The following is a 57671-nucleotide window of genomic DNA, read 5'->3' on the forward strand; positions in this document are numbered from 1 at the left end:
GCAGCAGTCAGGGTAGTTTTACCGTGGTCAACGTGGCCGATAGTACCAACGTTAACGTGCGGTTTCGTACGTTCAAATTTTTCTTTAGACACGACTCTATTCCTTATGAAGTCCCTTCTTCACTGTGAGAAGGGACTGAAATTAACGAGTTAAACCGGTAAGTTACCGATTATTTTGCATTACGAGCTTCAATAACAGCCTGAGCTACGTTGTTTGGCGCTTCATTATACTTCAGGAATTCCATGGAGTAAGAAGCACGGCCCTGAGTCTGTGAACGCAGGTCAGTTGCATAACCAAACATTTCAGACAGTGGCACTTGCGCACGGACGATTTTACCGGTAGGCATGTCATCCATACCTTCGATCATACCGCGACGACGGTTCAGGTCACCAATGACGTCACCCATGTAGTCTTCCGGTGTTTCCACCTCAACTTTCATGATTGGTTCCAGCAGAACTGGTTTCGCTTTTTTGAAGCCGTCTTTAAACGCCAGAGATGCTGCCAGTTTAAACGCCAGTTCAGAGGAGTCAACATCATGGTATGAACCGAAGTGCAGACGAACACCCATGTTAACAACAGGGTAGCCTGCTAACGGACCAGATTTCAGCTGCTCCTGGATACCTTTGTCAACCGCAGGGATGTATTCACCAGGAATCACACCACCTTTGATTTCGTTGACAAATTCGTATTCCATGTTGACGCCTTCGGCATCTTTCTTGTTCAGCGGGTACATGTCGATAACAACATGACCGTACTGACCACGACCACCGGACTGTTTAGCGTGTTTACCTTCGATATCAGTCACTTTCATAGTGATTGCTTCGCGGTAAGCAACCTGTGGTTTACCCACGTTCGCTTCAACTTTGAACTCACGACGCATACGGTCGACCAGAACGTCCAGGTGTAATTCACCCATACCGGCGATGATAGTCTGGTTAGTCTCTTCATCACTTGATACGCGGAATGATGGATCTTCCTGTGCCAGACGGCCCAGTGCGATACCCATTTTTTCCTGGTCAGCTTTGGTTTTCGGCTCGATTGCAACGGAGATTACCGGCTCAGGGAATTCCATACGCTCCAGGATGATTGGTGCATCAATCGCACACAGAGTATCACCTGTAGTGACGTCTTTCAGACCGATAGCAGCCGCGATGTCACCAGCGCGAACTTCTTTAATCTCTTCACGTTTGTTAGCGTGCATCTGAACGATACGGCCGAAACGTTCTTTCTTGGATTTAACCGGGTTCAGTACGGTATCACCGGAGTTAACAACACCAGAGTACACGCGGAAGAACGTCAGGTTACCCACGAACGGGTCGGTTGCAATTTTAAATGCCAGAGATGCAAACGGCTCTTCGTCAGAAGAGTGACGCTCAGCCGGGGTATCTTTACCGTCGTCCAGAATACCTTTAATTGCAGGAACTTCTGTCGGAGATGGCAGGTACTCAACAACCGCATCCAGCATCGCCTGAACACCTTTGTTCTTAAATGCAGAACCACAGGTTACCAGGATAATTTCGTTCGCCAGTACGCGCTGACGTAATGCTGATTTGATTTCAGCTTCAGTCAGTTCTTCACCGCCGAGATATTTTTCCATCAGCTCTTCTGAGGCTTCAGCTGCGGCTTCAACCAGATTCTGGTGCCATTCAGCAGCTAATTCCTGCATGTTTGCCGGGATATCTTCGTAGACGAAGGTAACGCCCTGGTCTTCTTCACTCCACTGAATCGCTTTCATTTTAACCAGGTCAACAACACCGGTGAATGATTCTTCAGCGCCGATAGCTAACTGAAGAGGAACCGGAGTAGCCGCTAAGCGGGTTTTGATCTGATCAACAACTTTCAGGAAGTTTGCACCCATACGGTCCATTTTGTTAACGAACGCGATACGAGGTACATGATATTTGTTTGCCTGGCGCCATACGGTTTCAGACTGTGGCTGAACACCACCAACGGCACAGTAAACCATTACAGCACCATCAAGAACACGCATGGAACGTTCTACTTCGATTGTGAAGTCAACGTGCCCCGGGGTGTCGATGATGTTGATGCGGTGTGGTTCAAATTGTTTGCCCATACCGGACCAGAACGCAGTGGTTGCTGCGGAGGTGATAGTAATACCACGCTCTTGTTCCTGCTCCATCCAGTCCATCGTTGCTGAACCTTCGTGGGTCTCACCAATTTTATGGTTCACACCTGTATAAAACAGAATACGTTCTGTTGTGGTGGTTTTACCGGCGTCGATATGTGCACTGATACCGATATTACGGTAACGTGAAATGGGTGTTTGACGAGCCATTTTTTCCTCTCTCTTGGACGTTCGTTTAATTTGGTCGGGCAGCCTTACGGCTACCCTATACACAATTCACTACGGTTTGATTACCAACGGTAGTGTGCGAACGCCTTGTTAGCTTCTGCCATACGGTGAACGTCTTCACGTTTCTTAACGGCAGTGCCTTTGTTTTCAGCTGCATCGGATAATTCATTTGCCAGGCGCAGAGCCATGGACTTATCACCGCGTTTACGGGCAGCTTCAACGATCCAGCGCATTGCTAATGCATTACGGCGGACCGGACGAACTTCAACCGGTACCTGGTAAGTAGAACCACCAACACGGCGGGACTTAACTTCGACAGTCGGACGCACGTTATCCAGTGCGATTTCGAATGCTTCCAGGTGCTCTTTACCTGAACGCTGAGCCAGGGTCTCAAGCGCGGTATATACGATTGATTCTGCGGTAGATTTTTTACCGTCTACCATCAGGATATTTACAAATTTGGCCAGCAGCTCTGATCCGAACTTAGGATCTGGCAGAATTTTACGTTGACCAATTACACGACGACGTGGCATGGAAATACTCCGTTGTTAATTCAGGGTTGTCCAAAACTCAATGAGTTTATTTGACATTAATGCGATAAATGTTTGGCCTTACTTAACGGAGAACCATTAAGCTTTTGGCTTCTTCACACCGTACTTAGAACGAGCTTGTTTACGGTCTTTAACACCGGAACAGTCCAGTGCGCCGCGAACAGTGTGGTAGCGAACACCCGGTAAGTCTTTAACACGACCACCGCGGATCAGGATCACGCTGTGTTCCTGCAGGTTATGACCTTCACCACCGATGTATGAAGAAACTTCAAAACCGTTGGTTAAACGTACACGGCATACTTTACGCAGTGCTGAGTTAGGTTTTTTAGGTGTGGTGGTATATACACGAGTACATACGCCACGTTTTTGCGGGCATGCTTCCAGTGCAGGAACGTTGCTTTTCACAACTTTCGAGCTACGGGATTTGCGAACCAGCTGATTAATCGTTGCCATTATAAAAAAAGCTCCTGGTTTTTTGCTTCGTAAACACGGATTTGTGCCTCGTATCTGTCAAAGACAAAACACGAGGACGCGAAATTTTATTGCTGACGCAACAGGGTGTCAAGAAATATACAATGATATTTGCTATTCCCACGCAAAATGTTGCGTGTGTGTGACCGTGAGCTCCACAAAACCAGTATAGTCTGTGATTCTCACTTTGCCCGAAAGGAACGGTAATAAACCGCGTGCTTCGGCATCCTCCCGCAACACACAGGGAATATGACCCGACTGAATAAGCGCCTGCAACAACGGGTTACCTTCCGTTGCTGCGATTACGCCATCTTCGGTAAAAAGGATGTCATCCTCAGGGGATAACAGATTCAGTAATGATTGGATATCAGTACGAAATGGCGATTGGCTGACAGTATATAGCATCTTGCTCACCGTAAGTAGATCAAAATGACACCACGGCGTCAAATGCCGCCAGTTTCCGGGCCAGTTCCGCCGCACTCAGGCAGGTGACCGGCAGGATATACGGCGTCTCCGGGGATAACCCGCGTGCGGCCATATCCTCCGCACAGCAGTAGCACTCATCAATATCGTACAGCGGCAGGACTTTGAAGGTGGAGATATAATCACGGGCGAGGATTTTTGCCGGTGTCTGTTCCGGTAATAACTGAAGTACCCCGTCAGACACAAAAAAGGCCGCAATCTCTTCCGTATAATTACTGGTTGCCAGCAGTGCATCCAGCCCTTCCCGGCCGCTGTTGCTGCCGTGAGGTGCACTTCTGAAAACAAATGCGATACGTTTCACCGGATCTCCCTAAAACTGGATAACGCGATCACAGGTCATCATGGCTTCCGCCAGAGTTCCCAGGCCGCTGAGGGAAAAACCGTCCGCCAGATTGGCTGCCGCCAGTTTCAGCGACTCCGCCTGTGCGGCATCGGTTACACCGCGGCGCAGCGCCGCTGCCACACAGACTGCCAGCTGAATACCGTTATCGCGGGCAAGCTGCTGCCACTGACGTACCATGTCGGTTTCGTCCCCGGCCGGTGATGTCAGCACATTGGCGTTGCTGACCCCTTCGCGGTAAAAAAACACACACTGAATCCGGTGTCCGGCCGCAATCACATGCTGTGCAAACAGCAACGCGCTGCCGGCACGCTGTGTGCCGTAGGCCGGGCCGGTGACCAGCAGGCAGTAAGATAACGGTGTCATTGCTCTGTGCTGCCTTACTCGCCGTTTTTAAACTGGCGGATGTAGAGATAGACCGTGTGTTTGGAGATATTCAGACGCACCGCCACAAGGTTGATGGCATCTTTGATATCAAATATCCCTTTCTCATACAGGTTCAGTACCACCTGTTTGTTCTTCGCGTTGTTTGCCACGTTGCGGTCGGCATTCACTTCTTCAATCGTCTGTTCCAGTGTCTGTGCCACCAGGTCTTCAACGGAAGAGGCAAAGTTCACATTGGAGGTCTCTTCTGCCAGCTCTTTCGGGATAAACGTCTGAACAATCTGGGAGAACGGCACATCCAGGTTCATGTTAATACACAGCAGCCCGATGATACGGCGTGATTTATTGCGGATAGCAATCGTCAGCGATTTCATCAGTGCCCCGGTTTTCGCCCGTGTGAAATAGGCTTTCGAGGTGCTGCAGTCTTCATCTGTAATGTCGTGCAGCATGCGCAGCGCGAGGTCGGTAATCGGGGAACCGACTTTACGGCCGGTGTGATGACCGTTTGCGATCTTCACCGCTGAGCGCTTCAGATCTTCCAGTGAGTGGAGAACGATTTCACAGTGCTCACCGATGAGCAGCGCCAGGCCATCAACAGCCGCCTCATAGGATTTCAGGATCTCATAATCCGTTTCAGTAAACGGATGATTTACAATGTAATCCGAATCATTGTCATTAAATAATACTGGGTTAGACATTTAATACACCACTCTTTGTAACGTGTGAACGTCGTTGGTTTTACTCATCTGTAATCTTTCACTGCAGGAGGAGGATTACCCTGTCATCATGTATCAATTATATACCCGGATTTCCCGGGTGCAGGAAAGCAGCAAATGACGGGCTTCCGGTTCTGTGCAGGTACCCGCAGGTTAAGTTATAGCGAAAAACAGGCCGTTTTGCGCCTGAGGTGATCAAATTCTGGTAAAAAATACAAAAAAACACGGATGTTTTGCAAATTTTTCATAATCCTGATCGTTGCGGAAACAAAAACCCGCACAACAGGGCGCGGGTTTTTGTCAGTTTCCGGTATCAGCAGGGCTTATTTGGCCGCAGGTTTGATATCCAGTAACTCGACGTCAAAGACCAGGGTGGAGTTGGCAGGGATCCCCGGAACACCGTCGGTGCCGTAAGCTGCTTCCGGCGGGATGACCAATTTGGCTTTACCGCCTTTTTTCATCTGCTTCAAACCTTCGGTCCAGCCTTTGATTACGCTGTCCAGACGGATAGTCAGCGGCTCGTTACGGTCGTAAGAGCTGTCAAACTGGGTACCGTCAATTAATGCGCCTTTATAGTGAACAACAACGGTGTCAGTCTCTTTCGGAGATGCGCCGTTACCGTCTTTCTCAGATTTGTAGAGCACACCGCTCTTGGTTTTTTCAACGCCTTTTTCTTTAGCGAATGCGGCACGGTATTTGTCACCGGCTGCTTTGTTTTCAGTCGCCTCGCGCGCCATTTTTTCCTGAGCGGCACCTTTCACCTGCTCTTCAAAGCCGCGCAGCGTCTGGTTGATCTCTTCATCACTCAGTTTGCTTTTATTATTGAATGCATCCTGAACACCCGCCATCATCTGATCGCGATCCAGATCCAGGCCAATGGATTTCTGCTCATTCAGGGCATTTTCCATGTAACGGCCCAGTGACGCACCCAGCGCATAAGCATTCTGCTGACTTGCGGTTTTAAATGCGCTGTTCAGCTTCACTTCTTCTTTTTTCGGCGCGGTATCCGCATAAGCCTGTGACATACCTAATGTCATTGCCAGCGAGGTTGCGACAACAGTCGCTTTAAACAGTGATTTCATCCTTTTCTCCATAAGTTTTGCAACAGTTACAGGACGTACCTCACAGCAGATCACGTCAGAGAGTCCTTGCAGCCGTCACCGGGCGACATCATAATGTCACGGTTTTGTGATGCTGAGACAACCTTAGCAAAAAGAGGTTTCATAGTAACCCCCCAATAAAAGATATCCTCTCACACTAAGTGTATTTCACAGGAATATTACATACTTTTACACAGTAATCCCCGTCTCAGACAGGAGAAAACGATGGACCTTTTGGAACTTGAACAACGCCTCGAACAGCTTGAAAGCAAAACCGCCTTTCAGGATCTGACCATTGAGGAACTCAATCAGGTGGTAACACAGCAGCAGATGGATATCACCCGGCTGAATGAAAGGCTCCGCCTGCTGACCGAACGCCTGAAAGCCACTCCGGGCTCAAATGTGGCACCGCTGTCAGAAGAAGTGCCGCCACCGCACTACTGATAAAACACAGGTATAAAAAAAGCGCATCCGTCAGAATGCGCTTTTTTTGTCCGGTTCAGATGCGGGTTATCAGTGACAACCGCAGCCGCCGTTACCGTGGCCTTTACCGTGACCGCCACCGCCGCAGCAGCCGCCTTCACCGTGTTCGTGACCATGGTCGTGATCGTGACCATGACCGCCGCCGCAGCAACCGCCTTCTTCGCCGTGGTCGTGACCACCGCAGCAGCCGCCTTCTTCACCGTGAACGTGACCGTGCTCCAGCTCTTCTGCTGTTGCTTCACGCACACCGATAACTTCGACGTGGAATTTCAGGTTCTGACCGGCCAGCATATGGTTGCCGTCAACGATCACTTCGTCACCTTCGATACCGGTGATTTCAACCGGCACAGGACCCATATCGGTGTCTGCCAGGAAACGCATGCCGACTTCCAGCTCATCAACACCGACGAAAACGTCTTTCGGTACGCGCTGAACCAGGTTTTCGTCATACTGACCGTAGGCGTCGTTTGCGCCGACATCGACGTCGAACACATCACCGGCAACACGGCCGTCCAGTGCACTTTCCAGCCCGCTGATCAGCGCGCCGCGACCGTGCAGATAGTCTAACGGAGCACTTGCCGGAGACTCATCAACTAATACACCGTCTTCTGTTCTTACCTGATAAGCCAGGCTCACTACCAGGTCTTTTGCTACTTTCATGGTATCTCCTACACATCCGCGGGGGATAAGATTTTAATTAACGCGCCGATTGTAACGGAATTTACAGCCACTGTATCTGTTTTGGGACAAATTCCCCCAAATTCTCTGTGAAAAGCAGCGGCCTGTTATTCCCCCGGTGTAAAAATACCAATCACCTGTTCATCTTTGCGCACATGCTGCTCCGCATGCGCATCCGCCCGGCGCTCAAGATGGCCGCACTGCACACACTGCACCACGTCCACATTATCCTCACGCCACATGGCGAGGGTATCCTGTGCCTGACACTCAGGGCATACCGCACCCGCAATAAACCGTTTCCGGTTGCTCATTTTTCTGCTCCTGTCTCTGTCCGTCCGCTGCCCGGTGAGTCTTCCGTCAGGTTCCAGCTGTCCGGCAGATGTTTTTCCCGTTTCATTTCATTATCAAACAGATTTTCCAGCTCGCGCCGCGCCTCTTTCACGCGGGAGATATGCGAAATTTCCTCTTCCGCCTGCGGGATAAGCTCACGCAGCAACTGCATATCCAGCCTGCGGAATAATTGCTGCGCCCGGTGTGCTTCCGCCGGATGCGTGCCCAGCCCGATCAGGGTTTTGCGCGCCAGTTCCAGCGCTGACGAGAAGGTTTCGCGGCTGAACTGTGTTACGCCGTGTGTAAGCAGCTCGTGTGCCTCCACCCGTCCCCGGGCGCGGGCAATAATCTGCAGATGCGGGAAGTGCTCCTGACACAACTGCACAATGGTCATAGTATCTTCCGGCTTATCACAGGTAATGACAATCACCTTTGCCGTCTCTGCCCCGGCAGAGCGCAACAATGCGAGTCCTGTCGCATCCCCGTAATAAACCTTATAGCCGTAACGGCGCATGGCACTGACCGCGCTGACATCTTTTTCCAGTACCGTCGGATGTATTTTGTTCGCCATCAGCAGGCGGCCGATGACCTGCCCCATCCGCCCGAAACCGACCAGAATCACATGCGGGTGGTTATCCTCCACAAACGGGGTTTCGCCCGTTCCCGGTTCGGCATTATTGTAACGGCGCGCCAGAATCATATCGATGCCCTGCATCAGCAGCGGCGTGGTCATCATGGAAAGGGTGACCACCACCAGCAGCAGCGCCATCTGATGATCCGTAATCACACGGCTGGCCAGCGCCGCCGAGAACAGCACGAATGCAAATTCCCCACCCTGACTGAGCACCCCGGCAAACTGTAAGCGCCCGCTGCGCCGGCAGGTCAGATGTGCCAGCAGATACAGCACCGTCATTTTGACGCTCACCAGCACAATCACACCCAGCAGAATTTGCGGCAGATACTGCCACAGCACGCCGATATTAAGTGACATACCGACAGAAATAAAGAACATCCCCAGCAGCAGCCCTTTAAACGGCTCGATGGTGATCTCCAGCTCATGGCGGTATTCCGTATCCGCCAGCATCACACCCGCGATAAATGTTCCGAGCGCCATGGAAAACCCGAGCTGCTCCATAAACACCGCAGAGCCGATCACCACCAGCAGCGAGGCGGCGGTAAAGACTTCACTGACCCCGGATTTTACCACCAGCCGGAACAATGGCCGCAGCAGATAGCGTCCGCCGATCAGCAGTCCGGCAAAGGCCAGAATCTTGATACCGATGCGATACCAGTCACTGCCCGCCGTTTCCCCGCCCAGCAGAGGAATAACCGCAAGGATAGGGATCACCGCCATATCCTGGAACAGCAGCACTGAGAATCCCATCTGGCCGCTGTCGTTGTTGGTCATGCCCTTTTCATCCATCAGCTGTAATGCCATCGCTGTGGAGGACATCGCCATTCCCAGCCCGCCGACCACTGCCGCCTGCCAGGAGAAATCCGTCAGCCAGAGCAGCACCCCGAGGATCAGGGCGGAGAACACCACCTGCGCGGTGCCGGTACCGAAAATAGATCGCCGCAGTTTCCACAGTTCACGCGGATTCAGCTCCAGCCCGATAAGAAACATCAGGAACACCACACCAAGCTCAGAGAAGTGCAGCAGCTCATTGACGTTCTTGATAAAGCCCAGCCCCCACGGGCCGATAGCAATCCCCGCCAGCAGATATCCCAGTACCGCGCCGATACGCAGCCGCTGCGCCACCGGCACCATCACCACGGCTGCCGCGAGAAACACAATACCTGCATGCAGCAGGTTGCCGTCAGCTGGCTCCATTTTTACGCCCTCCGGTCAGTTGCGGTGCCCGCAGCCAGTCACAATACGCCTGCGCCTGCTCATGCAGCATGGCTTTTCCCTGGCGGCGTGCGGCATAGAGAATAACCGGTGCCAGCCAGTGCATTTCACACAGTGCCGCCGTCAGCTCAAACGGTCTCAGTAACTCACTGATCGGAAAACGGTTATAGCCGCCGTGCTGATAAGCTTCCGCCGGTTCCCCTGTTGTGATCACCTGGCGCCAGTATTTGCCGGACAGCTGTCTGCCGCCCTGTTCACCGGAGAAATCACGGGTCAGCACGCGGTCAAACCACTCTTTCAGCAGCGCGGGGCAACTGTAAGTGTACAGCGGGTGCTGAAACACAATGATGTCATGCTGCCGCAGCAGTTCCTGCTCATGGCGGATATCGATAAAAAAGTCCGGATAGGTGCCGTACAGGTCATGCACCGTCACATGCCCGAGTTCCGACGCCGCAGAGATAAGCGCCTTGTTGGCGATGGAGTGATGCGGTTCCGGATGGGCGTAAATCAGTAATATAGTCGGATTATTTATCATCACTTCCTCTTAAAAACGTGAGAATCTTTGTGATTTTCGCTACTATGCCCGCTGCAACGATACTCCTCGCCTGCTGACGGGTGATTTGCTGCTGACAACGCACGAATTACATTAATTTTACTCTCAATTACTTACCCTATCGATATTTATGATTGTTTTCTCTTCACTTCAGGTTCGCCGCGGCGTCCGTGTTCTGCTCGACAACGCAACGGCCACCATCAATCCGGGCCAGAAAGTCGGACTGGTGGGAAAAAACGGCTGCGGTAAATCCACGCTGCTGGCGCTGCTTAAGGGCGAATTACAGGCCGAAGCAGGCAGTGTGTCATTTCCGGGAAACTGGTCCATGGCCTGGGTTAACCAGGAAACCCCGGCACTGGATGAACCGGCGATCGAGTATGTCATTGACGGTGACCGCGAATTCCGTGAGCTTGAGGCAAAATTACAGCAGGCGAATGAACAGAATGACGGCCACGCCATTGCCGTGATCCACGGTCAGCTCGACACCCTCGATGCCTGGACCATCCGTTCCCGTGCCGCCACACTGCTGCACGGGCTGGGATTCTCACAGGAACAGCTGGACACCCCGGTACGGGCCTTCTCCGGGGGCTGGCGGATGCGCCTGAACCTGGCACAGGCACTGATTTGCCGCTCTGATCTGCTGCTGCTCGATGAACCGACCAACCACCTGGATCTCGATGCGGTGATCTGGCTGGAAAAATGGCTGAAGAGCTATCCCGGCACTCTGATTCTGATCTCCCATGACCGCGATTTCCTCGATCCGATCATTGATAAAGTCCTGCACATTGAACAAAACGGTCTGTTTGAATACACCGGTAACTACTCCTCCTTTGAGGTGCAGCGTGCCGAGAAAATGGCCCAGCAGCAGGCACAGTATGAAAGTCAGCAGTTACGCCGCGCACATCTGCAGAAATATGTCGATCGTTTCCGCGCTCAGGCGACCAAAGCCAAGCAGGCACAAAGCCGTCTGAAGATGCTGGAACGCATGGAGCTGATTGCCCCGGCACTGGCGGATAACCCGTTCCGTTTCAGTTTCCGCCCGCCTGAAGCACTGCCGAACCCGCTGCTGAAAATGGAAAAAGTCAGCGCCGGGTACGGTGAGAAAGTGGTGCTGGATAATATCAAACTGAACCTGGTGCCCGGTTCACGTATCGGCCTGCTCGGCCGTAACGGCGCGGGTAAATCCACCCTGATTAAAATGCTCGCCGGTGAACTGGAGCCGTTACAGGGCAAAATTGGTCTCGCCAAAGGTATCAAACTGGGTTACTTCGCCCAGCATCAGCTGGAATTTTTACGCGCAGATGAATCCCCGTTACAACATATGGTGCGCCTGGCGCCGGATCAGACTGAACAGCAACTGCGTGATTACCTCGGCGGTTATGGTTTCAAAGGTGATCAGGTGACCGACAACACCGGTCGTTTCTCCGGCGGGGAAAAAGCGCGTCTGGTACTGGCGATGATTATCTGGCAGCGCCCGAACCTGCTGCTGCTCGATGAACCGACAAACCACCTGGATCTGGATATGCGCCAGGCACTGACCGAAGCCCTGATCGAATTTGAGGGAGCGATCGTCGTGGTTTCCCACGATCGTCACCTGCTGCGATCCACCACCGATGATCTGTACCTGGTGCATGATGGTCAGGTCGAGCCGTTTGACGGCGATCTGGATGATTATCAGCGCTGGCTGGCAGACAGTCAGAAACAGATGCGCCAGAGTGCGGAGCCGGCGGCGGAAAACGGCGAGGAAAAAAATACCGTCACCGCGCAGGATCGCAAAGAGCAGAAACGCCGTGAGGCGGAATTCCGCCAGCAGACTCAGCCGCTGCGCAAAGAATCTGAGAAACTGGAAAAAACCATGAGCCGGTTATCGGACGCCATTGCCGTGATTGAGGAAAAACTCGGTGACAGCGGCCTGTATGATCAGTCCCGCAAAGCCGAGCTGAACACCTGCCTTCAGGAACAGGCGCAGTTCAAAGCTGAGCTGGAAGAGGCGGAAATGGCCTGGATGGAGATTCAGGAAAACCTCGAAGCCATGACACAGGCCTTTGAAAATCAGTAAATGATAAAGAGCGGCCCCTGCCGCTCTCTTTTCTTATCAGCCGTCCAGGCTGTTAATCATGGTGCGGGCATTGATCACCAGCCGCCGCGCCTGCTCTTCCCGCCGCTGTAACAGCGCCATAAACAGCAGATCCGTCACTGTATTCTGCGCCGTCCGTGAGGAAATAGACGAACTGCGCCACTCGTTTTCTTCCGCGACCGTTTCCAGCACATAATCCGCCATTTTTGCCAGCGGTGACTGACGGTTCCCGGTAATCGCAATCAGCGTGGCATTCTGTTTTTTCGCCGTGGCGGCGGTGACCAGCATATCCTTGCGTTTGCCGCTGAATGACAATACCACCAGCACATCCTTTTCGGTCAGCGTCTGGGAAAAAGCGATCTGGATATGGTGATCGGCTTCCGCCAGTGTCATCAGCCCGATTTTCTGAAGTTTATAGGCCAGATCTTTCGCCGTCAGCCCGGAGCCGCCGATACCGGCGACCTGAATACAGCGGGCATTATCCAGACAGGCGACAATCTCTGCCATCTGTTCAAAATCGAGCCGCCGTGTGGTTTCCGTAATGGAATTCTGCTTTTCCTGTGCCAGTTTCTGCGCGATCACCAGCAGCGGATCATGTGCTTCTATCCGGTTATGCAGCGCCTGCTGCTGATTAGCTGCCAGCACCCGGTTGCGGCCAATCTCTTCGCTGATAGCGACTTTCAGTGCCGGAAAACCCTTAAATCCCAGTTTCTGACTAAACTTCACTATAGCGGACTGACTCACGCCCACCCGCTCCGCCAGTACCTGGGAGGAAAGTGTCACGGTTTCTTCCGGCTGCGCCAGGATGAAATCGGCAATATGCTGCTGATTGGTCGCCAGCTCTGCTTTTACCCAGCTGATTTTTGTCAGGATCGCCATGTGTACCTGTTTTCCTTCTGCGGAGAATAAAAAAGGAATAAATTATTTTAACTAAAATGACGAATTATTCCTGATAAAGGACGTATCTGACTAATAAAAAATACATTTATATTCAATTAAATATAAAAAATAAAATGATGATGGGAAATGAAACTATTCCTGCTATAGCATCATAGTTGAATAGATTGCTCTGTGATAATTCTCACACAAAAAGAATATTTAATTCTCTAGCATGCGATTATATCTTATACAAAGGATCACGCATGAAGATTGACTTAACCTCAATGATTACCGAGAGCCGCAACCCGGCAAGCGCGGATATCGACAGCCTGCCGACATTAGATATGCTGCGGGTGATTAACCGCGAAGACCAGACCGTGGCCCTTGCCGTGGAAAAAACACTGCCGCAGGTGGCACAGGTGGTGGATGCGGTGGCACAGGCATTCCGCCTGGGCGGACGGCTGATTTATATGGGCGCGGGCACCTCCGGCCGTCTCGGGATACTGGATGCCAGTGAGTGTCCGCCGACCTTCGGCACCCCGGCAGAGCAGGTGGTCGGTCTGATTGCCGGTGGTCACAAAGCTATCCTGAAAGCCGTTGAAAATGCGGAAGATAACCGCGAACTGGCGGTGAGTGATCTGAAAGCCCTGAATTTCAATGAAAAAGATGTGTTAGTCGGGATCGCCGCCAGCGGCCGTACCCCCTATGTGCTGGGCGGTATGGAATACGCACTGTCACTCGGTGCAACGGTAGCCGCTGTCAGCTGTAATCCGGACAGTGAAATGAGCCGTCTGGCCGGTATCGCCATCACACCGGTGGTCGGCCCGGAAGTCATTACCGGTTCCTCCCGCATGAAAGCCGGCACCGCCCAGAAACTGATACTCAATATGATCACCACCGGCGCCATGATCCGCTCCGGGAAAGTGTACGGCAACCTGATGGCGGATGTGGAAGCGACCAACGCCAAACTGGTTGAGCGGCAGAAACGTATTGTGATGGCCGCAACGGAATGTGACAGAGCGACCGCAGAACAAGCCCTTGCCGCCTGTGACGGACACTGCAAGACCGCCATCGTGATGATCCTGGCACAGCTGAGTGCCGGTGACGCCAAAGCCCTGCTGGCACAGCATCAGGGGTTTATCCGTGACGCGCTGACCGGCGCGGCGCACTCTTAACGCAAGGTAATCACCATGGCCAAAATCAATCAGTCAACCATCATACAGATTCTGGATGCCATCGGCGGTCCGGGTAACGTGGCACAGAGCGGTAACTGTATGACCCGCCTGCGTCTGACACTGAACAACACACAGCTGGCGGATAAAATCGCCATCAAAAAAATTGAGGGCGTGCTGGGTGTGATTGAAAGTGATGAGCAGTTCCAGATTGTGCTGGGGCCGGGCAAAGCACAAACCGCCGCAGAGCTGATGCAGAAATATCTGGATGAGCATGTACCGGGCAGTGAACCGGACAGCCGCAGCCTGAAAGAGATTGCCGCTGATCAGAAGCAGCATCTGAAAGAAAAACAAACAAACCCGGTACAGCGTTTTCTCGCCAAATTCGCCACTATTTTTACCCCGCTCATTCCCGGGTTTATCGGTGTGGGTCTGCTGCTCGGCTTTGCCACACTGTTTGAATCGCTCTGGGTCACCGGAAATCCGTCCCCGAACGGCACACTGGTCGAAGTGCTCAGTTACATGAAGGTCTTCGGCAAAGGGCTGTTTACCTTTATGGGGATCCTGATCGGCTATAACGCGCAGAAAGCCTTCGGCGGATCCGGTGTCAATGGTGCAATCATCGCGGCGCTGTTTATCCTCGGTTATGATCCGCAGGCGACCAAAGGTTTCTACTCCGGTATGGAAACATTCTTCGGTCACGGCATTGACCCGCGCGGTAACATTATCGGTATTCTGATCGCCACCATCACCGGTGCATGGGTCGAACGCCAGGTGCGGCGTTTTATCCCTGCTAACCTGGATATCATTCTGACCTCCGCCATCACCCTGCTGATTATGGGCGCACTGACCTTTATTGTGATTATGCCGGTCGGCGTCTGGCTGTTTGACGGCATGTCCTGGCTGTTTATGCACCTTAACGCTAACCCGTTCGGCGCTGCTGTTCTCGCCGGTCTGTTCCTGATAGCGGTGATGTTTGGTATCCACCAGGGCTTTATCCCGGTGTATACCGCGCTGGTCGGCACTCAGGGTTTTAACTCCCTGTTCCCGATCCTCGCCATGGCGGGTGCCGGTCAGGTCGGTGCTGCGCTGGCACTGTATGTCCGCGCGAAAAAAGACTCGGTGCTGCGTAATCAAATCCGGGGAGCAATTATCCCGGGCTTCCTCGGCATCGGCGAACCGCTAATCTACGGCGTGACCCTGCCGCGCGTGAAGCCGTTTATCACTGCCTGCTGCGGTGGTGCAGCCGGCGGGTTCTTTATCGGGCTTGTCGCCTGGTTCGGCTATCCGGTCGGGCTGAATACCGTTTTCGGGCCATCGGGGATTATCGCCATTCCGGTGATGACATCCGACAGTGGTATCTTCATGGGGATGGCGGTCTATACCGGCGGGTTACTCGTCGCCTATCTGGCCGGATTCCTGTTTACCCTGCTGTTCGGCAGTAAGAATGTGGATTTAAGCTGATTTCGCTGCAGCGATAAAAAAACAGACCGCAATGCGGTCTGTTTTTCATTCAGCTTCTGTTTTTGTTCCGCAGGTTATATTATGTCTGCTATTCAAGCCAGATGAGCGGCACACAGGCGGCGGTGAGTAACCCCATCACAATATTGAAGGTGAACCAGGCATTGCGGCTGCGCAGAAAAAAGCCGATAAAGGCACCGAATCCGATCCAGATAAGCCCGGCAACCAGATTCACAGAGACCATCACAATACTCATCACTCCGACAGACAGCATATACGCATCACCGCTCAGGCTGTAACTGCCGACCGCCCCCAGTCCCATCAGCCAGGCCTTGGGATTGATAAACTGTAACAGCGCCCCCTGATACCAGGTGACGGCCTTACTGACCTGCGGTTCATTAAGCTCCTGATACGGTGCGGTAGCCAGTTTTTTGGCAAGCCACAGAAGGTAAAGACTACCCGCAATTTTCATAGCAGTATGCAATTTGGGATAAATCAGTAAAATAGCCGCAACACCAAAGGCTGAAAGGTATAATACCGTCTGCATGCCGAGCATAATACCAGCCATCAGTGCCAGCGTACGGCGAAAGCCGAGCTGTGCACCGGAGGCGGTCAGTAACATATTATTGGGGCCGGGCGTGACTGCCGCGATAAACATAAATACGGAAAGTGAGATAAAAAGATGTGCGGTCATGAGTAATCCGGCAACGTGGTCATTTTCTTCCCGGAAAATTACCAGTATGTTTTTCATTAAACAAGAGATGTTTTTTCATTACGAATCTAACTATGTCTAGTCATTTTCAACCGATTTCCTGGGCAACCAACCCGCACCTGCAAACGTTGCTGCCCCGGATTTTCCGCCGGAAACCGACGATAAAACCATTCTGGCAGCGCCTGACACTGCCGGATGATGATTTTATTGATCTTGCATGGAGCGAAGATCCCGATACCGCACGCCATAAACCACGGCTGGTCATCTTTCACGGGCTGGAAGGCAGTTTCCGCAGCCCGTATGCGCACGGTATCCTGGCTGCGGCCGCCCGTCAGGGCTGGCTGGGTGTTGTTATGCATTTTCGCGGATGCAGCGGCGAGCCGAACCGCTCCAGACGGATTTACCACTCCGGTGAAACCGAAGATGCCCGTTATCTGCTGAACTGGCTGCAGGATACCTACGGGAAAGTACCGACCGGCGCGGTCGGTTATTCACTCGGCGGCAATATGCTGGCCTGTTATCTCGCCGAAGAGGGTGAGAATGCCGCAGTGGATGCAGGTATTGTGGTTTCCGCCCCGCTGATGCTGGAGCCGTGCTCTTTCAAAATGGAAAAAGGCTTTTCCCGTTTTTATCAGTGGTATCTGCTGAAAGGGCTGAAACGTAATGCCACCCGCAAACTGGTGCGCTACCCGAATTCACTGCCGACAAACCTGCTGCATATCCGCGCGATTAAACGGATCCGCGAATTTGATGACATTATCACCTCACGGATCCACGGCTTCCGCGATGCCTCGGATTACTACCGCCGCTGCAGTGCCCTGCCGAAACTCCCAGCCGTACGTAAGCCGATGCTGATCATCCACGCCAAAGATGATCCTTTTATGGCACAGGAAGTGGTGCCGGATCTGTCACAACTGCCGCCGTGTGTGGAGTACCAGATGACCGAACACGGCGGCCATGTCGGCTTTGTGTCCGGCAGCTGGCGCCGTCCGCGTTTATGGCTGGAGGAGCGCATCCCTGAATGGCTCGCGCCGCATCTGGCCGCAAAGGAGACACCATGATTATTCCCTGGCAGGATATCGCGCCGGAAACACTGGAAAGTATCCTGGAAAGTGTGGTGCTGCGCGAAGGCACCGACTACGGCGAACATGAAAAATCACTCAGTGATAAAGTGGCGGATCTTTACACGCAACTCAAAAACGGCGACATTGTGATTGTCTGGTCGGAATTACACGAAACACTCAACATCATGCCGTCGGCACAATTCCGCGGCTGATTCAGCCGGAGGAAACGCCGCATGTCACGGACCCACCCGATTATCGCCGTTACCGGCTCCAGCGGAGCCGGTACCACTACCACCAGTCAGGCTTTCCGTAAAATTTTCCAGCAACTGGATGCGGTTCCGGCCATTATTGAAGGTGACAGTTTCCACCGTTACACGCGGCCGGAAATGGATGCCGCCATCCGCAAGGCCCGCGAGCAGGGCCGCCACATCAGCTATTTCGGGCCCGAAGCCAACGATTTTGGCCTGCTCGAAAGCACATTCCGCCAGTACAGCGAAAGCGGCAGCGGCGAACGCCGCAAATACCTGCATACCTATGATGAAGCCGTGCCCTATAATCAGCTGCCCGGCACCTTCACCCCCCGCGAGGCACTTCCTGCCGGGACGGATGTACTTTTCTATGAGGGATTACACGGCGGCGTGGTCACGCCGGAACATGATATTGCCGGACATGTGGATCTGCTGGTCGGCGTGGTACCGATAGTCAATCTGGAGTGGATACAGAAGTTAGTCCGTGACACCAATGATCGCGGCCATTCACGGGAGGCGGTAATGGATTCTGTCGTGCGTTCGATGGATGATTACATCCGCTATATCACCCCGCAGTTTTCCCGCACCCACATTAACTTCCAGCGGGTGCCGACGGTGGATACCTCAAACCCGTTCTCGGCCAAATCCATTCCGTCACAGGATGAAAGCTTTACCGTGATCCGCTTCCGCGGCCTGAAAAAAATCGATTTTCCCTATTTGTTATCCATGCTTCAGGGCTCCTTTATTTCCGCCTCAAATACCATCGTCGTCCCCGGCGGAAAATTAGGGCTGGCGATGGAATTAATAATGGCACCGCTGGCAGAGCAATTATTGCAGGGAAAACAAATAAACAAGCGATAAAAAAACCGGGTAATAATGTATTACCCGGTTTATTTTCAAAAATAAAAATAATATTTCAAAAAATCATTCAATATTCTTTACTTCAAAACTATGCGTAATGTTAACACTTTCGCCTAACATTAATGAAACAGAGCAATATTTCTCAGCGGATAATTGCACGGCACGCCCGACAACGTTTTCAGTCAGGTCACGGCCGGTCACAATAAAATGCAGATTAATATGAGTGAATAAACGTGGCGCGGTTTCACGACGTTCAGCGGTGAGTTTTACATCACAATCAATGACTTGATTACGGCCTTTTTGCAAAATAGAGACAACATCAATGGCGCTGCAGCCACCGGTTGCCATCAGTACCATCTCCATCGGGTTCGGGGCTTTTTCACCGGCATTACCGTCCATTGTAATCTGGTGTCCTGACGCGGATTCCCCTAAGAAAGTCATGTTCTCAACCCACTTTACACGCGCTTCCATTTTTATACCCTCATCATCAATATAATTCACGACAGACTACCCTTTCATTCACGGGCTGGCAATCTATCCCATAGTTTATTATGCTGAAGCGAGACAGTGGAAGACAGGACAGTTTTCCTGTGCTAAAAACACGGCAAGGATTTATCTATGGCTAAGATCAATATCTTTCCGTGAGGATTATTATACTATTTTAATAAACTAACTTGCCGGAAATTCAGCAAGTTAATATGATAAGCTAAGACTTTATATAATTGCAGAGCGTAAACAACGGTTTGCAATAACTAACAACAGAGGATAACGCGAATGGTTCTCGGCAAGCCACAAACAGACCCCACGCTTGAATGGTTTTTGTCTCACTGCCATATCCACAAATATCCATCCAAAAGCACGCTTATTCATCAGGGCGAAAAGGCAGAAACACTCTACTATATTGTAAAAGGTTCTGTTGCGGTGCTGATCAAAGATGAAGAAGGCAAAGAGATGATTTTATCCTATCTCAACCAGGGTGATTTCATCGGTGAACTCGGATTATTTGAGGAAGGACAGGAACGTACAGCGTGGGTACGGGCAAAAAGCGCCTGCGAAGTTGCAGAAATCTCGTACAAAAAGTTCCGCCAGCTTATCCAGGTTAACCCGGATATCCTTATGCGCCTTTCCGCGCAGATGGCAAACCGCCTGCAAACCACATCAGAAAAGGTCGGAAACCTTGCATTCCTTGATGTGACAGGCCGCATCGCCCAGACATTACTGAACCTGGCAAAACAGCCGGATGCAATGACTCATCCGGACGGCATGCAAATCAAAATTACCCGTCAGGAAATCGGCCAGATTGTGGGATGTTCCCGCGAAACCGTCGGTCGTATTCTGAAGATGCTGGAAGATCAGAACCTGATCTCCGCACACGGTAAAACTATCGTGGTATACGGCACCCGTTAATCCGGACCGTCCTTATCACCAAAACAGGCGCATCCGCGCCTGTTTTTTTGTTTCTGAATCCCGCCGTTTACTGCATTTCCCGAAAATCACTCAGGGTTTTTGCCAGTCGTTTCATCCCTTCATCCACATCGGCTTTTTCAATAATCAGCGATGGCGTGAAACGCAGAACATTGGTACCGGCGTTAAGCAGCATCAGACCGTTTTTGGCTGCCAGTCCCAGCAGGGTTTTTGACTGATCGCGGTAGATACCCGCCAGTTCGGCACCAATCAGCAGCCCTTTCCCGCGGATCTCCGCAAATGCACCAAATGTACTGTTCAGGGATTGCAGTGCATCCGCAAACCACTGGTGGCGCTCATTCACTCCCGCCAGCAATGCCGGGTCGTTGATCAGATCAAAGGCCGCATTACCGACCGCACAGGCCAGCGGGTTGCCGCCGTAGGTTGTACCGTGCGTACCGGGTACCATCACCTGTGCAATGTCCTGTTTTGTCAGCATGGCACTGATCGGGAAACCGCCGCCCAGCGCTTTGGCCGTGGTCAGAATATCCGGCTCAATACCGTAATCCATATAGGCAAACAGTTTGCCGCTGCGCCCCATCCCGCTCTGCACTTCATCAAATACCAGCAGCGCCTGATGTTTATCACATAATTCACGCAGGCCCTGCATAAAGGCCGGTGTGGCAGCTGTGATCCCGCCCTCGCCCTGGACAGGTTCCAGCACCACGGCACAGGTGTGATCATCCATCACTGCTTTGACAGCATCAAGGTCGTTAAAAGGCACATGAATAATATCTGCCGGTTTCGGCCCGAAGCCATCAGCATATTTCGGCTGACCACCGACAGAAACGGTAAAGAGTGTCCGGCCGTGGAAGCCGTGATGGAAAGCGATAATTTTGGTTTTATAAGGATGATGACGGGTCAGTGCATAATGACGCGCCAGTTTGAATGCGGCTTCATTTGCCTCCGCACCGGAGTTGGCAAAGAAAACCCGTTCCGCAAACGTATGTTTTATCAGCTTCTGCGCCAGTATCAGCGCCGGTTCATTAGTAAAAATATTGCTGACATGCCAGAGCGATTCACTCTGGGCTTTCAGGGCCGCGATCAGTGCCGGATGACAATGGCCCAGCGCCAGTACGGCAATACCACCGGCGAAATCAACATATTCAGTGCCGTTCTGATCCCACACCCGGCTTCCCTGACCTCTGACAGGAATAAAATCAGCCGGTGCATAAATTGGCAGCATCACTTCATCATAAGTGCCGCGCGTAACCGCATTCTGTTTTGTCATCGTTCCTTACCTGATCTATCCACAAGTGAAAATATAATCACCAAATATGAATAAAAAATCAAATCAAAACGAATGAAAAAACAGAACCGGGGATAAAATAAGCGATAACTGATTAGTATTTCAGGAAATTATTCAGGAGTTCATGCCCCTGTTCACTGAGAATACTTTCCGGATGGAACTGCACACCTTCAATCGGCAGGGTTTTATGGCGGATCCCCATGATTTCATCCACATTGCCGTCATGCAGACTCCATGCGGTAACCTCAAACGAGGCAGGCAATGTTTCCGGGGCAATCACCAGCGAGTGATAGCGGGTGACGGTCAGCGGACGGTTCAGCCCTTTGAACACACCCTGCTGATTATGATGGATTGCTGTGGTTTTGCCGTGCATCACTTTACGCGCCTTCACCACCTGCGCGCCGAATGCCTGGCCGATAGCCTGATGCCCGAGACACACCCCGAGGATCGGGATTTCACCGGCGAAATGGCTGACCGCATCCAGTGAAATACCGGCTTCTGACGGCGTGCAGGGACCCGGTGAGATCACCAAGTGAGATGGCGATAATTGCTCAATATCACTGAGGCTGACGGCATCATTTCGTTTAACCTGTACATCTGCACCTAACTCACAGAAGTATTGATACAGGTTATAAGTAAATGAGTCATAATTATCGATAATTAATAGCATGATTATCTATATCCGACTGATATATTTATCTTTTTTATTTTCAAACTGCTGTATCAGGCACACGTTGACAATACCCTGCAACCCCGGGGGATTGCACAGACAGTTTCATGAAGCGGGCTATAATACCACAGCCGGACAGAGAAAATAGCCCGAATGCGGCATGGTGCCGCAGAGGCAGATATCGTCTTATTCAGACTATCAGGGAGTTTGACATGCTTACGGGGAATATCCGGAAATATTCCCCTTAGTCTGCACGAAAATACGGTTTATTTTACGATAGTTGCAGAAATAATTTTGATCGGTGTCGATGGCACGTTCTGGTACGGACCGATGTTTTCTGTCTTCACTTTTGAGATTTTATCGACAACTTCCATGCCGTTCACGACTTTACCAAACACAGCATAGCCGAAATCACGCTGGCCGTGGTCGAGGAATGCATTATCCGCTACGTTAATAAAGAACTGGCTGGTTGCACTGTCTTTATCTGCGGTACGCGCCATCGCAATGGTGCCGCGCAGGTTACGCAGGCCGTTATCCGCTTCATTTTTTACCGGCGGGCGGGTCTGTTTCTGGTTCATATCCGCCGTAAAGCCGCCGCCCTGCACCATAAAGCCCGGGATGACACGGTGGAATGTTGTATCGTCATAGAATTTATCGGTGACATACTGTTTGAAATTTTCCACAGTCTGCGGCGCTTTTTCATTATCCAGCGCAATTTCAAAATCGCCTGCGGTGGTGGTAAATTTAACATGCGTCTGCTCCGCCGCGAACGCCAGCGACGTTGCACTGAGGGTACAGGCTGCCACAAATGTAACTAAAACACGTTTTAACATTCCCAATTCCTTTCAACGAAATAAACTGACACTAATCTTACCGATTTTAATGGGCAATGGCGCTGAGCGCCACAGATTTACTTTAATTTACCTTTACTGCCGGGATAACTAATTAATATAAGAATTTTTCACGTATTTGTACTGATGATATTCTGCGCACAGCCCGTAATTTAGTAAAATAAGACGGAACCGTTCATTCTGCTGATGCTTTTATTGCATTTAACGCGTAAATATAAATATCATATTGATTTTTATGCGTAAATTTCATTTTTTGATGAAAAATTCAACTTATGCCAAATAAAAAATAACACCTGCCTGTATAACCGATAATAAACCGCTCTGTTTTTTTATCTTTTTGCGCGTAAATATCCGTGTTTTTTCCACCGGGAAGACTTTGTTTTTTCCGGATTATATCGGTTACCACACACAGCCCGATTATTGTTATTACTTTTTTCCGCTCTGAGAATAAACAGACACAGTAATCTGTCTGCCACAGTTCTTAAACAACAGGCATTAGGCTATAATCATCCCGGTTTCGACCTGAGGAGAACAGATTTTGACCATTAAAACGCACAACTACCAAGCGACCCATTTTGTCATCAGCGCACCGGATATCCGCCATTTACCGGAAGATACGGGGATCGAGGTGGCGTTTGCCGGTCGCTCCAATGCCGGAAAATCGAGTGCACTGAATGCACTGACACAACAAAAAAGCCTGGCGCGGACCAGTAAAACCCCGGGACGCACCCAGCTTATTAACCTGTTTGAAGTCACTGAGGGCTGCCGTGTGGTTGACCTGCCGGGCTACGGTTACGCCGAAGTACCGGAAGCGATGAAACGCAAATGGCAGGCAGCGCTGGGTGAATATCTGCAAAAGCGCGACTGTCTGCGCGGTCTGGTGGTGCTGATGGATATCCGCCATCCGCTCAAAGACCTGGATATGCAGATGATTGAATGGGCTGTGGCTATGCAGGTACCGGTTCTGGCACTGCTGACCAAAGCCGACAAACTGGCCAGCGGCGCACGTAAAAAGCAGCTGATGGCGGTGCGTGATGCACTGACTGATCTGAGTGAAACCGGCGATATTCAGGTGGAATATTTCTCCGCCCTGAAAAAAATCGGCATTGATAAATTACGTCTGAAACTGGACACCTGGTTCAGCGAAAGCGACGCAGAGTGATCCTCTGAAATATCCGCTCATGAAGAAGCCCGCGACAGCGGGTTTTTTTATGCAAAAAAAATGCTCCGGTCAGACATTGTCTGACCGGAGCAGCTAATATTCAGCTAAATCCGATTACGTGAAGTAAAAGGTCTGAAAGATAGAACATCTTACCTCTGTACCCTACGCGAATAACTTTACCGCAAATTTGCCGACAAAAAAACCTTTTTTGTAATTTTTTTTCAGATTGCGCACGATTCAGCTTGTCATAAAACCGTCAAATTCCTTCCAAATGTACTTTAATTACATATTTATGCGATCTGGATCTATAGGTAGTCCGGGGCTGTCCGCACAAAATAGCAACAAAACAGCACAAATGATGCCGTTTTCACACCATACTGTTATGATAGTCTGAGCGCATCCGGGAGTACGTCTCCCCATAATTTTTATTTATATTAGTGAGTTAGCTATGGCATTACTGACATTACGGCATTTTCCTGATCCCTGCCTGCGGGAAACGGCCCAACCCGTCACGGTTTTTGATGACGAACTGAAAACATTTGTCACGGATATGACAGAAACCATGTATGCCGAACGGGGCATCGGCCTTGCCGCGCCGCAGGTGGGTGTCTGTAAGCGTGTGATTATCGTGGATGTCTCTGAAAACCGCGATCAGCCGATGGCGCTGATTAATCCGGAATTTATTCAGTGCGACGGCGAAATGATGATGATGGACGGCTGTCTGTCCCTGCCGGAGAGTTATACGGAGACACAACGCTACTCCGCTGTTACTGTCCGTTATCAGGATATAAACGGTGCAGAATATACCCTTGAGGCGGAAGGATTACAGGCGGGCTGCCTTCAGCATGAAATCGACCATCTCAACGGCAAGTTATTTATCGATCATCTCTCGCCACTGAAGCGCCAGCGCATTGAGAAAAAAGTGAAGAAAACCCTGAAAATGCGGGAAGAAAACGCCTGACAGACCCGCTCCGGGGCCAATACCTTTACGCTATAGATTTCAATTTGTGGCAAGGCGGCAAAGGAAGAAATCCGGGGAGCATACACCAGTATGTGACCCGGATCTCTGAGTACGGGCAATGTGATACCGGATGCTAAGGCTAAATCATTCGGTTTGCAGCAAGGCAGCAAGCAGAAGGAACCGGGGAGCATACATCAGTATGTGACCCGGTTCGTGACGCGCAGCGAACACCGCTGCAGGCCGAAGGATGACGCCTTAGTGGGCTTCGTCCCAGTTGGCTCCAACCCCCGCTTCTACTTTTAACGGCACATCAAGTTTCATCGCGGCTTCCATCAGCCCGCGGATCTTCTCTGCCATCTCAGCCTGTTGTTCTTTTCGTACTTCAAACACCAGTTCATCGTGCACCTGCATAATCATCAGCGCATCGATGTTCTCTTTTTGCAGCCAGTCATCCACGGCAATCATCGCTTTTTTGATGATATCTGCTGCGGTGCCCTGCATCGGGGCGTTGATCGCCTCGCGCTCAGCCGCCTTGCGTCGCATACCATTACGGGAATTAATTTCCGGCAGCCAGAGACGGCGGCCTTCAAGTGTTTCCACATAGCCTTTTTCTGCCGCATGTTCACGGGTTCGGGCCATATACTCCAGCACGCCCGGATAGCGCTCAAAATAGAGATCCATATAGCGCTGCGCTTCGCCGCGCGGGATCCCCAGCTGACGGGCAAGACCAAATGCACTCATGCCGTAAATCAGGCCGAAGTTGATCGCCTTCGCGCTGCGGCGCTGATCCGCCGTCACTTCGTCCAGCGGCACACCAAACACTTCGGCGGCGGTGGCGCGGTGGATATCCTTGCCTTCGGCAAAGGCTTTCAGCAGCCCTTTGTCCTGTGACAGATGCGCCATGATGCGCAGTTCAATCTGAGAATAGTCCGCGGCCATAATGCAGTAGCCGTCACGGGCAATAAATGCCTGACGGATACGGCGGCCTTCATCGGTTCTGACCGGAATATTCTGCAGGTTCGGGTCACGGGAAGAAAGACGGCCGGTCGCGGTCACTGCCTGGTGATACGAGGTATGCACACGGCGGGTTTTCGGATCCACCATCAGCGGCAGTTTATCGGTATAGGTGGTTTTCAGTTTGGACAGGCTGCGGTGTTCGAGGATCACTCGCGGCAGTTCATGGTTATCCGCCAGCTCTTCCAGCACTTCCTCATTGGTTGACGGTGCACCGCCCGGAGTTTTCTTCACCACCGGCAGATTCAGTTTTTCAAACAGAATGGTTTGCAGCTGCTTCGGTGAAGAGAGGTTGAACTCTTCCCCGGCAATCGCAAACGCCTGTTTTTCCAGCTCATCCAGACGGGCGGTCAGCTCCGCTGACTGTGCCGCCAGCACATTGGCGTCAATCAGAACACCGGTTCGTTCCATACGGGAAAGCACCGGCACCAGCGGCATTTCGATATCCTGATAGACGTGCAGCAGCGATTTTTCAGCTTCCAGCTGCGGATACAGCGCCTGATGCAGCAGCAGTGTGATATCCGCATCTTCCGCCGCATAATTGGCGGCTTCTTCCAGCGGGATCTGATTAAACGTCAGCTGCTTTTTGCCTTTCCCGGCGATATCTTCAAAGGTGGTGGTTTTGTAATTCAGATGACGGTCGGCCAGGCTGTCCATATCATGACGCCCGGCGACACTGTTGAGCACATAGGATTCCAGCATGGTATCGAAGGCGATTCCGCGCAGTTCCACACCGTAATTTTCCATAATCCCACGATCAAATTTCAGGTTCTGACCGATTTTCCGTATTTTTTCATCTTCCAGAATCGGTTTCATCACCCGCAGCACCTGCTCAGTCAGCAACTGATCCGGCGCATCCAGATAATCATGACCAATCGGCACATACGCCGCATGGCCTGCTTTCGCCGCAAATGACATCCCGACCAGACGCGCGGAGAGATTATCCAGACTGTCGGTTTCGGTATCAAACGCAAACTCACCGGCTTCACGCAGGATTTGAGCCCAACGGTTCAGCGCCTCTTCATCAAGAATAGTTTCATAGTTTTCGCTGCTGATGTCCGGCGTGACCGCCGGTGCAGCCGGGGTCTGTACTGCGGTGGTTACCGCTGCCTTTGACGACGCGCTGCGAGTACTTTTCTTCGCCAGCCAGCCGCCGTTTTCCAGATCACTTATCCAGCGTTTAAATTCATACTGCGTGAATAATGCATGCAGCTTATCTAAGTCCGGTTCCGTCAGTACCAGGGAATCCCAGGTGCAATCGAGTTCCACATCGGTTTTGATGGTCGCCAGAGTGTAAGAGAGATATGCCATCTCTTTATTGGTTTCCATCTTCGGTGCGAGGGTTTTGGCACCACGGAAGCTCAGTCCGGCAATTTTATCCAGGTCTGCATAAATATCATCCAGGCTGCCCAGCCCCTGTAATAAGGCCTGAGCGGTCTTCTCGCCGACGCCCGGCACGCCCGGGATGTTATCGGAGGAGTCGCCCATCAGCGCCAGATAATCAATAATCAGTGACGGCGGAACACCGTATTTGGTTTCCACCTCTTCCGGCCCGAGAATGGTATTGTTCATGGTATTGATCAGGGTGATATCCGGGGTCACCAGCTGCGCCATATCTTTATCACCGGTACTGATCAGCACGGCGCGGCCTTCTGCCGCCGCCTGCTTCGCCAGTGTCCCGATAACATCATCCGCTTCCACGCCGGAAACAGATAACAGCGGCATCCCCATCGCGACGACCATGTCATGCAGCGGCGCTATCTGCTCACGCAGATCATCCGGCATCGGCGGGCGGTGTGATTTATAGGCTTCAAACAATTCATCACGGAATGTTTTACCTTTAGCATCAAATACGACGGCAACATGGCTGGGTTCATACTGCATTATCAGGCTGCGCAGCATATTCAGCACGCCGTACATGGCACCGGTCGGTTGTCCGGCGCTGTTAGTCAGCGGAGGGAATGCGTGGTAAGCACGATAGAGGTACGATGAACCATCGACTAAAATCAAAGGGTTGTCTGCAATCTGAGCCATAATTGCCTTCACAGTATTAAATGGATTCTTGCGGGTAGCATGCCACAGACTGCGGCGTCAGACGACTATTATCGGCCTCAGCCGTTAATCTTCCCGCACTCAGAACAGGACGGGTTTGCCCTGGAAATAAAAAATAACAAGCTGTGGATAACTTTGTGGGTAAATTTATGAACCCTATGTAAATCACTGTCTGCAGCGCGATATGCCTGAATCTCGTTCAAAAAAATCAATAGGTTATAAACGAATGCCGCAAGATAATCTGCCGTTGTAATCACTTGATTAATGTGGATAGTAAAAAAGCAATGGCGTTACCGCCATTGCTTCCCGGAGATACAGATGCTGTGATCAGTTCTGTTTGATCAGATAATTGACCGTATCAGAGAACGCTTTACCGTATTCATTCACATCTTTGACTTCCAGACCGGCGTTGTTGATCTGGTATTTACCTTTGACAAAGACTGCCGGCACACCGCGTAATTTGTAATCCGCAGCCGCTTTCTGCTGCTTGGCAATCAGGGATTTCACAAAGATACTGTTCGCGGCGGAATCATAATCCTCGCCGGTCACACCAGCTTTGATAAAGGCGTCACGGACATCAGCAGGCGTTTTAATTGTGCCGGTTTTCTGAATGCCTTCGAACAGGAGCGGAGTCACTTTGTCCTCAACACCCATCGCCATTGCCACAGACCAGGCTTTGGTCAGTTCAGGCCCCATCGGACCGCCGAGGAAATCAACATGATAACGTTCATGTTTCGCCCCTTCCGGCAGGTTTTTGCTGATGGATTCCGGTACTTTGAAGTTTTCTTCAAACTGGTAGCAGTGCGGGCAGTAGAAGGAGAAAAACTCCACCACGTCAGGCTGATTTGTTACCGGTGTGCTCAGTTCGGTGTACTCTTTTCCCGATACCGGGTTTGCAAAGACACTGAATGACATCGCAAATCCAATCAGCGCTAACCAAAGTTTCTTCATCTTTATCTCTCCTGAAAATCAATAAGGCAGAAAGCGCGTCAGCGGAGGCTCCGCCAGTACGGCTGTCTGTTCAGTCATCAGTGATTGCTGCTGTGACCAGAAATCACCTTCCGCCATCCACGGAAATGCCCGGGGAAAAGCGGGATCCTGCCAGCGGCGTGCCACCCAGGATAAAAAATGAACCATGCGCATGGCGCGCAGCGGTTCAATCAGTGCCAGCTCCCGCGTATCGAAGTCACAAAACTCCTGATAGGCATCGAGCAGAATATCCAGCTGATAACGGCGCGAATCCGTATCCCCGCTGAGCAGCATCCACAGATCCTGCACTGCCGGACCGTTGCGGGCATCATCGAAATCCACCAGCCACGGTTCATCACGCCATAAAATATTACCCGGATGACAATCCCCGTGCAGGCGAATGGCGTGCCAGTCGTCGTGCCAGCGGGCGGATGTCTCACGGATCAGGGTATCCAGTGTCGCGATAAAGCTGTCACGACGCGCCTGCGGGATCAGCGGGCACTGCGCGAGGATTTCACGCGGTGTCAGCAGATATTCCTGCAGTCCGATCGCCGGCCGGTGCTCAAAACAGCGTTCCCGGCTTATCTGATGCAGCCGTCCGAGCAGCCGCCCGGTGCTTTCCAGCTGATCAAGATTATCCGTCTCATACGCCCGTCCGCCGACCGACGGAAACAGCGCGAACAGATAACCGTCCTGTGACAGCAGCGTGTCGCCGTCAAAGGCCAGCGGTGCCGCGACCGGCAGCCCGGCCTGAGCCAGTGTCAGGGTCAGGTCGTGCTCCTCACGGATCTGCGCCTCATTCCAGCGGGCCGGACGATAGAATTTCACCACATAGCGGGTACGGTTTTCATCCGTAAACTGATATACGCGGTTTTCATAGCTGTTCAGTTCCGTCAAACCGGAATCAAGCCAGATACCGTAACGGCTCAGGCTGTCGATCAGGCGGTCAGGCCGGAAATCCTGAAAAGTGAAAACCGGCGGGGTAATCGTCTGCATTACTCTTTGATGATGCCGCGTGCACGTAACAGGGCGGTTTTAAAATCTTCTTCGTAATCTTTTTTCAGACCCGGAATGGCGTCTGTTGCCTCAGAGCCGCGCATTTTCAGGTGATAAATAAGAATATCATCGGTCAGGTCAGATAATTCACCCTCAAACCCGGCTTCGTCAGCCAGTTTCTGTAACATCTGCATCAGGTTCAGATCAGAATGTTGCTGCCAGACAGGGTGCAGAAGTTCGATAACCTCATTAAGACGATGACATTTCATAATAAATTCCTTATAAGCAAGATCGTAACACATTACCAATTATCCGCCGCTCCGGAAAGAACAGGACTGTCAGGATGCGTAAATATTGGCAGGCTGTAATAACTGCGGCGTATTATCCGTGATTATAACGACCATTGCATTGATATTCGCGCTCACTATACCGGAATCCTTGTTAAGATAAGTTCAGAATATTTATCAGAGATTGTCAGAGAAACTGAAAATGATGATGCAACTCAGCGGCTGTATTCTTGCCGGCGGCCGGGCCACCCGGATGCAGGGACAGGACAAAGGTCTGGTATTACTGGGCGGGATCCCGCTTTATCAGCACAGTGTAAAACTGCTCGCCCCGCAGACAGACGATATTTTTATCAATGCCAACCGCAATACGCAGGATTATCACGCCACCGGCCTGCGGGTGGTCGCCGATACATTACCGGATTTTCCGGGCCCGCTTGCCGGGATGCTCGCCGGTCTTGAAAATGCCCTGCACGACTGGGTGCTGTTCGTACCCTGTGATGTGCCGCAGTTCCCGGCGGATCTGGCAGAAAAACTCTGGCAGCAGAAAGGTGATGCCCTGTGCGCTTATGCCTGTGATCACCAGCGGGCGCATCCGGCCTTTGCGCTGTGTCACCGCTCGCTGATCACGCCGCTGACAGAATACCTCACCGGCGGCGATCGCAAACTTCTGCTGTTTATGGATAAAATCGGCGCCAAAGCCGTCACATTTGATGCCAATCCCGGTGATTTTATTAATCTCAATACCCTTGCCGAGTGCCGGGAATGGGAAAAACAGCACCGGTTGCCGCACCCGGCACCACTGCTGGCCGTCACTGCCTACAGCGGCACCGGTAAAACCACACTGCTGAAAAAGCTGATCCCGCAGTTACGGGAAAGCGGGCTGCGCATCGGCCTGGTCAAACACACGCATCACGATATGGATGTGGACACCCCGGGGAAAGACAGCTACGAGCTGCGTAAAGCTGGTGCTTATCAGACTCTGGTGGTCAGTCAGGAGCGGTTTGCACTGATGACCGAAACCCCGGGTGGCGCGGAGCCTGATCTGATGCAGCTGGCCGCCCGCTTTGATACACGGGAGCTGGATCTTATCCTGGTGGAAGGGTTCAAGGGGGAATCCGTACCGAAAATCGCCCTGTTCCGCGATGTGACTGACCGTCCGTATCAGACACTGCTGGATGAGTTTGTTATTGCGTTTGCGTCAGATAAGCCACGGCTGGATGTTACTGTACCGCAGCTGGATATCAACAATATCACTGCCATCCGTGACTTTATTGTCAGCTGGCTGGAACACCATCCGTAATCGTCACTCATATCGGGCCTGACATAAAATCATGTTACCCGGCCCGATATGAGTCTCATCTGCATGCTCATACTTTTTATCCTGAAAAAACCATTTAATATTATTATTTCCTCTTTAAAAATAGAGAAATATTGAATATGACGTTATTTGATCTATCCTGAAAACGTATTTGTTGTATTTCCTGAAACAAAAAACGAGGTTTATTTATCATGAAAAAGTATTTCGTCACCGCGTGTCTGGTTGCTGCAAGTGCATTTTCCTCAGTGGCTCTCGCTGAACCTGCTGATATTCAGGTACCCGATAAAATGACCTGCAAAGAATTCGTTAATCTGAACCCGCAAAGCTGGGCGCCGGTTGCCCTGTGGGTGATCAGCAAAGACACACAATACCCGGGCGGTGACTTTGTGGCACTGTCAGAAAAAGGGGTTGCAGAAGCACCAAAAATTGTTGAATTCTGTAAGAAATTCCCGGAAGGCACCCTTCAGGATTACCTGGCTGCCCGCAATAAATAATCTCTGAAAATAAATAATGAAACGCCGGAGATATATTCCGGCGTTTTTATGCCACTATTCCGGCAAACTTTCCGCTGCATATTTGCTACAGTATATCTTTCAGCCGCTTTACCGGATAAAAGATATAATGAGTGACGAACTGATTCTGGTCGATGAACATGATAATACCCTCGGGTATGACGAAAAACTCCGCGTTCATCAGCTCGGATTACTGCACCGTGCGTTTTCTGTATTCCTGTTTAATGATGCGGGTGAGCTGCTGATCCAGCAGCGCGCACTCAGCAAATACCACTCCGGCGGATTGTGGGCCAACAGCTGCTGCAGTCATCCCCGCCGTGGTGAATCGCTGGAACAGGCGACACAGCGCCGTCTGCAGGAAGAGCTGGGGATCACCTGTCCTCTGCGGCCTGCCGGACATATCATTTATCGTGCGGATGTTCCGCCGTCCCTGACTGAACATGAATATGATCACCTGTTTACCGGCCACTATAACGGCCCGTTTTCCCTGAATCCGCAGGAGGTCGCTGCCGTGCGCTGGATATCACTCACTGACCTGAAACAAGAGATGCGTGACCATCCGCAGCAATTTGCCGAATGGTTTAAGGTCATTGCAAAAAAATTCCCGCTGTTACAGATAACAACGTCATGACACTGATTACTGAAGAACGTGCGCCTTCCGCACAGGAGTACTGCGCGCTGCGCATTAAAGCCGGATTGTCGGCAAAATCACTGAAAGCGGCTGAGATCGGGCTGCATCGGGGGCTATCTTACATCCGCCACACTTGAAGGTTCCTATATCCCGATGGTCGCGGATAAACCCGGTTTCTATGAAAAGCCCGGCCGGAAATCTGTCGGCCCGGCATCAGAGGGGATGTCGAAGAAGTTCGGGTGACCGTCAGCTATTCAGAATAGATGCCGGTTGCCAGCTGCAGATCCCGTAATGTAATCATCAGCAGCATCGGGTCAGCCGGTGACGGCATAAAACCGGTATGCTCATAAAAACGTCTGGCATTATCAGACAGAGCACGGACAACAATACCGCGGATACCCACAATCCCGGCCGCCTGCAAGACCCGCAGTGCGGCATCTTTTATCAGACCCCGTCCGATCCCTCTGCCTTTTACGCTTTCGTCAACAGCAAGACGTCCCGGCAGGATAACCGGAATTTCCGGGGGCATATTACGTCTGAAACGACCCGCCGCCTGTGAACAGGTAATAACGCCTGTCGATAATGCATAATAGGCCATTATCCGGTTATGGTGGCAGACGACAAATGTCCGTGAGGCTCCGGATTGCTGATTTTGCAATGCGCGGGTTTTCAGCCAATGGTTAAGGGACTCCTCACCTGACTGAAAAACGGTAAAATCATGATGCTGCTGCAAGGGTTCCGGTGCCGTTAAGTTCAATATTACTTCTCCCACGGCGCCTTCGTCAGCATGGTCTTCTTCAGCGCCTCACCGGACTGTGGTGCCATATCCAGTCTGGTAATAAACTGCTGATAGACATCGGTACTGACATCAATAACCCGTAAATCTGCCAGTGTTTCTTCGGCGGCACGCCGCGCAGCTTCCAGTACGAACTCGGTTCTGTTTTTACCGGCAGCATGCGCTGCGCGATCAATCAGAATTTTATCTTCCGGTTTGATGCGTAAATTCAGTGTTGAACGGGTGATATTCACGCCGGACACAGGATGCTGCTCATCTGTGTGTTTTGTCATATCCTCCTCCGGAATAATGTTACATCCTTTTAAACATAGTACGGTGTAGTGTCATTGTCATTACGTAAAATAAAGCAGGCCGGACATCGTCACGGCCTGCTTTGCAGACATCAGTATCAATTAATGTGCCATCAGCGCATTGTCACAAATTCTTCCGCTGCTGTCGGGTGGATTGCCACGGTGTTATCGAAATCTTTCTTGGTGGCGCCCATTTTCAGTGCAACCGCAAAGCCCTGCAGGATTTCGTCCATGCCGTAGCCGATGCCGTGGATACCGACGATTTTTTCGTCTTTACCCGCACACACCAGTTTCATTTTGCATGGCTGGCGGTGGCTGGTGACAGCGGTATACATGGCGGTGAAAGAGGATTTGTAACATTTCACATTATCCGCGCCGTACTGCTCAATTGCCTGTGGCTCGGTCAGACCCACGGTGCCGATAGCCGGATGGCTGAAGACAACGGTAGGGATATTGGTGTAATCCAGGTGCTCGTCCGGCTTGTTGTTAAACAGGCGCTCAGAGAGACGGCGGCCTGCGGCAACCGCAACCGGCGTCAGTTCGACAGCACCGGTGTTATCCCCCACCGCATACACACCAGGAACTGAGGTGTTCTGGTATTTATCCACCTGAATATAACCGCGATCGTTGAGTTTCACGCCGGTCACATCCAGATTGATATTGTCTGTTGCCGGTTCACGGCCGATAGCCCAGATCAGGCAATCCACAGTCTGCTCGTGGCCGTTTTCCAGTTGCAGGGTCAGGCTGCCGTCCGCATTTTTCACAACCGCTTTCGGTACAGAGTTGGTGTGCAGTGACGGCCCTTCGGTGTTCATCACTTCGACCAGCGTTTCTGTGATCAGCGGGTCAAAATTACGCAGCGGCGCATGTTTGCGGACGAACAGATGTGTTTCGCTGCCCAGCGCATTCAGCACCCCGGCCAGTTCCACGGCGATATACCCGGCACCGACCACCGCCACACGTGACGGCAGAGCTTTCAGTGCGAAGAAACCATCAGAATCAATGCCGTATTCCGCGCCCGGGATGGACGGCGGAACCGGACGGCCGCCGGTGGCGATCAGGATATGATCCGCGGTGTACGTTTCACCGTTCACTTCCACCGTGTGTGCATCTTTAAAACGGGCAAAACCGGTGATCACATCCACTTTGTTATTGCCGAGAACGCGCTCATAAGACTGGTGAATACGATCAATATACGCAGAACGGCTTTCCAGCAGCTTGTCCCAGCTGAAATGATTGATGGTGGTATCAAACCCGTAATCCGGGCCGTACTGGCGGATAGCTTCCGCAATCTGCGCGCCGTACCACATCACTTTTTTCGGGACACAACCGACGTTAACACACGTGCCGCCGAGCGCTTTTGCTTCAATCAGGGCACATTTCTGCCCGTACATTGCTGCCCGGTTTACAGACGCAATACCGGCACTGCCGCCGCCGATTGCAATATAATCGTAATGTTTGCTCATAGTTGGCTCGTTCCATTTATCAGTCAATACATAAACACCCGCTGCCGTCATGCCCGCAGCGGAAACGAATTATTCCGGTGTGATCCATTCAACCAGTGTATGCCCTGTGCCTTCCGGTACCAGCACTTTATGCAGCCACGGCAGCACGGATTTCATCTGTGATTCCAGCTTCCACGGCGGGTTAATCACAATCATGCCGGATGCGGTCATGCCGCGCTGATCACTGTCAGGGCGCACTGCCAGCTCGATTTGCAGAATTTTGCGGATCCCGGTTGCCTGGAAATCTTTTACCATCCGTTTGATCTGCTGGCGCAGCACCACCGGATACCAGACCGCATAAGTCCCGGTCGCAAAGCGGCGGTGACCTTCCTGAATCCCTTTCACCACAGCCTGATAATCACTTTTCAGTTCATACGGCGGGTCAATCAGCACAAATCCGCGCCGGGATAACGGCGGTAACTGCGATTTCAGCTGCTGATAGCCATCTTCCCGCACCACACGGGCACGGTTATCACGGCTGAATTCATTACGCAGCAGCGGGAAATCAGACGGATGCAGTTCGCTGATATTTAATTTGTCGTGATCACGCAGCAAATGTGCGGCGATCAGCGGCGAACCCGGATAAAAACGCAGGTCACCACGCGGATTCAGTGCACTGACAGCTTCAAGATACGTTTTCAGTTCTTCCGGTACCGATTCCTGCGCCCAGATACGGGCGATCCCTTCCAGGTACTCCCCGGTACGCTCCGCATGCTCACCACTGAGCTGATAACGCCCGGCACCGGCGTGCGTATCCAGATACAAAAAGGGTTTGTCTTTCTCTTTTAATGATTCAATGATCAGACTCTGGACGGTGTGTTTTAACACATCCGCATGGTTGCCGGCGTGAAAGCTGTGGCGGTAACTAAGCATACAAGGGCCTCAGATGGTCGGGTGTGCACCACCCGGAACAAGAATATCAGTACAGATTGAAGTGCTCAGTATAACCTGATTTCGGCAGGAAAGAACCAATGCCCTTTCCTCATCTGTGCGGCGTGATAATGAACCATTGTCATTATTGATAGTCATAAAATGACGACTAGTATAAATAACGAGGTAAACATGACACGTTTTACAACTGCTGCACTGGCTCTGGGTGCATTACTGGTAAGCACCTCCGCGCTGAGTGCGCAGAATGGCTGTGACATCAAAAAAAGCAAAATTCAGGAGCAGCTCAGCTACGCCAAAGCTCACGGCAATACACACCGGGTGCAGGGGCTGGAGCGGGCTTTGCAGAATGTGAATACTTACTGCACACCAAACAGCCTGCGTGATGATGCCCGCGATGAAGTCAGTGACCGGACAAAAGAAGTGGCAGAGCGCAAAGCCGATTTACAGAAAGCCATCGATAAAGGCGATATCAGTAAGATTGCCAAACGCGAACGCAAACTGGCCGAAGCCGAAGCGGAATTAAAAGAAGCACAGGCGGAACTGGATTCATTATTAAAGTAATCATACCGCTGCCGGTTTTCTGACAACAGAAACCGGCAAACAGTATTAAAACGCTGTTGCTCTTAACTGCCCGAAATAATTAGTCAGCTGAAAGCGGACTTCAAAATAAGGCCCTTCCGGTTTATAAACACACCCGGTAATAAGCAGCGGAATAACCGGTATCAGCAAACAGCGGTAAATTCCCCGGTTATTTCCGGGAAAAACACATTTATTATTCATATTGTGAACATCTTATAGATTGGTATTTGTTTTAATTATTCTGAAGAGAAATAAGCGCGGCTAATTACATATTATTATCCCGGTTAATCAACCGGGAAATTCTGAAGCCCGTTATACCGGAACCTGAATTGTTCATCCGGTGAGTCCTGTAGTAAACTTAAACGGAATCAATTTCCGAACAAGCGAGGATACATGACCCGGGAAAACAACACACCGGAAGATGACAACAGCACATCATCATTAAAACCCCTGCGGAAGAATTTTGATGAAGGGTTAAAACAGGGGAAAAAAGCCCTGAAATGGAGTGTGAAAGCCGGAAATTATATCCGCAATATTCCGTTTATTGCCCATCTGATCCGCACCGCCACCCGCTTTAATGACAGAATGGGCAGCCCGTTCGGTGCAGCGATTACCTATTTCTCGTTTTTATCCATGATCCCGATTCTGATGGTCTCTTTTGCCGCCGCCGGTTATGTGCTGGCCTTTAATCCGGAACTGCTGACCAGACTTATCCGCGGTGTCGCCAACAGTATCAGCGACCCGACACTCGCCGCCACTATTGAGCGCAGTATTGATACCGCAATCCGCCAGCGTGCAACCGTCGGGTTAACCGGTCTGGCACTGGCACTCTATTCCGGGGTGAACTGGGTGGGCAATCTGCGGATGGCTATCCGGGCACAATACCACGACCAGTGGGAGCCGGATATTGAAGTGAAAGAGAATATGTTCCTGCGCTATCTGCGGGATTTCCTGGCGCTGATCGGCCTGCTGGTGGCGCTGGTGGTTACTCTCTCGCTGACCTCAATTGCCGGTGCCGCGCAAGCCCGGATTGTCGCGTTTCTCGGCCTGGATGCTGTCGAATGGCTGCGTCCCGCCTGGACAGCGATCGGCCTGACCATCTCCATCCTTGCCAACTATCTGCTGTTTACCTGGATTCTCTGGATCCTGCCGCGCATGAAGCTGAGCCGCCGCTCCCTGCTGAAAGGCACACTGCTGGCCGCAATAGGCTTTGAGATCCTGAAAACCATTATGACCTGGCTGCTGCCGAATATGGCGGCCTCCCCGTCCGGTGCTGCGTTTGGTTCCGTTATCGGCCTGATGGCCTTTTTCTATTTCTTCGCGCGCCTGATCCTCTTTTCTGCCGCCTGGATTGCGACTGATATCCAAAAAAACAAAACCGCCTGAGATTTTGGCTGCAATATGGTATGAATATCAGTCAGTGTAACGGATACTGAACCGTTACCGGCTGATATTCAGACAGTTGCAGACAACCACATCTATCAGGAGCCTCTATGCCATTCATCAATATCCGCATCACCAAAGAAGGTGCGACCGCAGAACAAAAGCAAAAACTGATTGAAGGTGCCACACAATTACTTGTTGATGTACTGGGAAAAAACCCGGCTTCAACCTTTGTGATTATTGATGAGGTGGAAACAGACAACTGGGGTGTCGGCGGACAGAGTGTGACGAAACTGCGCGCTGACGCGAAGAAATAATCATGCCGGCGCGGAATTTATCAGCCCTGCTGCAGGATGTTCAGCCGGACGGTTTTGCCACGGCATTCTGTTTCACCGGCGAAGGGTGTGAATTACCGGACGGTGCGGCACACGGCGGACTGAGCAAAAACGACAGCACGCCGGTCACCCCGGATACCCCGGTGCGGATCGCCAGTAATACCAAAACGTTTACCGCGGCGGCAGTGCTGCGCCTGTATGAACAGCAGAAGCTCAGTCTCAGTTCACCGGTCGCGCCGCTGCTCTCCCCGCAGTATGTCCGCTGGCTGACAGAGGCGGGTTATGATCTGAATGCCATCACGGTGCAGCATCTGCTCAGTCACAGCAGCGGGCTGTATGATCATGCCGATGAGAAGTATATCCGTGATGTGCTCGCCGACCCCGGCCATCTCTGGACACGGGATGAGCAGATCCGCCTGTATGTCAGCCGGGGCTATCCGCTGATGAAACCGGGCCTCTGTTTCCTCTATTCCGATACCGGGTATCTGCTGCTGGGCGATATTATTGAGCGGATCACACAACTGCCGCTGGCACAAGCGGTCCGGCAGTTGCTGCGCTTTGATGCACCGGGCATGGAATCCGCTTACTGGGAACTGGAAGAACCGGCGCCGGCGGGTCTTCCGCCCCGGGCACATCAGTATCTCGGCAATATTGACGGGGAGACCATCAGTCCGACCATGGATCTCTGGGGCGGCGGCGGGTTGATTATGTCGGTAAACGCCCTGGCGGTGTTTATGGCAAATCTGTTTGAGGGCCGTATTTTTGACAAGCCGGACACCCTTGAAACCATGCTGAAACCGGGCAGCCATGACGGTGCGGAAGATTACCGCTGCGGGGTGATGGTGACAGAGCGGGACGGCCAGACACTCTGGTATCATTTGGGATTCTGGGGAACCGCAGCTTACTATCACCCGCAGAAAAAAATCGCGGCGGCGGGCTTTGTGAATAACAGGGACACCCGGCCGTGGCTGATGAATCTGCTGGAAAGCAGCTTGTGTCAGGACGATGAATAGCCATTAAAAAAGGGTATCTGAAAGATACCCTTTTTATTTCATACCATTACCCGAAATCAGGCACTGACACCGTCGGTGTTGTTATCTGCCGCCGGTGGCTCGGCATTGCCGTTTTGCCCGCCTTTTTTAGCCGGAGCCGGTGCTTTTGGTTCTGCCGGTTTCGCTTCCTGTGACGGCGCTGCCGCTTCCGGGGTTACCGCCGGGGCTTTGGCCTGCTCTGCGGCGGCTTTTTCTGCCGCTGCTTTTTCGGCTGCCGCTTTCTCAGCGGATTCCGCATCCGCCGCAGCCTGTTTCTCTGCCGCAGCAACCGCTTTCTCCGGATGCATTATCTTATCGAACTGAGCACGCAGCTGATCCACATTCATTTCTGTCTCACCTTTCGGCTGAGTAAAGAAGAATGCGGTATCCTGTTCTAAAATCGCATGAATTTCTGCGTTCAGCACATCCGGTGTCAGGTTATTCAGGAACGCCTGACGCAGACGCTGGTACTGCTCCGGCGGAATATCAATGATATTACTCTGCTGGGACATCAGACGCTGGTTGATCAGGATATCCGTGGTGGTCCGGGCATAAATAGCAAACAACTGCTGAAGCTGAGCCTGTTTCATGGCAATCAGCGCATCAAAATTCTCAGCGGAAATCCCTTTTTCTTTCAGCACAGCCAGTTCACCGGCCAGTTCAGAGACAATCACCGGCATTTTTTCATTCGGCGCACGCAGGCTGAGCATACAGCTGGCACGCTGATACTGCATCCGGCAATCCATATTCATGGCCATGAATTTTTCATTTTTCTTGCCGATGCCCTGCTGTAATACACCAAAAAGTGCCTCACGGGCGAGGTCATTTAACCAGTAGCGGTTCAGTGCATCTGAATCTTTGACGGAAGACCAGTTCAGATCCCAGACCAGCGCCAGCATATCGTCTTTCTGATTTTCATTCACGGCATGGACTGAGCGTGGTTTCATCGGCGGTAGTGTGGCGACACTGACCGGTGTCTGACGCTTACCTTCCAGAGAGCCGAATGCTTTGCTGATGCCGTCTTCCAGCGCGCGTTTATCAACCGGCCCGGCAACATACAGTGTCGCCATATCCGGTGTGTACCAGCGCTGATAGAAACTGTTCAGTGCCTCAACATCAATTTTGCCCGCAGGCGGCGGCACCGGGTCAAACCCCTGGAGGGTGGTGCCTTTTAACCGGGCACGCCAGATAGGATCATTGATATTCGGCGGATAAGTGGCGACCGGAGAATCCGGCGCGGCCAGAGCGGCAGTAACAGTTTCCTGATTAAAAATTCCATGACCTGAGACATCCGCCATCCAGCTCAGTGCCGCTTTCAGCACTTCAGGATTATTATTCGGCAGGCTCAGGTTATAGAGTGTGAAATCATAGGAAACAATCGCCGGCGGCAGCGGCATATCCGGGCTTATACCATTACGCAGCAGGTTCGATAACTGCTGTGTGTTCAGGCTCTGGCTGTTAAACATCACCACTTTCGGGATGAGGTAAGCGAACCCTTTTTCAGCCGGTTTTTCCATCATGGAGCCGGTCTGAACAGAAAGGCGCATCTGTATGCGGTCATTCGGGCGCTGCGGCGTCTGAAGCAGCTGCCAGCTGAATCCGTTTGCCAGTTTACCCTGCTGCCATGCCGGGTCCGGCTGTAATGCTTCTGCGTGTAACTGAGATGTGACGGCAATCAGGACGCCACCGAGTAAAACACGTAAATAAGAGCGTTGCATGCTAACCTCTTTTAATATGAATCCCTGGTATGCCTTCTTCTGAGGTTTACCACTGATGCCGGAAATACTGTTATGTCAGACGATACGTACAGGCAAAAACTGACCGGCTTCCGGGACGCCCTTTTGATTCGTCTGGGTTTAGACAGCAAACCGTCCGGGAAGTTTTATGATGACTCCGTTTTATGTTTGTTCAGCTGGTTCCGGTACCCCTTCGCCAGCAAACCAAGTTCATCATCCTCATGATATGCTGAACAACTGAGCTGCTCTGCAGGCTCATCACTGTTCAGCTCACGGGCCATATTACGCAGCGGCCGCACGATCAGGCGGTTAATACACCAGCTTATCGCGATCACCAGCACCAGCGCCAGTAACAGATAACTGGTCACCATCAGTGCCACGACATTCATCGCGAAGCGGTATATGCGGTTATCATCCACCTGAAGAATAAGATAACCCTGCGGGGGTTTGCCGGTATGTGCCACGCCGTAGGCGTAAAGCGGAACCTTAATCTCAACCGGGATCCCGAAAATCATTTTTGCTGTGCCGGGAATAGGACGGTGTGTGGCAAAATCCAGGCTTATCACCTGAACATTTTCCGGCGTCATCACAATCGCGCGTCCTAAAATCCCGCTGGCCCGCAATGTTATCAGCGTCGATTTTATTGCGTTTAAGTCCGACCCTAACAAGGCATCTGCCAGCGGTTTCCTGACCTGTACTGACGAATTATAAAGCTGATTGATGTAATCATCTTTCCGCTGTTGTATCAGATGTGATAACAGAAGCGTCATAAAAAGTGCGATCGTCACCAAAGTCACCGCAGCGACAACTGACATCTGTTTGATAGTCAGTGACTTTCTGACTTTTACACGCATATTCCACGCCTTTCGTTACAATTCAGTTATCACATCTTTCGCCATACGCAGTGATTATACGTCATCATTGTGCTTTGTGCTGATCTAATCTCACCCGCCAGACAGCAAAAAGCGATAACGGAGCCCTCCATTATCGCTGTTTGTCTTCAGTTAAAACATGTTTTTCTGTAATTTACTGTAAAACAGAATGTTATGCGGAAATTTTTGCCTCTTCTTCCCTGTCCACCGCGAAACAGGCAATCAGCTGTCCGCCGTAGGATTTAAGCTCCGGACGGAACTGAGTACAGGTGCCAAATGCATGACGGCAGCGGGCGGCAAAGGCGCATCCCGGCGGCGGATTCAGCGGGCTCGGCAGCTCGCCGGTCAGTTTTATCCGCTCACGGCGCTGTGCCGGATTCAGCCTCGGTGTCGCGGAGAGCAGAGCCTGTGTGTAAGGATGGCGCGGATTCTCAAAAATCTGCGCTTTGGTACCTTTTTCCACACAACGTCCCAGATACATCACCATCACATCATCCGCGATATGTTCCACCACAGATAAGTCATGAGAAATAAACACATACGACAGACCCAGCTCATCCTGAAGATCCATCATCAGGTTCAGCACCTGAGCGCGGACGGATACATCCAGCGCGGATACCGGTTCATCGGCAATCACCACATCCGGATCCAGCATCAGCCCCCGGGCAATGGCAATACGCTGGCGCTGACCGCCGGAAAACATATGCGGATAACGGCTGTAATGCTCAGTTTTCAGGCCGACTTTCGCCATCATCGCCAGCACTTTCTCTTTGCGCTCTGCCGCGCTGAGAGAGGTATTGATAACCAGCGGCTCTTCCAGAATCTGCCCGACTTTTTTACGCGGATTAAGCGAGCCGTACGGGTTCTGGAACACAATCTGGATTTTCTGCCGCCGCAGTTTCTCCGCATGTTTATCTGCCACCAGCAGATCCTGCCCCTGGTAGAACAGCTCCCCGCCGGTCGGTTTTTCAATCATGGTCAGCAGACGGCCGAGTGTCGATTTCCCGCAGCCGGACTCCCCGACCACCGCCAGGGTTTTCCCGCGATTCAGATCAAACGATACGCCGTCGAGGGCTTTCACCATCCGCTCCGGCGAGAAAAAGCCTTTCTTCACCGGATAATATTTTTTCAGATCACTGACATGTAACAGCGGCTGTGTGGTTTCACTCATGGCCCGGTCTCCCTTCATCATCCAGCGGGGTATGACATTTCACCTGACGCGCCCCGACAGTACGCAGTTCCGGTTCCGTGCTGCGGCATAAATCCGTGGCGTACGGGCAGCGCGGGTTCAGCAGACAGCCCTCAGGCCGGTCATATTTACCGGGCACAACCCCCGGCAGTGATGCCAGACGGCTCTTGTTACCGGCGAATTCCGGCAGTGCCCGTAACAGTGCCTGAGTATACGGATGGCGCGGCGCGCGGAAGATATCCGACGCCTTGCCGGACTCCGCCACCTGCCCCGCATACATCACAATAATGTGGTGAGCGGCTTCCGCCACCAGCGCGAGGTCATGGGTGATCAGCACCAGTGCCATGTTTTCCTGCTGCTGTAACTCCAGCAGCAGTTCAATGATCTGTGCCTGAATAGTCACATCCAGTGCTGTTGTCGGCTCATCGGCAATCAGCAGCTTCGGACGGCAGGCAATCGCCATCGCAATCATCACACGCTGGCTCATCCCGCCGGATAACTGGTGCGGATAGACATCCAGCCGCGATTTCGGATCCGGGATACCGACCAGCGTCAGCAGGTCGATAGTCCGCTGTAACCGGGTTTTCCGGTTGCCGCCCTGGTGAACTTTCAGGGCTTCCATGATCTGATATCCCACGGTATAGCAGGGATTCAGGCTGGTCATCGGATCCTGGAAAATCATTGCCACATCCGCGCCCACCAGCTCGCGCCGCTCTTTTTCTGAGATGGTCAGCAGATGGCGGCCGTCAAACTCAAGGTTATCCGCCATCACCCGGCCCGGGAAATCAATCAGCCCCATAATCGCCAGTGAACTGACGGATTTACCGGAGCCGGATTCCCCGACAATCCCGAGCACTTCACCTTCCTCAACCTGATAGCTGATCCGGTCAACGGCGCGGAATGGCATCTCTTTTTCACCGAAGTGAACAGATAATTTATCAACTGTTAATAACGCCATGTCTGCACCTCTACTGCTTAAGCTTAGGATCAAGGGCATCACGCAATCCGTCGCCCATCAGGTTAAACGCCAGTACTGTCAGTAAAATCGCCAGGCCCGGGAAGGTCACCACCCACCATGCGCTCTGCGTAAACTGTAAAACATCGGACAGCATGGTTCCCCACTCCGGTGTCGGCGGCTGTGCGCCCATCCCGAGGAAACCTAATGCGGCCATGTCCAGAATAGCGTTGGAGAAACCCAGAGATGCCTGCACAATCAGCGGCGCCAGGCAGTTCGGCAGAATATTGACAAACATCTGGCGCACCGGGCCTGCGCCCGCCACCGCAGAAGCGGTCACATAGTCGCGGCTCACTTCCGTCAGCACCGCCGCGCGGGTCAGACGGATATAGTGCGGCAGTGCCACGAAAGTCAGCGCCAGCGAGGCATTAACAATCGACGGACCGAAAATCGCCACCAGCACCAGTGCCAGCAGCAGGCTCGGCAGTGCCAGCATGATATCGACGATACGCATGATCAGGGCATCAACCCAGCCGCCGAAATACCCGGCAGCGAGGCCAATCACCACCCCCAGCAGCAGCGACAGCGCTACCACCAGACAACCGACCAGCAGTGAAAGCCGTGCGCCGTACATCAGGCGCGACAGAATATCGCGGCCGATATCATCAGTACCGAGAATAAACTGCCATGAGCCGCCTTCCTGCCAGACCGGCGGTTGTAATAAATGATCACGGAACTGCTCATCCGGCAGATGCGGGGCGAGCAGCGGGGCAAAAACGGCGATCAGCAGCATCAGCAGAATATAGATCAGGCCGATCAGCGCGCCTTTGTTGCGCCGGAAGTAGTGCCAGAATTCGCGCAGCGGGGAAAGCGGCTCAGGCGCGCGGGTCACGGTAGTATTTGTCGTCTCAGACATTGTGCGCTCCTGTTATTTTTTATGACGGATCCGCGGGTTAACGACGCCGTAGAGTAAATCCACGCACAGGTTAACCAGGATAATCAGAATGGCGATCAGCAGAACGCCGCCCTGCACAACCGGATAGTCGCGGCGCTGAAGGGCATCAATCAGCCAGCGGCCGATACCGGGCCAGGAAAAAATCGTTTCGGTCAGAATCGCCCCGGCCAGCATCACGCCGACCTGTAAGCCGATAACGGTCACCACCGGCAGCAGCGCGTTGCGCAGTGCATGCACCACAATCACGCGGATGCGGCTCAGCCCCTTGGCGCGGGCGGTACGGATATAATCCTCACCCAGCACTTCCAGCATTGCCGAACGGGTCATACGGACAATCACCGCCAGCGGGATGGTACCGAGCACAATGGACGGCAGAATAAGATGCATCACCGCATCATGAAAATCGCCGTCCTCACCCCAGATCAGGGTATCAATCAGCATAAATCCGGTCAGCGGCTGACTGTCGTCGAGGAACACACTGTCCGATAAGCGCCCCGACACCGGTGTCAGATCGAGATTCACCGACACCAGCATGATCAGCATGATGCCCCACCAGAAAATCGGCATGGAATAGCCGGTCAGGGAGACCCCTATAGCAGTGTGATCAAAGATTGACCCGCGTTTGACGGCCGCCAGTACCCCGACCGGGATCCCGACAGAAATGGCGAAAATCATGGCACAGGCAGCGAGTTCCAGCGTGGCTTTAAAGCGGGGAACAAACTCTTCCCACACCGGCTGACGGCTCTTCAGAGAGAGGCCGAGGTCACCGTGCAGGACACCGTTGATATAATGAAGGTACTGTTTCCAGTAGGGCTGATCCAGCCCCAGGGCCGCCATCAGTTGAGCGTGGCGTTCAGGGGAAATTCCCCGCTCACCCGCCATGATAGTGACCGGGTCTCCCGGAATCAGATGAACAAATATAAACGTCAGTAACGTGATACCGATAAATGTCGGTATTACCATCCCGACCCGTCGGAGGATAAATTGCAGCATATCCCTGTTTCTCTTGTAATGGCCGCTGACAGCGCTCTGGTCATAAGACCGGACGAAAGGGAGGACTTTCCCTTTATACTCACACGATGAATAATATTGTTTTAGTTATGTGTTCTGCGTCGTCCGTGCAATGCGGTTCGATACAGGGTTGCCGCCCCCCGGAGGAGGCGGCAGACCGGTAACACTCATTTCCGGTTTACTTATTTTTCGATAGACACATTGTCAAAGTGGTGTTTACCCAGCGGATCCACCACATAGCCTTTCACTTCTTTGCGCACCGGCTCAAACACTGTGGAGTGTGCAACGATCAGTGCAGGCGCCTGCTCTTTCATCACTACCTGAGCCTGCTCATACAGCTTGGCGCGCTCTTTCGGATCAGCCGTGGTACGTGCCGGCTGAATGATGTTTTCAAAGGACTGATCACACCATTTCGAGTAGTTAGAACCCTGCTCTTTAGCCGCACAGCTGAAGAGTGTGGCGAAGAAGTTATCCGGATCCCCGTTGTCACCGGTCCAGCCCATCATGACAGTCTGAGGCTCGCCCGCTTTTGCGCGCTTGAGGTACTCGCCCCACTCATAGGTCACAATCTTGGCTTTCACGCCGACTTTCGCCCAGTCTGCCTGGATCATCTCAGCCATACGGCGGGCGTTCGGGTTATACGGACGCTGAACCGGCATCGCCCACAGGTCGATTTCAAAGCCGTTTTCCATACCTGCTTCTTTCAGCAGCGCTTTGGCTTTTTCCGGATCATACGGATAGTCTTCAATGCTGTTGTTGTAGCCCCACATGGTCGGCGGGATCAGGTTTTTCGCTTTCTGGCCTGCGCCCTGATACACCGCGTCAATGATGGCATCTTTATTAACTGCCATATTCAGTGCCTGACGTACTTTGACGTTATCCAGCGGTTTTTTCGTGACGTTATAGGAGAGATAGCCGACGTTCAGGCCCGGCTGCTCTTTCAGGACAATGTTTTTATCTTCACGCATACGCTCCAGGTCTGCCGGGTTCGGGTACGGCATTACCTGACACTCGTTTTTCTGCAGTTTGGCGTAACGGACAGAGGCATCCGGGGTGATGGAGAAGACCAGGCGGTCAATTTTCGGTTTGCCGTTCCAGTAATCGTCATTGGCTTTATACAGGATACGGGAATCTTTCTGGTACTGCTGCAACACAAACGGCCCGGTGCCGATCGGGTTCAGGTCGACTTTCTCCGGTGTACCGGCTTTCAGCATCTGATCGGCATATTCAGCGGAAAGAATGGAGGCGAAGTCCATCCCGAGGTTTGCCAGGAACGGCGCTTCAGAGCGGCTCAGCTGAAAACGGACAGTGTTGTCATCGACCTTCTCAACTTTATCGATGATTTTATCCATATCCATGCCGCTGAAATATTCATAACTACCGCCGGAGACCTTGTGATACGGGTTATCCGGGTTTTTCTGGCGGTCGAAGGTAAAGACCACATCATCCGCATTGAAATCACGGGTTGGTTTGAAATCCTTGCTGCTGTGGAATTTCACCCCTTTGCGCAGATGGAACGTATAGGTTTTTCCGTCTTCGCTCACATCCCAGGATTCCGCCAGGCCCGGCTCCAGCTCTGTGGTACCGGCTTTAAACTCCACCAGCCGGTTATACAGCGGCACGGAGCTGGCATCATAAGTGGTTCCCGAAGTGAACAGCTGCGGGTTAAACCCTTCCGGTGATCCCTCAGAACAAAAAACCAGCGTTCCCGCCGCATTAACACTGGCGGATACCGCCAGAGCAACCAGTGTAATACCCAGCTTCGCAAATCCTGTCTTACGTTTGGCGCTTCTCATCATCATTATCTCCGCCTGTCGTTGAATGTCGTGTTTGCTCTGTCGTCCGGCAGTGCCGGACCACAAATTTCAGTTTGTTTATTATTTTTTGACACTTCACTAAATCAACTGTCACAGAGGCAGTCAATACTATTGACTATGGACGATGACTACACATAAAACACACAAATCAAACGTTTTGATAACAAAAACAGCTAAAATGTTTGAACGGGTGCACAACTGAGCATTTATTCAGCTGCCGGATAAAACGTTCACAGAATAAACAGCTGATAAAAATTATCCGGATTTTGTGACTGAATGCTTAATTACTGCGCGATTATTTTGTCTGATATCACTGTCACAGTGTTTTCCGTTGCACATTTTGCCACAACTGCCGCTGTAATCCGCACCCTGCCTGATATACAGCGGTACTATCACGTACTGAAATCAAACCGGTCCTCAGTAACTGACACTGACAGAAAATCCTCCCGCCGGTGAAAAGGCCCGTACACGTTCCGCTTCTTTCAGCGGCAGACCGGCAAAGACCTGATAGCTCAGTGATTTATAAAACCCCTTCATCCCGATCTCCGTACCCGCCAGACGATGAGATCGCGCACCTCCGGAAATTTTTGCCCCCGGCAGCCCGGCATCTGCTGCCAGATACAGATTATGTCCCGGCAATACCTGCTGCCAGACCACCTCATTACGGCTGATAAAAGCCCGCGCGGCGCTCATGCTGTGGGAAAACGGATAGCCGCGTACCGAATAACGGCCACTCAGGGATTCATAATCCATCTCATCTGCTTTATCTGCATTAATAAAGCCGCGCATAACGCCTTCATAATAAAACGGCTGACCGGCAAGGCGGAACGGTACTGTCAGTGTTGTTTCTGCCATCAGCTGCCGGGTCGGTTTCAGCTTTTTTTCTGTTACCGGCAGCGCACCAAAGCGGTTCAGTGAATGCTTATACTGCACCTGATACTGCAAGGTGAAATCCGGCAGATACCAGCGGTGATTCAGTCCGGTATTCCAGTAAACAGACCGGCGCTCAGGCAATATCAGCGGCGCATGTCCGAGTGTGACATGCCGGGTTACCGCAGAAATGCCGCTGCTGAGGGTGAGATCATGTGCCGGAGTCAGAAGGAGCTTACGGCCGAAGCTCAGATCCAGCGTTTTGCTGCGGGTAAAATAGTCCAGTGATCCCCGGTATACCGGGTATTGCTGCTTCTGCTCACTGTAACTGCCGCCTGCGGTAAATTCCCAGTACCGGAAAGGGATCCGGTACTGGCCATAAATAAATTTCACCCCGGCGGAATGGTCGCGGTCCATATCCCGCAGGGTATAAATAAACAGGCGGTCATACAGCTGTAACGGATTTTCAAGACTGAGCCGGTTAGTTATCTGCCTGCTGCCGGTTGACGGGCTACCGTAGTTGCTGATTTCAAGTGAGCCGCTGATGCTGCGTTTTTTCTGCCGGGTAATGGTGATGATGCTGTTGCCGGGGTTCTGCGGATCAGGTTCAACGGCAGCCTGAGCCCCCAGACTGGGCAATTGATTCAGATGGGACATTCCCAGTTCAGTATCACGGATATTCAGCTGTCCGTCTGCCCGCTGCGGGAAAATCAGGTTCAGCCCGAAATGCGTATCTCCGCTCTCTTTATCGCGATAGCCGCTCAGATAACCGGGCTGATAGTGAAGTGTCAGGGTACCGTCGCTGACATTCTGCGGTGGCACACTGATTTGTGCTGTGATAAAACCGGCCTGATGCACCACCGACTCCAGTGTCATTACCGCTTCTGCCATCTGTTCTGATGTCAGACAGTGTCCGGTAATGCTTTTTTCAAATTCATCCGCCAGATAAGAGGGCTCAATTAATTCACGCTGCTTAATCACCACCTCTGACAGTATGGCGCAGGAGGCCGGAGAAACCGGCGGAGAAGAAGTGTAAGTGCTACCCCATGCGCAGCCACAGGCCGTCGCCATCACAGCAGCAGCCGCTGTTTTTTTTATCATGTATCCGTCCGTCTGATGAAATCCTTTCAGCGGGCAGTTAAACGGATAACAGAAAACAGCGATATCAAAAAAGCGGCGGAATTTTTGAAAGTAACAGAAGAGGAAAAATGGCAGATGCTGAAAAGCAAAAAACCCTGCTGTAAAAGCAGGGTTTTTCTTAATATGGTCGGCGAGATAGGATTCGAACCTACGACCCACTGGTCCCAAACCAGTTGCGCTACCAAGCTGCGCTACTCGCCGAAAGCGGGATGGATATTACTGCCGGAAAGGCTAAACGTCAAGAGCAGAAACCGGAATTTTTTGTTTTTCACCCCATTATTTTTATTTCGCCGGTTTATCAGCCAAATTTCTGTTTTTTATCCGCTTATTGGTAAACGGTATGTTTTTTATTTGCTATCGGAATGCTGAAAACTGACAAAAAATAACCACTCTGTTTATATCTGCTGTCAGCGACTTTATTTATCCTGCCCGTGGATTTTATACCTCAGCAACAACCAGGGAGTGGTTATGCCAAAAATAGTAAAGCTGTCCGTTATCAGCAGTGCCCTTTTCCTCGCTCAGTTCGCCTCTGCAACGGATATTACCGTTAATCCTGTATCATCAGAGAGGACTCAGGTCATCCGTCAGGGGAACACCACCACCATCAATATCGCACCGGCAAACATACACGGTGTTTCTTATAATGCCTATGATCAGTTTAACGTCGGCAAGCATGGTGTGGTATTTAATAACCGCGAATCCGGTGCAGGTATGATTATTAACGAGGTGCTTTCAACCGAAAAATCACAACTGCGCGGCAATATGCATGTGGATGGCCAAAAAGCCCATCTCATTATCGCTAACCCGAACGGTATTGCCTGTAACGGATGCAGTGTTTCCGGCGCGGATCAGTTAACACTGACCGGCGGAAAAATAGTATTCTCTCTGGACGGAGAATTACTGGGTTATCACAATAGTAAAAATAACAGCAACATTCGCATTAGTAACACCACTGAAAATGCGTTTTCTTCCGTAAACAAATTCAATGTGATTGCTGAAAACATCACTATTCGTAACAGTGAAATCAGTACGCCCAATCTGGTGATGTTCAGCGGCCATGAATTAGTAAAATATTCACCAGATACAGTCCGGGGTTTGGAAGCCTTACCCGGCAGCAGTGGTACACCAAAAAGTAAACTGACTATCAGCAAAGGCAGCCATATTAAAACGGATAATATGTATATCAGTGCAAATAACACTGATATAAAAAATCACGGTATGATTACAGTTGGTGATGCACAAAAGCAACATGCTGTGAATAGTCAACTGACGTTGGATTTGGTCAATTCACACCTGATGAATGGCAGCAAAGGTAATATCCGTGTAACTGATGCGGATTCAATCCTGGAAAACAGCCAGATTACCAACAACGGCAATATCCATATTGATAACAAACATAAAATGCTGGCAATAGGCAGCGCTGTTATCCATAACAAAGGGAATATGTCATCAGATATCACCAAAATTACCAGTTTGAATAATGTTAAATCCGGTGTTGGTATTAATAACTATGGCAATCTGACAGGCAGTTTATTGGTTAAAGCAAATCAAATCGCATTTAACAATAAAAAATATCTGGAAGCATTGGATATATCTGCAGATAGTGATGTTCTTGCCTATATTAATGATGGCGAGATAATGAATGAAACAGCTAAGTTCAGAGCTTATGAACTCTATCATTCAGGTAATGGAAAAATCACATCCGTGCCTGTATTTGAATCTGAGATAAAAAAACCACTTCAGTAAAAAGAAAGCCCGGCATTGCCGGGCTTTTAGCTCTTTCACCGGTTACTGCAACAGCGAAATATCCGCAACACCCAGGAACAGGTTGCGCAGTTCATTTAATAATGTCAGACGGTTACGGCGGATATTGTCATCCTTATCCATCACCATTACGCTATCAAAGAACGCATCCACCGCTTCACGCAGAGAGGCCAGTTCAGTCAGTGCTTCCTGATATTTGCCTTCCGCATAGAGCGGAGCCAGCTGCGTTTTCAGGTCAGTCACATAGGCTGCCAGGCGGATCTCTTCCGGTGCATTCATTAATGATGCCAGAACGGTATCATTCAGTGCATCATCACTCTTCGACAGAATGTTGGAAACACGCTTGTTAGCAGCGGCCAGAGCAGCGGCTTCCTCCAGTGTACGGAAGTGAGTGACGGCTTTCATGCGGGCATCAAAGTCTGCCGGACGGGTCGGACGACGCGCCAGAACTGCCTGGATAGTATCAATCGCATAACCCTGCTCCTGATACCATGCACGGAAACGGCCTAACATGAAATCAACCACGTCAGTGACCACATTCGCGTTCGTCAGCTTATCACCATACAGGCGGACCGCTTCCTGTGTCAGCGTTTCCAGGTCGAGGTTGTAACCTTTCTCAACGATGATACGCAGCACGCCGAGTGCGGCACGGCGCAGAGCAAACGGGTCTTTATCCCCTTTCGGATGCTGGCCGATACCGAAGATCCCCGCCAGGGTATCCATTTTGTCAGCAATCGCCAGAGCATCAGACACCGGCGTTGACGGCAGGTTATCACCGGCATAACGCGGCTGATACTGCTCTTTCAGCGCCAGTGCCACGTCTTCGGATTCACCGTCATGGCGTGCATAGTGCATGCCCATCACACCCTGGGTGTCAGTGAATTCAAAGACCATGTTGGTCATCAGGTCACATTTGGCCAGCAGGCCCGCACGGGTGGCGTGATTCACATCCGCGCCAATCTGACCGGCAATCCAGCCTGCGAGCGCTTCAAGGCGATCAGTTTTATCACGCAGTGTACCCAGTTGCTGCTGGAACAGAACCGTGCTCAGGCGCGGCAGGTTATCTTCCAGACGCTTTTTGCAGTCGGTTTTGAAGAAGAACTCAGCATCCGCCAGACGAGGACGGACGACTTTTTCATTACCTGCGATGATCTGCGACGGGTCAGAAGACTCGATATTGGCGACAAAGATAAAGTTCGGCATCAGGTTGCCGTTTTTGTCGTAAACCGGGAAGTATTTCTGGTCACCTTTCATAGTGTAAACCAGCGCTTCAGACGGAACCGCGAGGAATTTTTCCTCGAATTTCGCTGTCAGCACAACCGGCCATTCCACCAGTGAAGTGACTTCTTCCAGCAGGCTGTCAGTCAGGTCAGCCACGCCGCCCAGTGCCAGTGCTGCTTTTTCCGCATCACGTTTGATCATAGCTTTACGGGCATCGTAATCCGCCATCACTTTACCGCGGGTTTCCAGAATTGCCGGATACTCGTCTGCGTGTGCGATAGTAAATTCCGCTTCACCCATAAAACGGTGACCACGGATAACACGGTCAGAGGTTATCCCAAGGACTTCACCCGGAATAACATCCGCGCCCATCAGCATCGTGACGGTATGAACCGGACGCACAAAGTGAGTCTCTTTATCACCCCAGCGCATCAGTTTCGGGATAGGCAGTTTTGCCAGCGCACGGCTGACCATATCTGCCAATAATTCTTTGGCTTTATTCCCTTTTTCCACCGCGCGGTACAGCAGCCATTCACCTTTGTCAGTGACCATGCGATCAGCCTGATCGACAGTGATCCCGCAACCGCGTGCCCAGCCTTCCGCCGCTTTGGTCGGTTTGCCTTCGGCATCAAATGCCTGGGCAATAGCAGGGCCGCGCTTTTCCACTTCGCGATCAGCGGCAGATTCCGCCAGACCGGCAATTTTTACCGCCAGGCGGCGTGGTGCAGCATACCAGGTCACATCACCGTGAGTCAGGTTAGCAGCGGCCAGTTCTGCAGTCAGGTTGGCCGCAAAAGATTCAGCAAGAGAACGAAGCGCCTTCGGCGGTAACTCTTCTGTGCCGATTTCCGTCAGGAAAGTCTGTTGTGTCATGACAGCCTCTTAGTTCTTTTTACACATCGGGAAGCCCAGTGCCTCACGGGAGGCATAGTAAGCTTCGGCAACGGCTTTGGTCAGGGTACGGATGCGCAGGATATAACGCTGACGTTCCGTCACCGAAATCGCTTTGCGCGCATCAAGCAGGTTGAAAGAGTGAGCCGCTTTCAGAATACGCTCGTAGGCCGGTAACGGCAGCGGAGTTTCCAGTGCCAGCAGGGACTGTGCTTCTTTCTCATACTGTTCGAAACAGGTGAATAAGAAGTCCACATCGGCGTATTCAAAGTTATACGTGGATTGCTCAACTTCGTTCTGATGATAGATATCACCATAGGTGGTTTTGCCCAGCGGGCCGTCACACCAGACCAGATCGTAAACGCTGTCCACGCCCTGGATGTACATCGCCAGGCGCTCGAGACCGTAAGTGACTTCCCCGGTAACCGGTTTGCACTCCAGTCCGCCGACCTGCTGGAAGTAAGTAAACTGTGTAACTTCCATGCCGTTCAGCCAGACTTCCCAGCCTAATCCCCAGGCACCCAGTGTCGGGTTTTCCCAGTTATCCTCAACAAAACGGATGTCATGAACCGTCGGGTCAATACCCAGCTCTTTCAGGGAGCCGAGATACAGCTCCTGGATGTTATCCGGAGACGGTTTGATGATGACCTGAAACTGATAGTAGTGCTGCAGGCGGTTCGGGTTTTCCCCGTAACGGCCGTCCGTCGGACGACGGGATGGCTGCACATAGGCCGCCGCAATCGGCTCCGGCCCTAACGCTCTCAGACACGTCATCGGGTGTGAAGTGCCGGCGCCGACTTCCATGTCCAGTGGTTGAACAATGGTACAGCCCTGGCGCGCCCAGTAATCCTGTAATGTCAGGATAAGACCCTGGAAGGTTTTGGTATCAAACTTTTGCATGTTGGATCCGCACGCGAGAAAATGAATAATAAAATAAAAGTCATTCAGTATACCCTCTGACCGCCGGACTATACAGCGCTTCTCCGATCTTTTTCCGCCCGGATCGAAAAACCGGTAATATACCCGTTTACATGGATATTTATCCAGTATAAATTAACCGGAAAGCCGTCTTCCGGGAGAACACAATGTCACTGTCCGCCGCTGCTCAGACCCGCTGTGCCTGGGTTACTGATGACCCGCTCTATATTCAGTACCATGACACCGAATGGGGTGTCCCCGAGCGTGATAACCATAAATTATTTGAGATGATCTGCCTTGAAGGCCAGCAGGCGGGTCTTTCCTGGCTGGTGATCCTGAAAAAGCGTGAAAATTACCGGCAGTCGTTCTTTCAGTTTGATCCGGAAAAAGTGGCGGCCATGACAGAGGCCGATGTGGACAAACTGATGCAAAACCCGGGAATTGTCCGCCAGCGGGCGAAAATCAATGCCATTATCAGTAATGCAAAAGCCTACCTGGCGATGCAGGAGGCCGGTGAAGATTTCAGTGATTTTTTGTGGAATTTCACCGGTAACACGCCGCTGATTAACCACTATACAGACAGCAGCACCATCCCTGCGGATACCCCGCTGTCCCATGCTCTGGCAAAAGCACTGAAAAAACGCAGGTTTAAATTCTGCGGGCCGGTTATCTGTTATTCCTTTATGCAGGCCGTCGGCATGATTGATGATCATCTGCCGCACTGTTGCAGCCGCCGTTAAAAAAATCCCCGTTATGTGGTAAGTACATAACGGGGTAAAGGTATAACGAGGACTTTGGATCTGTTAACTGACATCACCGGCCGGCATAAAGCACAAGGCATTTACCTCACACCGTTCAGTAATGCGTCCCAGTTTACCCGCAAGTGCCTCCGGTAATGGCTGTAATAATCCTGCTATTATCATTGTATTAGCGCCGACAAACCGCACTGTTCAATAAATTCAGTCACACTTTCTGACAGATAATTCCGCCGGTTCTGTTAAAACAATTCCACGGGGGTGGTACCCTTTGCCTGTGATCTGCGTGTTTTACCGGTGACGATTTGCCGGTGATCATTTTCCGGTGACAGCACTCACGTTCCGCCGTTAAACGGAAATCCGGATCACACAAAAAAACAAAAACTTCTCAGTACACTCTATTTATGGAATAGTACGCCGGTCGGGTGAAATAATTACCGGTACCCGCCCGCTGTATATGCAGGGACATGTTATGACACGCAAATGTATGATAATAAGCGGATTGCTGGGACTGAGTACGATACTCAGCGGCTGCTCAAGTATTATGACCCGGACCGGCCCGACAGAGGGCTACTATCCCGGAACCAAAAACAGTATCGCCATGTTGCAGGATGACGAAACCGGCTGGGTCATGAAGCCGATTGTCGCCATTGACCTGCCCTTCTCCGCTGTCCTCGATACCCTTCTGGCCCCGGTCGATTATGCCACCGGCGGCAAAGACAACAGTGAGTCATCCCCTGCGGAACGGGTAAAACGCCTGGAAGCAGCGGAAACCGCCCATAACGCCCCGGCACCATTGCCGCAGGAGTAATCTGCCGCCGTTACAGCCCGGTGTCTGCCACCCAGATTTGCTGCCAGCCGTTTGTGCGGCGCAGAAATGCCACCCGGCTGTTATCCGGTGAAAACACCACCGCATCCCCTGACACCGGTTCTGCCGATGGTGCCGTCACCGCGCGGCATACCCCGGTTTCAGCACAACACACCATGACCAATCCTTTACGGACAAAGGTCAGATACCGCCCGGTGCTGTCCCAGCTGAATGCAGATTCAATACTGTCACTGCCGGAAGTGACCTGATGCACCTCACCGCCCAGCGGGGAAATCGTCCACAACTGAACAATTCCCTGATCGTCCTGCATCAGAAACGCAATTTTGTCGCCCTGCGGTGAGCTGCGCAGCCAGAAGCGCGGCTGTTTTGCCAGCCCCGGATACCGGCGATGATGAGTAAATGTCAGCCGCGTCTGGCTGACACCGGCCGGCGGAGCAGGCATCGTGCTGTCGGTTCCCTCAAGCGGCAGATCGCCGGCAACGGCATAATCTTCAGGCCGTTCCGGCAGATCGAGACGGAAAATCTCCGGGATCACCTCATCGTTTTCTGACCGGGTATCCCCGATAAACGCAATCGCACGCCGCTGACGGGAGCCGTCAGCCCGCAGATACCCCTGCTCACCAATCCAGCCCTCTTCATATGCACGGCTGATTTCATCACTGCCGGGTTGCGGCGCCGGGGTTGTCCGCGAGACCACACAGCAGAAAAACTCCCCGTCATATTCACGCGGGTGATGTTTCCCGGTACATACCGGATGCAGCGGAACCGCCACCGCCACATTACGCAGATCCAGCGCCGGATCCCGCTCATGCAGCACATGGTCGTTATAAGTGAAACTCAGCCATTCCCCGTCCGGGCTGAACACATGCACATGTGTACCGCCGCGCAGAGCGCCGGGCTGATAAGGCGGTGTAATGCAGAAAGCATCAATATTGTGTGCAACACCCGGCACATCATCACTGACCATCACCCCCTGACGGTGATGGAAATCATACTGCCACTGCGGATCCGGGTTCAGCGGCCCGCGGATAAAGGCATACCGCACCGGCAACTGCGGGCTGACAGTCACCACACCC

At 51.9% G+C, this 57671-nt stretch carries 59 protein-coding genes, 1 tRNA gene and 1 pseudogene (1 of these 61 running past the window's edge); 22 read left to right on the forward strand and 39 right to left on the reverse strand.

The window, feature by feature from the left end:
* The 9 genes from GN208_RS07685 to fkpA all read right to left on the reverse strand — a co-directional run.
* Positions 1–92 (reverse strand): GTP-binding protein (locus GN208_RS07685; RefSeq protein ID WP_001978617.1); only part of this gene is annotated, 92 nt, incomplete at its 3' end.
* A gap of 77 nt (positions 93–169) precedes the next feature.
* A complete protein-coding gene (gene fusA, locus GN208_RS07690) occupies positions 170–2296 on the reverse strand; it encodes an elongation factor G (RefSeq protein ID WP_004236495.1) in 2127 nt (708 codons plus the stop codon).
* Positions 2297–2376: 80 nt separating this feature from the next.
* Positions 2377–2847, reverse strand: a complete 471-nt coding sequence (rpsG, locus tag GN208_RS07695) for a 30S ribosomal protein S7 (RefSeq protein ID WP_004240719.1) — start codon at positions 2845–2847, stop codon at positions 2377–2379.
* 96 nt (positions 2848–2943) lie between these two features.
* Positions 2944–3318, reverse strand: a complete 375-nt coding sequence (gene rpsL, locus GN208_RS07700) for a 30S ribosomal protein S12 (RefSeq protein ID WP_004236497.1) — start codon at positions 3316–3318, stop codon at positions 2944–2946.
* Positions 3319–3450: 132 nt separating this feature from the next.
* Positions 3451–3741: a sulfurtransferase complex subunit TusB gene (tusB, locus tag GN208_RS07705; RefSeq protein ID WP_024473585.1), complete on the reverse strand. Its 291-nt coding sequence runs from the start codon at positions 3739–3741 to the stop codon at positions 3451–3453.
* Between the two features lie 19 nt (positions 3742–3760).
* A complete protein-coding gene (gene tusC, locus GN208_RS07710) occupies positions 3761–4120 on the reverse strand; it encodes a sulfurtransferase complex subunit TusC (RefSeq protein ID WP_015422412.1) in 360 nt (119 codons plus the stop codon).
* A gap of 9 nt (positions 4121–4129) precedes the next feature.
* Positions 4130–4525 (reverse strand): sulfurtransferase complex subunit TusD, encoded by a 396-nt coding sequence (gene tusD / locus GN208_RS07715; protein ID WP_004236499.1) that lies wholly within the window; start codon positions 4523–4525, stop codon positions 4130–4132.
* Positions 4526–4539: 14 nt separating this feature from the next.
* Positions 4540–5241, reverse strand: a complete 702-nt coding sequence (locus tag GN208_RS07720; RefSeq protein WP_004236501.1) for a transcriptional regulator — start codon at positions 5239–5241, stop codon at positions 4540–4542.
* Positions 5242–5582: 341 nt separating this feature from the next.
* Complete coding sequence (gene fkpA, locus GN208_RS07725; protein WP_004240721.1) at positions 5583–6341, reverse strand: FKBP-type peptidyl-prolyl cis-trans isomerase; 759 nt, start codon at positions 6339–6341, stop codon at positions 5583–5585.
* Between the two features lie 243 nt (positions 6342–6584).
* On the opposite strand from fkpA, the gene GN208_RS07730 reads away from it, so the two are divergent.
* Positions 6585–6803 carry a SlyX family protein gene (locus GN208_RS07730; protein WP_004240722.1) on the forward strand — a complete coding sequence of 73 codons (219 nt, stop codon included), beginning with the start codon at positions 6585–6587 and terminating at the stop codon, positions 6801–6803.
* A gap of 69 nt (positions 6804–6872) precedes the next feature.
* Here GN208_RS07730 and slyD read toward each other — a convergent pair whose 3' ends face one another.
* The 4 genes from slyD to kefG all read right to left on the reverse strand — a co-directional run bounded on the left by slyD (position 6873) and on the right by kefG (position 10234).
* The gene (slyD, locus tag GN208_RS07735; protein WP_004236504.1) at positions 6873–7502 is read right to left on the reverse strand and encodes a peptidylprolyl isomerase; all 630 of its coding nucleotides are present in this window, start codon (positions 7500–7502) and stop codon (positions 6873–6875) included.
* Between the two features lie 125 nt (positions 7503–7627).
* Positions 7628–7831 carry a YheV family putative zinc ribbon protein gene (locus GN208_RS07740; RefSeq protein WP_004236505.1) on the reverse strand — a complete coding sequence of 68 codons (204 nt, stop codon included), beginning with the start codon at positions 7829–7831 and terminating at the stop codon, positions 7628–7630.
* Positions 7828–9681 (reverse strand): glutathione-regulated potassium-efflux system protein KefB, encoded by a 1854-nt coding sequence (kefB, locus tag GN208_RS07745; protein WP_004236506.1) that lies wholly within the window; start codon positions 9679–9681, stop codon positions 7828–7830. Before kefB ends, GN208_RS07740 begins: the two co-directional genes overlap by 4 nt.
* Complete coding sequence (gene kefG, locus GN208_RS07750) at positions 9668–10234, reverse strand: glutathione-regulated potassium-efflux system ancillary protein KefG (protein WP_004236507.1); 567 nt, start codon at positions 10232–10234, stop codon at positions 9668–9670. Before kefG ends, kefB begins: the two co-directional genes overlap by 14 nt.
* 148 nt (positions 10235–10382) lie before the next feature.
* Here kefG and GN208_RS07755 point away from each other — a divergent pair, with 148 nt between their 5' ends.
* A complete protein-coding gene (locus tag GN208_RS07755; RefSeq protein ID WP_004236508.1) occupies positions 10383–12311 on the forward strand; it encodes an ABC transporter ATP-binding protein in 1929 nt (642 codons plus the stop codon).
* Positions 12312–12347: 36 nt separating this feature from the next.
* On the opposite strand, the gene GN208_RS07760 is transcribed toward GN208_RS07755, so the two are convergent.
* Positions 12348–13208, reverse strand: a complete 861-nt coding sequence (locus GN208_RS07760; RefSeq protein ID WP_004236509.1) for an SIS domain-containing protein — start codon at positions 13206–13208, stop codon at positions 12348–12350.
* Positions 13209–13471: 263 nt separating this feature from the next.
* Between GN208_RS07760 and murQ the strand changes: the two genes are divergently transcribed.
* Positions 13472–14383: an N-acetylmuramic acid 6-phosphate etherase gene (gene murQ, locus GN208_RS07765; RefSeq protein WP_015422411.1), complete on the forward strand. Its 912-nt coding sequence runs from the start codon at positions 13472–13474 to the stop codon at positions 14381–14383.
* A gap of 15 nt (positions 14384–14398) precedes the next feature.
* Positions 14399–15844 (forward strand): PTS N-acetylmuramic acid transporter subunit IIBC, encoded by a 1446-nt coding sequence (gene murP, locus GN208_RS07770; protein ID WP_004236511.1) that lies wholly within the window; start codon positions 14399–14401, stop codon positions 15842–15844.
* An 88-nt stretch (positions 15845–15932) separates the two neighbouring features.
* Here the strand turns inward: murP and GN208_RS07775 are convergent, their stop codons facing one another.
* Complete coding sequence (locus GN208_RS07775; protein ID WP_243828325.1) at positions 15933–16535, reverse strand: LysE family translocator; 603 nt, start codon at positions 16533–16535, stop codon at positions 15933–15935.
* A 92-nt stretch (positions 16536–16627) separates the two neighbouring features.
* On the opposite strand from GN208_RS07775, the gene GN208_RS07780 reads away from it, so the two are divergent.
* From GN208_RS07780 to GN208_RS07790, 3 genes are read left to right on the forward strand one after another with little or no spacing between them, the layout of a single operon-like run.
* On the forward strand, positions 16628–17614 hold the full coding sequence (locus tag GN208_RS07780) for a hydrolase (RefSeq protein ID WP_015422410.1): 987 nt from the start codon (positions 16628–16630) through the stop codon (positions 17612–17614).
* Positions 17611–17829 (forward strand): YheU family protein, encoded by a 219-nt coding sequence (locus GN208_RS07785; protein ID WP_004236514.1) that lies wholly within the window; start codon positions 17611–17613, stop codon positions 17827–17829. The genes GN208_RS07780 and GN208_RS07785 overlap by 4 nt, the downstream gene beginning before the upstream one ends.
* Positions 17830–17850: 21 nt before the next feature.
* Entirely contained in the window at positions 17851–18726 is an 876-nt protein-coding gene (locus GN208_RS07790; protein ID WP_004236515.1) for a phosphoribulokinase, read from the forward strand.
* Between the two features lie 63 nt (positions 18727–18789).
* Here the strand turns inward: GN208_RS07790 and GN208_RS07795 are convergent, their stop codons facing one another.
* Positions 18790–19197 carry an OsmC family protein gene (locus tag GN208_RS07795; protein WP_015422409.1) on the reverse strand — a complete coding sequence of 136 codons (408 nt, stop codon included), beginning with the start codon at positions 19195–19197 and terminating at the stop codon, positions 18790–18792.
* A gap of 303 nt (positions 19198–19500) precedes the next feature.
* On the opposite strand from GN208_RS07795, the gene crp reads away from it, so the two are divergent.
* Positions 19501–20133, forward strand: a complete 633-nt coding sequence (gene crp / locus GN208_RS07800) for a cAMP-activated global transcriptional regulator CRP (protein WP_010848517.1) — start codon at positions 19501–19503, stop codon at positions 20131–20133.
* Between the two features lie 67 nt (positions 20134–20200).
* Here crp and GN208_RS07805 read toward each other — a convergent pair whose 3' ends face one another.
* From GN208_RS07805 to ppiA, 3 genes are all read right to left on the reverse strand, one after another.
* Positions 20201–21421, reverse strand: coding sequence for an aspartate aminotransferase family protein (locus tag GN208_RS07805; protein WP_004236518.1), 1221 nt, complete (start codon positions 21419–21421; stop codon positions 20201–20203).
* 112 nt (positions 21422–21533) lie between these two features.
* Positions 21534–22109: an aminodeoxychorismate synthase component II gene (locus GN208_RS07810; protein WP_004236520.1), complete on the reverse strand. Its 576-nt coding sequence runs from the start codon at positions 22107–22109 to the stop codon at positions 21534–21536.
* A gap of 266 nt (positions 22110–22375) precedes the next feature.
* The gene (ppiA, locus tag GN208_RS07815) at positions 22376–22942 is read right to left on the reverse strand and encodes a peptidylprolyl isomerase A (RefSeq protein ID WP_004236521.1); all 567 of its coding nucleotides are present in this window, start codon (positions 22940–22942) and stop codon (positions 22376–22378) included.
* 556 nt (positions 22943–23498) lie between these two features.
* On the opposite strand from ppiA, the gene yihA reads away from it, so the two are divergent.
* On the forward strand, positions 23499–24122 hold the full coding sequence (yihA, locus tag GN208_RS07820) for a ribosome biogenesis GTP-binding protein YihA/YsxC (protein WP_004236522.1): 624 nt from the start codon (positions 23499–23501) through the stop codon (positions 24120–24122).
* Between the two features lie 448 nt (positions 24123–24570).
* Positions 24571–25083 carry a peptide deformylase gene (gene def, locus GN208_RS07825; RefSeq protein WP_004236523.1) on the forward strand — a complete coding sequence of 171 codons (513 nt, stop codon included), beginning with the start codon at positions 24571–24573 and terminating at the stop codon, positions 25081–25083.
* Positions 25084–25338: 255 nt separating this feature from the next.
* Here def and polA read toward each other — a convergent pair whose 3' ends face one another.
* The 4 genes from polA to GN208_RS07845 all read right to left on the reverse strand — a co-directional run bounded on the left by polA (position 25339) and on the right by GN208_RS07845 (position 30383).
* A complete protein-coding gene (gene polA / locus GN208_RS07830; RefSeq protein ID WP_004236524.1) occupies positions 25339–28131 on the reverse strand; it encodes a DNA polymerase I in 2793 nt (930 codons plus the stop codon).
* Positions 28132–28476: 345 nt separating this feature from the next.
* Entirely contained in the window at positions 28477–29100 is a 624-nt protein-coding gene (gene dsbA / locus GN208_RS07835) for a thiol:disulfide interchange protein DsbA (protein ID WP_004236525.1), read from the reverse strand.
* Between the two features lie 18 nt (positions 29101–29118).
* Positions 29119–30114: a serine/threonine protein kinase gene (locus GN208_RS07840; protein WP_004236526.1), complete on the reverse strand. Its 996-nt coding sequence runs from the start codon at positions 30112–30114 to the stop codon at positions 29119–29121.
* Complete coding sequence (locus GN208_RS07845) at positions 30114–30383, reverse strand: YihD family protein (RefSeq protein ID WP_004240741.1); 270 nt, start codon at positions 30381–30383, stop codon at positions 30114–30116. Before GN208_RS07845 ends, GN208_RS07840 begins: the two co-directional genes overlap by 1 nt.
* A gap of 226 nt (positions 30384–30609) precedes the next feature.
* On the opposite strand from GN208_RS07845, the pseudogene mobA reads away from it, so the two are divergent.
* The 5 genes and pseudogenes from mobA to GN208_RS07870 all read left to right on the forward strand — a co-directional run.
* Positions 30610–31146, forward strand: a pseudogene (gene mobA, locus GN208_RS07850) (molybdenum cofactor guanylyltransferase MobA); the annotation flags it as partial.
* Positions 31147–31182: 36 nt separating this feature from the next.
* Positions 31183–31701, forward strand: a complete 519-nt coding sequence (gene mobB / locus GN208_RS07855; RefSeq protein WP_225806429.1) for a molybdopterin-guanine dinucleotide biosynthesis protein MobB — start codon at positions 31183–31185, stop codon at positions 31699–31701.
* Positions 31702–31910: 209 nt separating this feature from the next.
* Positions 31911–32213: an HdeA/HdeB family chaperone gene (locus GN208_RS07860; protein ID WP_004236529.1), complete on the forward strand. Its 303-nt coding sequence runs from the start codon at positions 31911–31913 to the stop codon at positions 32211–32213.
* Positions 32214–32340: 127 nt separating this feature from the next.
* On the forward strand, positions 32341–32862 hold the full coding sequence (gene idi, locus GN208_RS07865; RefSeq protein WP_015422407.1) for an isopentenyl-diphosphate Delta-isomerase: 522 nt from the start codon (positions 32341–32343) through the stop codon (positions 32860–32862).
* A complete protein-coding gene (locus tag GN208_RS07870) occupies positions 32859–32999 on the forward strand; it encodes a hypothetical protein (RefSeq protein ID WP_004236531.1) in 141 nt (46 codons plus the stop codon). The genes idi and GN208_RS07870 overlap by 4 nt, the downstream gene beginning before the upstream one ends.
* A gap of 113 nt (positions 33000–33112) precedes the next feature.
* Here the strand turns inward: GN208_RS07870 and GN208_RS07875 are convergent, their stop codons facing one another.
* The 4 genes from GN208_RS07875 to GN208_RS07890 all read right to left on the reverse strand — a co-directional run bounded on the left by GN208_RS07875 (position 33113) and on the right by GN208_RS07890 (position 36326).
* Positions 33113–33619: a GNAT family N-acetyltransferase gene (locus GN208_RS07875; protein ID WP_015422406.1), complete on the reverse strand. Its 507-nt coding sequence runs from the start codon at positions 33617–33619 to the stop codon at positions 33113–33115.
* Positions 33620–33621: 2 nt separating this feature from the next.
* On the reverse strand, positions 33622–33930 hold the full coding sequence (locus GN208_RS07880) for a DUF1778 domain-containing protein (protein ID WP_004236533.1): 309 nt from the start codon (positions 33928–33930) through the stop codon (positions 33622–33624).
* A gap of 131 nt (positions 33931–34061) precedes the next feature.
* Entirely contained in the window at positions 34062–35414 is a 1353-nt protein-coding gene (gene gorA, locus GN208_RS07885) for a glutathione-disulfide reductase (protein ID WP_004236534.1), read from the reverse strand.
* A gap of 69 nt (positions 35415–35483) precedes the next feature.
* Complete coding sequence (locus GN208_RS07890) at positions 35484–36326, reverse strand: 23S rRNA (adenine(2030)-N(6))-methyltransferase RlmJ (RefSeq protein ID WP_004236535.1); 843 nt, start codon at positions 36324–36326, stop codon at positions 35484–35486.
* A gap of 189 nt (positions 36327–36515) precedes the next feature.
* On the opposite strand from GN208_RS07890, the gene GN208_RS07895 reads away from it, so the two are divergent.
* The 4 genes from GN208_RS07895 (at position 36516) to GN208_RS07910 (ending at position 39654) form a co-directional block, all read left to right on the forward strand.
* A complete protein-coding gene (locus tag GN208_RS07895; RefSeq protein WP_004236536.1) occupies positions 36516–36905 on the forward strand; it encodes a DUF1090 domain-containing protein in 390 nt (129 codons plus the stop codon).
* Positions 36906–37316: 411 nt separating this feature from the next.
* Complete coding sequence (yhjD, locus tag GN208_RS07900) at positions 37317–38309, forward strand: inner membrane protein YhjD (protein ID WP_004236539.1); 993 nt, start codon at positions 37317–37319, stop codon at positions 38307–38309.
* A 107-nt stretch (positions 38310–38416) separates the two neighbouring features.
* The gene (locus tag GN208_RS07905) at positions 38417–38623 is read left to right on the forward strand and encodes a 4-oxalocrotonate tautomerase family protein (protein ID WP_004236540.1); all 207 of its coding nucleotides are present in this window, start codon (positions 38417–38419) and stop codon (positions 38621–38623) included.
* A 2-nt stretch (positions 38624–38625) separates the two neighbouring features.
* Entirely contained in the window at positions 38626–39654 is a 1029-nt protein-coding gene (locus tag GN208_RS07910) for a serine hydrolase domain-containing protein (protein WP_004236541.1), read from the forward strand.
* Between the two features lie 56 nt (positions 39655–39710).
* Here the strand turns inward: GN208_RS07910 and GN208_RS07915 are convergent, their stop codons facing one another.
* The 9 genes from GN208_RS07915 to GN208_RS07955 form a co-directional block, all read right to left on the reverse strand.
* Positions 39711–41390, reverse strand: a complete 1680-nt coding sequence (locus tag GN208_RS07915; RefSeq protein ID WP_004236542.1) for an insulinase family protein — start codon at positions 41388–41390, stop codon at positions 39711–39713.
* Positions 41391–41554: 164 nt separating this feature from the next.
* Positions 41555–42262: a HAMP domain-containing protein gene (locus GN208_RS07920; RefSeq protein ID WP_004236543.1), complete on the reverse strand. Its 708-nt coding sequence runs from the start codon at positions 42260–42262 to the stop codon at positions 41555–41557.
* A gap of 190 nt (positions 42263–42452) precedes the next feature.
* Positions 42453–43451, reverse strand: a complete 999-nt coding sequence (dppF, locus tag GN208_RS07925) for a dipeptide ABC transporter ATP-binding subunit DppF (RefSeq protein ID WP_004236544.1) — start codon at positions 43449–43451, stop codon at positions 42453–42455.
* Positions 43444–44427 carry a dipeptide ABC transporter ATP-binding protein gene (gene dppD, locus GN208_RS07930; protein WP_004236546.1) on the reverse strand — a complete coding sequence of 328 codons (984 nt, stop codon included), beginning with the start codon at positions 44425–44427 and terminating at the stop codon, positions 43444–43446. The genes dppF and dppD overlap by 8 nt, the downstream gene beginning before the upstream one ends.
* 10 nt (positions 44428–44437) lie before the next feature.
* A complete protein-coding gene (gene dppC, locus GN208_RS07935) occupies positions 44438–45340 on the reverse strand; it encodes a dipeptide ABC transporter permease DppC (protein ID WP_004236547.1) in 903 nt (300 codons plus the stop codon).
* Between the two features lie 12 nt (positions 45341–45352).
* Complete coding sequence (gene dppB, locus GN208_RS07940) at positions 45353–46372, reverse strand: dipeptide ABC transporter permease DppB (protein WP_015422405.1); 1020 nt, start codon at positions 46370–46372, stop codon at positions 45353–45355.
* Between the two features lie 200 nt (positions 46373–46572).
* Complete coding sequence (gene dppA, locus GN208_RS07945; protein ID WP_036409105.1) at positions 46573–48186, reverse strand: dipeptide ABC transporter periplasmic-binding protein DppA; 1614 nt, start codon at positions 48184–48186, stop codon at positions 46573–46575.
* Between the two features lie 438 nt (positions 48187–48624).
* Positions 48625–50178 (reverse strand): ShlB/FhaC/HecB family hemolysin secretion/activation protein, encoded by a 1554-nt coding sequence (locus tag GN208_RS07950; protein ID WP_004236550.1) that lies wholly within the window; start codon positions 50176–50178, stop codon positions 48625–48627.
* Between the two features lie 163 nt (positions 50179–50341).
* Positions 50342–50418, reverse strand: a tRNA-Pro gene (locus GN208_RS07955).
* A gap of 267 nt (positions 50419–50685) precedes the next feature.
* Here GN208_RS07955 and GN208_RS07960 point away from each other — a divergent pair.
* Positions 50686–51963, forward strand: coding sequence for a filamentous hemagglutinin N-terminal domain-containing protein (locus tag GN208_RS07960; RefSeq protein WP_004236551.1), 1278 nt, complete (start codon positions 50686–50688; stop codon positions 51961–51963).
* Positions 51964–52005: 42 nt separating this feature from the next.
* Here the strand turns inward: GN208_RS07960 and glyS are convergent, their stop codons facing one another.
* Positions 52006–54075 carry a glycine--tRNA ligase subunit beta gene (gene glyS, locus GN208_RS07965; protein ID WP_004236552.1) on the reverse strand — a complete coding sequence of 690 codons (2070 nt, stop codon included), beginning with the start codon at positions 54073–54075 and terminating at the stop codon, positions 52006–52008.
* 9 nt (positions 54076–54084) lie between these two features.
* Positions 54085–54993 carry a glycine--tRNA ligase subunit alpha gene (gene glyQ, locus GN208_RS07970; RefSeq protein WP_004236554.1) on the reverse strand — a complete coding sequence of 303 codons (909 nt, stop codon included), beginning with the start codon at positions 54991–54993 and terminating at the stop codon, positions 54085–54087.
* Positions 54994–55178: 185 nt separating this feature from the next.
* Between glyQ and GN208_RS07975 the strand changes: the two genes are divergently transcribed.
* Both GN208_RS07975 and GN208_RS07980 read left to right on the forward strand, forming a co-directional pair.
* A complete protein-coding gene (locus GN208_RS07975) occupies positions 55179–55751 on the forward strand; it encodes a DNA-3-methyladenine glycosylase I (protein WP_004236556.1) in 573 nt (190 codons plus the stop codon).
* A gap of 487 nt (positions 55752–56238) precedes the next feature.
* The gene (locus GN208_RS07980) at positions 56239–56577 is read left to right on the forward strand and encodes a YceK/YidQ family lipoprotein (protein WP_015422403.1); all 339 of its coding nucleotides are present in this window, start codon (positions 56239–56241) and stop codon (positions 56575–56577) included.
* Positions 56578–56587: 10 nt separating this feature from the next.
* Here GN208_RS07980 and GN208_RS07985 read toward each other — a convergent pair whose 3' ends face one another.
* Positions 56588–57671 carry the 3' portion of a DUF3748 domain-containing protein gene (locus GN208_RS07985; protein WP_004236559.1) on the reverse strand. 197 nt of this gene lie beyond the right edge of the window, so the window shows 1084 of its 1281 coding nt (coding positions 198–1281); its start codon lies off the right edge, out of view; the stop codon is at positions 56588–56590.

The organism is Morganella sp. HSTU-ASny43 (genome assembly GCF_022819185.1).
Lineage (GTDB): Bacteria > Pseudomonadota > Gammaproteobacteria > Enterobacterales > Enterobacteriaceae > Morganella > Morganella morganii.

Bases quoted from the DNA above. Each gene is read 5' to 3' on its own strand.
- GN208_RS07980 (WP_015422403.1), top strand. From the start codon at position 56,239: ATGACACGCAAATGTATGATAATAAGCGGATTGCTGGGACTGAGTACG.
- dppA (WP_036409105.1), bottom strand. From the start codon at position 48,186: ATGAGAAGCGCCAAACGTAAGACAGGATTTGCGAAGCTGGGTATTACA.
- tusD (WP_004236499.1), bottom strand. From the start codon at position 4,525: ATGACACCGTTATCTTACTGCCTGCTGGTCACCGGCCCGGCCTACGGC.
- dppB (WP_015422405.1), bottom strand. From the start codon at position 46,372: ATGCTGCAATTTATCCTCCGACGGGTCGGGATGGTAATACCGACATTT.
- rpsG (WP_004240719.1), bottom strand. From the start codon at position 2,847: ATGCCACGTCGTCGTGTAATTGGTCAACGTAAAATTCTGCCAGATCCT.
- dppF (WP_004236544.1), bottom strand. From the start codon at position 43,451: ATGAGTGAAACCACACAGCCGCTGTTACATGTCAGTGATCTGAAAAAA.
- ppiA (WP_004236521.1), bottom strand. From the start codon at position 22,942: ATGTTAAAACGTGTTTTAGTTACATTTGTGGCAGCCTGTACCCTCAGT.
- GN208_RS07730 (WP_004240722.1), top strand. From the start codon at position 6,585: ATGGACCTTTTGGAACTTGAACAACGCCTCGAACAGCTTGAAAGCAAA.
- GN208_RS07720 (WP_004236501.1), bottom strand. From the start codon at position 5,241: ATGTCTAACCCAGTATTATTTAATGACAATGATTCGGATTACATTGTA.
- GN208_RS07950 (WP_004236550.1), bottom strand. From the start codon at position 50,178: ATGATAAAAAAAACAGCGGCTGCTGCTGTGATGGCGACGGCCTGTGGC.
- GN208_RS07960 (WP_004236551.1), top strand. From the start codon at position 50,686: ATGCCAAAAATAGTAAAGCTGTCCGTTATCAGCAGTGCCCTTTTCCTC.
- yhjD (WP_004236539.1), top strand. From the start codon at position 37,317: ATGACCCGGGAAAACAACACACCGGAAGATGACAACAGCACATCATCA.
- GN208_RS07785 (WP_004236514.1), top strand. From the start codon at position 17,611: ATGATTATTCCCTGGCAGGATATCGCGCCGGAAACACTGGAAAGTATC.
- GN208_RS07910 (WP_004236541.1), top strand. From the start codon at position 38,626: ATGCCGGCGCGGAATTTATCAGCCCTGCTGCAGGATGTTCAGCCGGAC.
- idi (WP_015422407.1), top strand. From the start codon at position 32,341: ATGAGTGACGAACTGATTCTGGTCGATGAACATGATAATACCCTCGGG.
- murQ (WP_015422411.1), top strand. From the start codon at position 13,472: ATGAAGATTGACTTAACCTCAATGATTACCGAGAGCCGCAACCCGGCA.
- rpsL (WP_004236497.1), bottom strand. From the start codon at position 3,318: ATGGCAACGATTAATCAGCTGGTTCGCAAATCCCGTAGCTCGAAAGTT.
- gorA (WP_004236534.1), bottom strand. From the start codon at position 35,414: ATGAGCAAACATTACGATTATATTGCAATCGGCGGCGGCAGTGCCGGT.
- GN208_RS07920 (WP_004236543.1), bottom strand. From the start codon at position 42,262: ATGCGTGTAAAAGTCAGAAAGTCACTGACTATCAAACAGATGTCAGTT.
- GN208_RS07840 (WP_004236526.1), bottom strand. From the start codon at position 30,114: ATGCAGACGATTACCCCGCCGGTTTTCACTTTTCAGGATTTCCGGCCT.
- def (WP_004236523.1), top strand. From the start codon at position 24,571: ATGGCATTACTGACATTACGGCATTTTCCTGATCCCTGCCTGCGGGAA.
- crp (WP_010848517.1), top strand. From the start codon at position 19,501: ATGGTTCTCGGCAAGCCACAAACAGACCCCACGCTTGAATGGTTTTTG.
- dsbA (WP_004236525.1), bottom strand. From the start codon at position 29,100: ATGAAGAAACTTTGGTTAGCGCTGATTGGATTTGCGATGTCATTCAGT.
- GN208_RS07895 (WP_004236536.1), top strand. From the start codon at position 36,516: ATGACACGTTTTACAACTGCTGCACTGGCTCTGGGTGCATTACTGGTA.
- GN208_RS07860 (WP_004236529.1), top strand. From the start codon at position 31,911: ATGAAAAAGTATTTCGTCACCGCGTGTCTGGTTGCTGCAAGTGCATTT.
- GN208_RS07845 (WP_004240741.1), bottom strand. From the start codon at position 30,383: ATGAAATGTCATCGTCTTAATGAGGTTATCGAACTTCTGCACCCTGTC.
- slyD (WP_004236504.1), bottom strand. From the start codon at position 7,502: ATGAAAGTAGCAAAAGACCTGGTAGTGAGCCTGGCTTATCAGGTAAGA.
- kefG (WP_004236507.1), bottom strand. From the start codon at position 10,234: ATGATAAATAATCCGACTATATTACTGATTTACGCCCATCCGGAACCG.
- GN208_RS07780 (WP_015422410.1), top strand. From the start codon at position 16,628: ATGTCTAGTCATTTTCAACCGATTTCCTGGGCAACCAACCCGCACCTG.
- glyQ (WP_004236554.1), bottom strand. From the start codon at position 54,993: ATGCAAAAGTTTGATACCAAAACCTTCCAGGGTCTTATCCTGACATTA.
- GN208_RS07975 (WP_004236556.1), top strand. From the start codon at position 55,179: ATGTCACTGTCCGCCGCTGCTCAGACCCGCTGTGCCTGGGTTACTGAT.
- GN208_RS07870 (WP_004236531.1), top strand. From the start codon at position 32,859: ATGACACTGATTACTGAAGAACGTGCGCCTTCCGCACAGGAGTACTGC.
- kefB (WP_004236506.1), bottom strand. From the start codon at position 9,681: ATGGAGCCAGCTGACGGCAACCTGCTGCATGCAGGTATTGTGTTTCTC.
- polA (WP_004236524.1), bottom strand. From the start codon at position 28,131: ATGGCTCAGATTGCAGACAACCCTTTGATTTTAGTCGATGGTTCATCG.
- dppD (WP_004236546.1), bottom strand. From the start codon at position 44,427: ATGGCGTTATTAACAGTTGATAAATTATCTGTTCACTTCGGTGAAAAA.
- GN208_RS07755 (WP_004236508.1), top strand. From the start codon at position 10,383: ATGATTGTTTTCTCTTCACTTCAGGTTCGCCGCGGCGTCCGTGTTCTG.
- GN208_RS07775 (WP_243828325.1), bottom strand. From the start codon at position 16,535: ATGACCGCACATCTTTTTATCTCACTTTCCGTATTTATGTTTATCGCG.
- GN208_RS07915 (WP_004236542.1), bottom strand. From the start codon at position 41,390: ATGCAACGCTCTTATTTACGTGTTTTACTCGGTGGCGTCCTGATTGCC.
- GN208_RS07890 (WP_004236535.1), bottom strand. From the start codon at position 36,326: ATGCTTAGTTACCGCCACAGCTTTCACGCCGGCAACCATGCGGATGTG.
- GN208_RS07740 (WP_004236505.1), bottom strand. From the start codon at position 7,831: ATGAGCAACCGGAAACGGTTTATTGCGGGTGCGGTATGCCCTGAGTGT.
- dppC (WP_004236547.1), bottom strand. From the start codon at position 45,340: ATGTCTGAGACGACAAATACTACCGTGACCCGCGCGCCTGAGCCGCTT.
- GN208_RS07880 (WP_004236533.1), bottom strand. From the start codon at position 33,930: ATGACAAAACACACAGATGAGCAGCATCCTGTGTCCGGCGTGAATATC.
- tusB (WP_024473585.1), bottom strand. From the start codon at position 3,741: ATGCTATATACTGTCAGCCAATCGCCATTTCGTACTGATATCCAATCA.
- GN208_RS07795 (WP_015422409.1), bottom strand. From the start codon at position 19,197: ATGGAAGCGCGTGTAAAGTGGGTTGAGAACATGACTTTCTTAGGGGAA.
- fkpA (WP_004240721.1), bottom strand. From the start codon at position 6,341: ATGAAATCACTGTTTAAAGCGACTGTTGTCGCAACCTCGCTGGCAATG.
- GN208_RS07790 (WP_004236515.1), top strand. From the start codon at position 17,851: ATGTCACGGACCCACCCGATTATCGCCGTTACCGGCTCCAGCGGAGCC.
- GN208_RS07805 (WP_004236518.1), bottom strand. From the start codon at position 21,421: ATGACAAAACAGAATGCGGTTACGCGCGGCACTTATGATGAAGTGATG.
- glyS (WP_004236552.1), bottom strand. From the start codon at position 54,075: ATGACACAACAGACTTTCCTGACGGAAATCGGCACAGAAGAGTTACCG.
- GN208_RS07905 (WP_004236540.1), top strand. From the start codon at position 38,417: ATGCCATTCATCAATATCCGCATCACCAAAGAAGGTGCGACCGCAGAA.
- GN208_RS07760 (WP_004236509.1), bottom strand. From the start codon at position 13,208: ATGGCGATCCTGACAAAAATCAGCTGGGTAAAAGCAGAGCTGGCGACC.
- murP (WP_004236511.1), top strand. From the start codon at position 14,399: ATGGCCAAAATCAATCAGTCAACCATCATACAGATTCTGGATGCCATC.
- GN208_RS07810 (WP_004236520.1), bottom strand. From the start codon at position 22,109: ATGCTATTAATTATCGATAATTATGACTCATTTACTTATAACCTGTAT.
- fusA (WP_004236495.1), bottom strand. From the start codon at position 2,296: ATGGCTCGTCAAACACCCATTTCACGTTACCGTAATATCGGTATCAGT.